Source organism: Nocardia sp. NPDC019395 (assembly GCF_040632335.1).
In the GTDB taxonomy this organism is placed as follows: domain Bacteria; phylum Actinomycetota; class Actinomycetes; order Mycobacteriales; family Mycobacteriaceae; genus Nocardia.
The window spans coordinates 56758-114068 of record NZ_JBEYBT010000014.1 but is presented as its reverse complement, the minus strand read 5'-3'; the positions used below and the strand labels follow the sequence as shown (position 1 = coordinate 114068).

The 57311-nt window shown below is 67.4% G+C and carries 51 protein-coding genes, 2 pseudogenes and 1 riboswitch (1 of these 54 running past the window's edge); of the genes and pseudogenes, 30 read left to right on the top strand and 23 right to left on the bottom strand.

The genetic code is table 11. From position 1 onward, the window contains the following. Nucleotides 1-264: 264 nt before the first annotated feature. Nucleotides 265-957: a hypothetical protein gene (locus ABZ827_RS24740; protein WP_357241015.1), complete on the top strand. Its 693-nt coding sequence runs from the start codon at nucleotides 265-267 to the stop codon at nucleotides 955-957. Between the two features lie 283 nt (nucleotides 958-1240). On the opposite strand, the gene ABZ827_RS24735 is transcribed toward ABZ827_RS24740, so the two are convergent. The 3 genes from ABZ827_RS24735 to ABZ827_RS24725 form a co-directional block, all read right to left on the bottom strand. Next, nucleotides 1241-2548, bottom strand: coding sequence for a S1 family peptidase (locus tag ABZ827_RS24735; RefSeq protein WP_357241132.1), 1308 nt, complete (start codon nucleotides 2546-2548; stop codon nucleotides 1241-1243). A gap of 24 nt (nucleotides 2549-2572) precedes the next feature. Beyond that, a complete protein-coding gene (locus tag ABZ827_RS24730; RefSeq protein ID WP_357241012.1) occupies nucleotides 2573-3928 on the bottom strand; it encodes a S1 family peptidase in 1356 nt (451 codons plus the stop codon). Between the two features lie 143 nt (nucleotides 3929-4071). Continuing rightward, entirely contained in the window at nucleotides 4072-5451 is a 1380-nt protein-coding gene (locus ABZ827_RS24725) for a hypothetical protein (RefSeq protein WP_357241009.1), read from the bottom strand. 495 nt (nucleotides 5452-5946) lie between these two features. Between ABZ827_RS24725 and dnaK the strand changes: the two genes are divergently transcribed. The 4 genes from dnaK to ABZ827_RS24705 all read left to right on the top strand — a co-directional run bounded on the left by dnaK (nucleotide 5947) and on the right by ABZ827_RS24705 (nucleotide 10264). Then, nucleotides 5947-7800, top strand: coding sequence for a molecular chaperone DnaK (gene dnaK / locus ABZ827_RS24720; RefSeq protein ID WP_357241006.1), 1854 nt, complete (start codon nucleotides 5947-5949; stop codon nucleotides 7798-7800). Next, nucleotides 7797-8531, top strand: a complete 735-nt coding sequence (gene grpE / locus ABZ827_RS24715) for a nucleotide exchange factor GrpE (protein WP_357241003.1) — start codon at nucleotides 7797-7799, stop codon at nucleotides 8529-8531. Before dnaK ends, grpE begins: the two co-directional genes overlap by 4 nt. Before the next feature lie 78 nt (nucleotides 8532-8609). Beyond that, entirely contained in the window at nucleotides 8610-9773 is a 1164-nt protein-coding gene (gene dnaJ, locus ABZ827_RS24710; protein WP_357241000.1) for a molecular chaperone DnaJ, read from the top strand. A gap of 59 nt (nucleotides 9774-9832) precedes the next feature. Continuing rightward, nucleotides 9833-10264 (top strand): helix-turn-helix transcriptional regulator, encoded by a 432-nt coding sequence (locus ABZ827_RS24705; protein ID WP_357241129.1) that lies wholly within the window; start codon nucleotides 9833-9835, stop codon nucleotides 10262-10264. Nucleotides 10265-10271: 7 nt separating this feature from the next. Here the strand turns inward: ABZ827_RS24705 and ABZ827_RS24700 are convergent, their stop codons facing one another. Together ABZ827_RS24700 and ABZ827_RS24695 are read right to left on the bottom strand one after the other, a co-directional pair. Then, on the bottom strand, nucleotides 10272-11054 hold the full coding sequence (locus ABZ827_RS24700) for an FAD-binding oxidoreductase (RefSeq protein ID WP_357240997.1): 783 nt from the start codon (nucleotides 11052-11054) through the stop codon (nucleotides 10272-10274). Between the two features lie 66 nt (nucleotides 11055-11120). Continuing rightward, nucleotides 11121-12278, bottom strand: coding sequence for an FAD-binding oxidoreductase (locus ABZ827_RS24695; RefSeq protein WP_357241126.1), 1158 nt, complete (start codon nucleotides 12276-12278; stop codon nucleotides 11121-11123). Between the two features lie 331 nt (nucleotides 12279-12609). On the opposite strand from ABZ827_RS24695, the gene clpB reads away from it, so the two are divergent. The 7 genes from clpB to ABZ827_RS24660 all read left to right on the top strand — a co-directional run bounded on the left by clpB (nucleotide 12610) and on the right by ABZ827_RS24660 (nucleotide 20126). Next, nucleotides 12610-15204: an ATP-dependent chaperone ClpB gene (clpB, locus tag ABZ827_RS24690; protein WP_357240994.1), complete on the top strand. Its 2595-nt coding sequence runs from the start codon at nucleotides 12610-12612 to the stop codon at nucleotides 15202-15204. A gap of 127 nt (nucleotides 15205-15331) precedes the next feature. Continuing rightward, nucleotides 15332-16138, top strand: a complete 807-nt coding sequence (locus tag ABZ827_RS24685; protein WP_357240991.1) for a DUF5666 domain-containing protein — start codon at nucleotides 15332-15334, stop codon at nucleotides 16136-16138. A 74-nt stretch (nucleotides 16139-16212) separates the two neighbouring features. Beyond that, on the top strand, nucleotides 16213-17250 hold the full coding sequence (locus ABZ827_RS24680) for a hypothetical protein (RefSeq protein ID WP_357241123.1): 1038 nt from the start codon (nucleotides 16213-16215) through the stop codon (nucleotides 17248-17250). Nucleotides 17251-17376: 126 nt separating this feature from the next. After that, a complete protein-coding gene (pyrE, locus tag ABZ827_RS24675) occupies nucleotides 17377-17925 on the top strand; it encodes an orotate phosphoribosyltransferase (protein WP_357240988.1) in 549 nt (182 codons plus the stop codon). Between the two features lie 83 nt (nucleotides 17926-18008). Further along, nucleotides 18009-19067, top strand: coding sequence for a beta-ketoacyl-ACP synthase 3 (locus ABZ827_RS24670; RefSeq protein WP_357241120.1), 1059 nt, complete (start codon nucleotides 18009-18011; stop codon nucleotides 19065-19067). Nucleotides 19068-19069: 2 nt separating this feature from the next. Then, the gene (locus ABZ827_RS24665) at nucleotides 19070-19759 is read left to right on the top strand and encodes a lysoplasmalogenase (RefSeq protein WP_357240985.1); all 690 of its coding nucleotides are present in this window, start codon (nucleotides 19070-19072) and stop codon (nucleotides 19757-19759) included. Between the two features lie 58 nt (nucleotides 19760-19817). Then, the gene (locus ABZ827_RS24660) at nucleotides 19818-20126 is read left to right on the top strand and encodes a DUF4190 domain-containing protein (protein WP_357240982.1); all 309 of its coding nucleotides are present in this window, start codon (nucleotides 19818-19820) and stop codon (nucleotides 20124-20126) included. A 42-nt stretch (nucleotides 20127-20168) separates the two neighbouring features. On the opposite strand, the gene ABZ827_RS24655 is transcribed toward ABZ827_RS24660, so the two are convergent. Continuing rightward, nucleotides 20169-20972 (bottom strand): RNA methyltransferase, encoded by an 804-nt coding sequence (locus ABZ827_RS24655; protein WP_357240979.1) that lies wholly within the window; start codon nucleotides 20970-20972, stop codon nucleotides 20169-20171. A gap of 392 nt (nucleotides 20973-21364) precedes the next feature. Between ABZ827_RS24655 and ABZ827_RS24650 the strand changes: the two genes are divergently transcribed. Continuing rightward, on the top strand, nucleotides 21365-22453 hold the full coding sequence (locus tag ABZ827_RS24650) for a glycoside hydrolase family 76 protein (RefSeq protein ID WP_357241117.1): 1089 nt from the start codon (nucleotides 21365-21367) through the stop codon (nucleotides 22451-22453). Between the two features lie 78 nt (nucleotides 22454-22531). On the opposite strand, the pseudogene ABZ827_RS24645 reads toward ABZ827_RS24650, so the two are convergent. Both ABZ827_RS24645 and ABZ827_RS24640 read right to left on the bottom strand, forming a co-directional pair. Then, nucleotides 22532-23179 (bottom strand): annotated as a pseudogene (locus ABZ827_RS24645) (DedA family protein); the annotation flags it as partial. A 204-nt stretch (nucleotides 23180-23383) separates the two neighbouring features. After that, a pseudogene (locus tag ABZ827_RS24640) lies at nucleotides 23384-23938 on the bottom strand (VTT domain-containing protein); the annotation flags it as partial. A 209-nt stretch (nucleotides 23939-24147) separates the two neighbouring features. Here ABZ827_RS24640 and fbaA point away from each other — a divergent pair. Continuing rightward, on the top strand, nucleotides 24148-25182 hold the full coding sequence (fbaA, locus tag ABZ827_RS24635) for a class II fructose-bisphosphate aldolase (protein ID WP_357240976.1): 1035 nt from the start codon (nucleotides 24148-24150) through the stop codon (nucleotides 25180-25182). Nucleotides 25183-25206: 24 nt separating this feature from the next. After that, complete coding sequence (locus tag ABZ827_RS24630; RefSeq protein ID WP_357240973.1) at nucleotides 25207-26322, top strand: BTAD domain-containing putative transcriptional regulator; 1116 nt, start codon at nucleotides 25207-25209, stop codon at nucleotides 26320-26322. A 282-nt stretch (nucleotides 26323-26604) separates the two neighbouring features. Here the strand turns inward: ABZ827_RS24630 and ABZ827_RS24625 are convergent, their stop codons facing one another. Continuing rightward, nucleotides 26605-27894 carry an adenylosuccinate synthase gene (locus ABZ827_RS24625; RefSeq protein ID WP_357240971.1) on the bottom strand — a complete coding sequence of 430 codons (1290 nt, stop codon included), beginning with the start codon at nucleotides 27892-27894 and terminating at the stop codon, nucleotides 26605-26607. 201 nt (nucleotides 27895-28095) lie between these two features. Between ABZ827_RS24625 and ABZ827_RS24620 the strand changes: the two genes are divergently transcribed. Further along, entirely contained in the window at nucleotides 28096-28755 is a 660-nt protein-coding gene (locus ABZ827_RS24620) for a hypothetical protein (RefSeq protein ID WP_357240967.1), read from the top strand. Next, a complete protein-coding gene (locus tag ABZ827_RS24615) occupies nucleotides 28752-29531 on the top strand; it encodes a site-2 protease family protein (RefSeq protein ID WP_357240964.1) in 780 nt (259 codons plus the stop codon). The genes ABZ827_RS24620 and ABZ827_RS24615 overlap by 4 nt, the downstream gene beginning before the upstream one ends. A 48-nt stretch (nucleotides 29532-29579) precedes the next feature. Here ABZ827_RS24615 and ABZ827_RS24610 read toward each other — a convergent pair whose 3' ends face one another. After that, nucleotides 29580-30707, bottom strand: coding sequence for an FUSC family protein (locus tag ABZ827_RS24610; protein ID WP_357241114.1), 1128 nt, complete (start codon nucleotides 30705-30707; stop codon nucleotides 29580-29582). Between the two features lie 35 nt (nucleotides 30708-30742). Beyond that, nucleotides 30743-31186 carry a DUF3151 domain-containing protein gene (locus ABZ827_RS24605; RefSeq protein WP_357240962.1) on the bottom strand — a complete coding sequence of 148 codons (444 nt, stop codon included), beginning with the start codon at nucleotides 31184-31186 and terminating at the stop codon, nucleotides 30743-30745. Between the two features lie 86 nt (nucleotides 31187-31272). Between ABZ827_RS24605 and ABZ827_RS24600 the strand changes: the two genes are divergently transcribed. From ABZ827_RS24600 to ABZ827_RS24585, 4 genes are all read left to right on the top strand, one after another. Further along, the gene (locus ABZ827_RS24600; RefSeq protein ID WP_357240959.1) at nucleotides 31273-33510 is read left to right on the top strand and encodes a hypothetical protein; all 2238 of its coding nucleotides are present in this window, start codon (nucleotides 31273-31275) and stop codon (nucleotides 33508-33510) included. A gap of 108 nt (nucleotides 33511-33618) precedes the next feature. Next, entirely contained in the window at nucleotides 33619-33915 is a 297-nt protein-coding gene (locus ABZ827_RS24595; protein WP_357240956.1) for an excalibur calcium-binding domain-containing protein, read from the top strand. A gap of 86 nt (nucleotides 33916-34001) precedes the next feature. Next, a complete protein-coding gene (locus ABZ827_RS24590; protein ID WP_357240953.1) occupies nucleotides 34002-36602 on the top strand; it encodes a LuxR C-terminal-related transcriptional regulator in 2601 nt (866 codons plus the stop codon). A gap of 141 nt (nucleotides 36603-36743) precedes the next feature. Next, nucleotides 36744-37031, top strand: a complete 288-nt coding sequence (locus tag ABZ827_RS24585) for a hypothetical protein (protein ID WP_357240950.1) — start codon at nucleotides 36744-36746, stop codon at nucleotides 37029-37031. Between the two features lie 85 nt (nucleotides 37032-37116). Here the strand turns inward: ABZ827_RS24585 and ABZ827_RS24580 are convergent, their stop codons facing one another. Further along, nucleotides 37117-37335 (bottom strand): hypothetical protein, encoded by a 219-nt coding sequence (locus tag ABZ827_RS24580; protein ID WP_357240947.1) that lies wholly within the window; start codon nucleotides 37333-37335, stop codon nucleotides 37117-37119. Nucleotides 37336-37396: 61 nt separating this feature from the next. Here ABZ827_RS24580 and ABZ827_RS24575 point away from each other — a divergent pair, with 61 nt between their 5' ends. Next, nucleotides 37397-38902 carry a PLP-dependent aminotransferase family protein gene (locus tag ABZ827_RS24575; protein ID WP_357240945.1) on the top strand — a complete coding sequence of 502 codons (1506 nt, stop codon included), beginning with the start codon at nucleotides 37397-37399 and terminating at the stop codon, nucleotides 38900-38902. A gap of 13 nt (nucleotides 38903-38915) precedes the next feature. Here ABZ827_RS24575 and ABZ827_RS24570 read toward each other — a convergent pair whose 3' ends face one another. The 3 genes from ABZ827_RS24570 to fgd all read right to left on the bottom strand — a co-directional run bounded on the left by ABZ827_RS24570 (nucleotide 38916) and on the right by fgd (nucleotide 43331). Next, a complete protein-coding gene (locus ABZ827_RS24570; RefSeq protein ID WP_357240942.1) occupies nucleotides 38916-40115 on the bottom strand; it encodes an acetate kinase in 1200 nt (399 codons plus the stop codon). Between the two features lie 26 nt (nucleotides 40116-40141). Continuing rightward, nucleotides 40142-42214, bottom strand: a complete 2073-nt coding sequence (gene pta / locus ABZ827_RS24565; protein ID WP_357240939.1) for a phosphate acetyltransferase — start codon at nucleotides 42212-42214, stop codon at nucleotides 40142-40144. 106 nt (nucleotides 42215-42320) lie between these two features. After that, complete coding sequence (gene fgd, locus ABZ827_RS24560; protein ID WP_357240936.1) at nucleotides 42321-43331, bottom strand: glucose-6-phosphate dehydrogenase (coenzyme-F420); 1011 nt, start codon at nucleotides 43329-43331, stop codon at nucleotides 42321-42323. Nucleotides 43332-43535: 204 nt separating this feature from the next. Here fgd and ABZ827_RS24555 point away from each other — a divergent pair, with 204 nt between their 5' ends. Then, on the top strand, nucleotides 43536-44291 hold the full coding sequence (locus ABZ827_RS24555) for an HAD-IIA family hydrolase (RefSeq protein WP_357241111.1): 756 nt from the start codon (nucleotides 43536-43538) through the stop codon (nucleotides 44289-44291). A 172-nt stretch (nucleotides 44292-44463) separates the two neighbouring features. On the opposite strand, the gene ABZ827_RS24550 is transcribed toward ABZ827_RS24555, so the two are convergent. The 3 genes from ABZ827_RS24550 to ABZ827_RS24540 all read right to left on the bottom strand — a co-directional run bounded on the left by ABZ827_RS24550 (nucleotide 44464) and on the right by ABZ827_RS24540 (nucleotide 46754). After that, nucleotides 44464-45675 (bottom strand): O-succinylhomoserine sulfhydrylase, encoded by a 1212-nt coding sequence (locus ABZ827_RS24550; RefSeq protein ID WP_357240933.1) that lies wholly within the window; start codon nucleotides 45673-45675, stop codon nucleotides 44464-44466. Next, nucleotides 45672-46088: a rhodanese-like domain-containing protein gene (locus tag ABZ827_RS24545; RefSeq protein ID WP_357240930.1), complete on the bottom strand. Its 417-nt coding sequence runs from the start codon at nucleotides 46086-46088 to the stop codon at nucleotides 45672-45674. Before ABZ827_RS24545 ends, ABZ827_RS24550 begins: the two co-directional genes overlap by 4 nt. 17 nt (nucleotides 46089-46105) lie before the next feature. After that, nucleotides 46106-46218: riboswitch (SAM riboswitch) on the bottom strand. A gap of 65 nt (nucleotides 46219-46283) precedes the next feature. Beyond that, nucleotides 46284-46754, bottom strand: coding sequence for a hypothetical protein (locus ABZ827_RS24540; RefSeq protein ID WP_357240927.1), 471 nt, complete (start codon nucleotides 46752-46754; stop codon nucleotides 46284-46286). Between the two features lie 231 nt (nucleotides 46755-46985). Between ABZ827_RS24540 and ABZ827_RS24535 the strand changes: the two genes are divergently transcribed. Further along, nucleotides 46986-48374 carry an FAD-dependent oxidoreductase gene (locus ABZ827_RS24535; RefSeq protein ID WP_357240924.1) on the top strand — a complete coding sequence of 463 codons (1389 nt, stop codon included), beginning with the start codon at nucleotides 46986-46988 and terminating at the stop codon, nucleotides 48372-48374. Nucleotides 48375-48446: 72 nt separating this feature from the next. Next, the gene (locus tag ABZ827_RS24530) at nucleotides 48447-49331 is read left to right on the top strand and encodes an amidohydrolase family protein (protein ID WP_357240921.1); all 885 of its coding nucleotides are present in this window, start codon (nucleotides 48447-48449) and stop codon (nucleotides 49329-49331) included. Nucleotides 49332-49362: 31 nt separating this feature from the next. Here the strand turns inward: ABZ827_RS24530 and ABZ827_RS24525 are convergent, their stop codons facing one another. Next, entirely contained in the window at nucleotides 49363-49845 is a 483-nt protein-coding gene (locus ABZ827_RS24525; protein ID WP_357240918.1) for a DUF456 domain-containing protein, read from the bottom strand. 63 nt (nucleotides 49846-49908) lie between these two features. On the opposite strand from ABZ827_RS24525, the gene ABZ827_RS24520 reads away from it, so the two are divergent. Beyond that, entirely contained in the window at nucleotides 49909-50772 is an 864-nt protein-coding gene (locus ABZ827_RS24520; protein WP_357240915.1) for an MOSC N-terminal beta barrel domain-containing protein, read from the top strand. A gap of 82 nt (nucleotides 50773-50854) precedes the next feature. On the opposite strand, the gene ABZ827_RS24515 is transcribed toward ABZ827_RS24520, so the two are convergent. Beyond that, nucleotides 50855-51766, bottom strand: coding sequence for an aminoglycoside phosphotransferase family protein (locus tag ABZ827_RS24515; RefSeq protein ID WP_357240912.1), 912 nt, complete (start codon nucleotides 51764-51766; stop codon nucleotides 50855-50857). A 150-nt stretch (nucleotides 51767-51916) separates the two neighbouring features. Between ABZ827_RS24515 and ABZ827_RS24510 the strand changes: the two genes are divergently transcribed. From ABZ827_RS24510 to ABZ827_RS24500, 3 genes are read left to right on the top strand one after another with little or no spacing between them, the layout of a single operon-like run. Further along, entirely contained in the window at nucleotides 51917-52846 is a 930-nt protein-coding gene (locus tag ABZ827_RS24510; RefSeq protein WP_357240909.1) for an ABC transporter ATP-binding protein, read from the top strand. Beyond that, a complete protein-coding gene (locus ABZ827_RS24505; protein ID WP_357240906.1) occupies nucleotides 52843-53694 on the top strand; it encodes an ABC transporter permease in 852 nt (283 codons plus the stop codon). Before ABZ827_RS24510 ends, ABZ827_RS24505 begins: the two co-directional genes overlap by 4 nt. Then, nucleotides 53684-53926 carry a helix-turn-helix transcriptional regulator gene (locus ABZ827_RS24500; protein ID WP_357240903.1) on the top strand — a complete coding sequence of 81 codons (243 nt, stop codon included), beginning with the start codon at nucleotides 53684-53686 and terminating at the stop codon, nucleotides 53924-53926. The genes ABZ827_RS24505 and ABZ827_RS24500 overlap by 11 nt, the downstream gene beginning before the upstream one ends. Before the next feature lie 76 nt (nucleotides 53927-54002). Here ABZ827_RS24500 and ABZ827_RS24495 read toward each other — a convergent pair whose 3' ends face one another. Next, nucleotides 54003-54809, bottom strand: coding sequence for an alpha/beta hydrolase (locus tag ABZ827_RS24495; RefSeq protein WP_357240900.1), 807 nt, complete (start codon nucleotides 54807-54809; stop codon nucleotides 54003-54005). Nucleotides 54810-54861: 52 nt separating this feature from the next. Beyond that, nucleotides 54862-55416, bottom strand: coding sequence for a methylated-DNA--[protein]-cysteine S-methyltransferase (locus ABZ827_RS24490; protein ID WP_357241108.1), 555 nt, complete (start codon nucleotides 55414-55416; stop codon nucleotides 54862-54864). Nucleotides 55417-55564: 148 nt separating this feature from the next. On the opposite strand from ABZ827_RS24490, the gene ABZ827_RS24485 reads away from it, so the two are divergent. Next, nucleotides 55565-56665: a CaiB/BaiF CoA-transferase family protein gene (locus tag ABZ827_RS24485; RefSeq protein WP_357240897.1), complete on the top strand. Its 1101-nt coding sequence runs from the start codon at nucleotides 55565-55567 to the stop codon at nucleotides 56663-56665. 542 nt (nucleotides 56666-57207) lie between these two features. Here the strand turns inward: ABZ827_RS24485 and ABZ827_RS24480 are convergent. Next, nucleotides 57208-57311, bottom strand: the 3' end of a protein-coding gene (locus ABZ827_RS24480) for an ABC transporter permease (RefSeq protein ID WP_357240894.1). 508 nt of this gene lie beyond the right edge of the window; only the last 104 of its 612 coding nucleotides appear in the window; the start codon falls outside the window, past its right edge — the gene reads right to left on this strand; the stop codon is at nucleotides 57208-57210.

The following is a 57311-nucleotide window of genomic DNA, read 5'->3' as shown; positions in this document are numbered from 1 at the left end:
TGCTGTCGGCCACCACGCTAAGGCCAGGCTTACTCGGTCCGATTCTTACGTTTGGGACACGAATCTCGCCTTTTGCCAACACATTCGATTACGCTCAGCGCGATCTATCAGGAAGCGTGACATCTCACAACGCTCGGGGAGGAAAACGGGTCCGGTCTACATCGGCCCCCTCGCGGAGAGTCGTCACGCCCCACACCCGATTGGAATTGGATGAATCTCCCTAGATCTACTGTGGTCGCAGCACTGGTCACAGGTTCACTCGCCATGGGTTTCGGTACGGCACACGCCGACCCGGCAGCCGAAGCACCGACCCCGATCAACTACTCCGTTCAGCTCTTGGAGAAGACGGTCGTCACCACACTGCAGGGGGGCACCTTCGCCATTGCGGAGGAAGAGGTGGCACCAATCTCGGCCGAGCCGGGCGCGGTACCTGAAAAAGAGCAGTTCGTCCAGGTCAAGGACAAGAGCGGCGCAGTCGTTATGTCCTGGCCGGTCGCTCTCGGTGTGGAGGGCACCGAGATTCCGGTCAAGCCGGTGCTGAAGCACGACGACACGGTGCTGGAGCTGACCCCGGAGAAGACCGACGTTCGGACAGCGCAGCCGGTTCAGGCGGTGAACCTGACCGCCAAGCCCATCGCCTCGCCGATCGAGAACCAGATGGCGATGAACGAGTTCTCCACACAGTTCTCCATCGCGACCGCTGTCGGCGGCTTCGTCGGCACGGCCGCCGGTGTCGTGGTCGGCGGTGTCGTCGGATGCATCCTCGGACTCCCGCTGCTGGCTGTCGGCTGCATTCCGGCCGCTATCGCCGGTGCGGGAATCGGCGGGATCCTCGGGACGATCGCCGTGGGTGGCCCGGCGGTCGGCATCGCGGCCATGGACCTGGTCCAGACCCTGCAAGCCGCTCCCGGCCAGAGCAAATGGGCCAACGGCGGTAAACCGCCGGGGGAGAAGTAACAACAACCCGTAGACGAAGGGCCGGCAGCATTACGCTGCCGGCCCTTCGCATGCTCTATGTCCGTTCGGATGCTCCCCGCGACTTTGCTGCGCCGAGTGGGGGCGCTGCCCGGTGCCGCCCATGCATGCGGGGCGTGCGGCACGGTAGCGGCGGTTCGCAGGTGGGACTTCGTGGTCAGTAGTTCCGGCGGGAGTAATCCGGTCGCCGATATACGACGAGGCCGACAGCATTTCTGCTGTCGGCCTCGTCGCGCTCCTGCCCTGTGCCGGATCCGGCACGGTCCTAGCTCGTGCGGATACGCAAGCCCGGGTTGTCGGAGAGCACCACGCTCACCGGCTGGGCGAACAACTGCGGGGCGTTACCGGTGAGCACGCCCAGGATGTTCGGGATTTCGCAGATCGGGTAGTCGGCCACCGAGGAAGCGCTGGAGATACCCAGGGCCAGGCGTCCGGTGACGATCGGGCCGCCGCTGTCACCCGGCAGGGCGCAGATATTGGCGGAGAAGCTCTGGGTGAGCTGGCGATCGCCGACCTGGACCGTCTGATCGACGGCATTCACCACACCGCAGCTGAATCCGGTTCGCGAACCCGACTTGCAGACGGGCGCGCCGACCACCGGGGTGGCCACACCTTCGATCGGAACCGGAGCGGCCGAGGGAACCTTGACCTGGTTGTTCTCGAAGCGGCCCGCGGCGCCGTCCTCGATATCGAGGATCGAGTAGTCCTGGTTGCCGAGCACCGATTTCTGGAAGGTGGCGATCTTCGGGCCCACCCGGTTACCGCCGAGGGATTCGTGCACGGTGGCGGCGCCGATATTGTCCAGGTCCGGATTGCAGTGTCCGGCAGTGACGTTCACGGTGTTACCGCCCGGGCCGATACCGTTGAAACCGAAGGAGCAGCGCAGCGAGCCGTCACCGGCCACGGAGGCGAAACCGTCGCCGCCACCCACGGGAGCTGCGGCGTCACCTTCGGCGATATCCGCGGCGGGCTGGGTCTCCGCGGCGACCGGCGGCGCCATGACGATGACCCGGGCCGGGTCGATGAAGTTCGGCATCGGTAGGCCGGCCTGGTCGACGCGCACCGCGATGCTGTTGTTGACGGTATCGATGACGACACCGCGGACGAGCGCGGAGACGGCAGCCGGCTGGCCGTCGAGCCAGCGCTCGAAGGCACTCTTCTCGCCCCGCAGGGTCTGCTCGCTCTTCGCGACATTGTGGACGACGAAACCTGTCGACTCCGCGGCCCCACGGGCTTCCTCGGTGCCGGGCCCGGGAGCCAGAGCGACCACACCCTTGCCCTGTTCGTCGAGCCAGGCGCCCGCGAACACCTGCGGGAACTGCCGCTGCGCGGTGGTGGCGAAGGCGGCCACCTGCTGCGCCGTATCGGCGCGCTGCAGATACTGCTCGGGGGAGATGTGCAGATCGCGGTTCAGGGCCGCGACGAGGTCGGCGGGCAGGCCGATACCGGGGTCGGGGGCGGCCGAGGAGACCGCGGTGGGACCGAACAAGAGCACCGCGGCCGAGGCGGCCACCGCGGCCCGGTAGGTGCGGGTTCTGGACGGCGCCGTTCGCCGTTTACCTATGCGTGGCATGAGCATGCAGAGACTATATCGGGCTCATCCGGCAATCGGCCTGGTTCGTACGTTGATACCGCTGCCGAGGCCGCCGCCGGAGGTCGCGTTTATATCGTCGAGGATCGGCCGGATCGGGATACCCAGGGTGGCGGTGCCGCCGTATTGGGCCAGGGCGATATTGGCCTCGCCGCAGTCGGGGGCCTCGGCGGCATTCGAGCCGCTGGTGATCCCGAGCGCCAGGGTGCCGGTGACGATGGCGCCGCCGCTGTCACCGCCCAGGGTGCAGGCGGTACTGGCGAATCCGCGGATGGTCTTGGCTGTGCCCTCGGTGGTGAACAGCTGGGTCTCCACCCGGTCGGCGACGACGAATCCACAGGTGAAGGTGGATGACTGGCCGGATTTGCATACGGGCGCGCCGACCACCGGATCGGCGGTGCCGGTGACGGTCAGGGTGGTGCCGTTGGCGCCGCGCACCGACGGCTGATCCATACCGGAGCTGACGGCGCGCTCGTTCAATTGGATCACCGAATAATCGAGCGTTCCGGCGCCGCCCAATTCCGATTTCACGAAGGTGCCGAGCTGCGGGCTCGCCGGGATATTCCGGACATTCGGGCCGTATACGCCGGCCCGCTCATCGCCTTTGTCGAGATTCGGATTGCAATGACCGGCACTGATATTGAGGGCGTTTCCGGCGGAATCGACACTGTTGAAGCCGAACGAGCAGACATCGACGCTGCGCAGTTCGGCGTCGTCGAGCGGGCCGGGGGCGCTGATATAGGTATCGCCGCCCATGGGCCGGTGTTCGACGGGGCCGCCACCGTCCGGTGCGAGCACGACTTTGATGTTGGCGAGCAGGGTCGGCAGATTGAGCACATGCGCCAGCGGCGTATTCGCGACATTCACGACGAGCTGGCTGTTGAGGAAGTCGATGGCGATCGAATTGATCACCTGGGAGATATCCCGGGGCTGCCCGGCGACCCATTGATTCAGTTGTGTCAGAGAAGTTTCCAGGGCGGCGGCCGAAACCGGCGCCAGCCGGGTCTGGTATCCGTCGGCGCCGGCCGCCTGGGCCGCGTCGGGTGAGGTCACCGCGACCATCGGCTTCCCCTCGGGGGTCATCCACGCACCGGCGAAAACATCGGGACGTTGCGCGCGGAATTCGGCGGCGTAGCCCTGTAACTCCTGGGCGCGGGCCGACCGGTCCAGATATTCGGCCGGGGTCATATGCAGATCGCGGGACAGCGCTTGAACGAGTTCGGGCGGCAGATCCTCGGCTCTGAGCTGTTCCGGGGCGGGCGCCGCGGTCGCCGGAACCGCGCCGAACAGGGGAGTCAGGAGAACGGCAGAGCTGATGATGGCAGCTTTTACCGCGGCGCGACGCGCCACCGACTTGCGCATGGAGTCCCTTCGTCGGCACTGGGTGCCGGATAATCCGTGGCCACGGGATTGAATCCGTTGGCGCACAAGTTTGGTCGAGCTGACCGGGCTGCCGGGGTGGCCGGGAAAACACCGGTCAGGCGAACACTCTAAGGCACAAAACGCTATCTGGCTTCTTCTTGAGCGCCTTCTTTGGAGCCGGTGTCCGGAAGCTCCGGATCTTCCGTGCGGAACGGCACCGGGAACGGAAAGAACTCGAATCCGGGCCGTGCCCGAGTTGTCGTGGTTTGCTCGGTCGTGGTGGGTTCGGTGAGCGTCGGTCCGCTCGGTTCGGTGCTGGTGGGAGCCGAGTCCGTGGGCGGCACCGATTGGGTCGTGGTGGTAACCGGGGGCGGGGCTACGACGGAAGGCTCCGGGGTAGGAGTGGGCTCCGGCTCGTAGGTCGGTTCGGGGGCGTAGGTCGGCTCGGCGGGAGGCGGAGCGATCGGCTGCGGCGGTACGGGCGGCGGTGGGGCCACGGGGGTCTCGGTCACCGCGGTGGTGGACGGCACCGGGCCCGGTTCGGCGGCGCCGGTGCGCAGGAACGCGGTAACCCCCAGTGCGCCGATCACGAGACCCACCAGCGCGGCTGTGGCGACCAGCGTGGCCGTTCGCCGGGAGCCTTTCGGCTCCGACGCCGGGGCCGGGGTGCGGGGGGCTCCGCCTGTTGCTGCCGCGGTGGTGCCGGTGACGGGCGGACTCGTATCCGGGGTGCGCGGCTCGGCTGCCGGTAGGAGGCCCGCTGCCGCGCTACCCCCTAATCCGGCGGCCAGTACACCCAGGCTCGGGCCACCGTAGGTGGCCTCGGGGTCGGCGGCGGGATCTGCCTCGGAGTACGCCTCGGCGGTGGCCGGTGCGGGGTGTGTAGCGGCGGGGGTGACCGCGGAATACGCCTTGGCCGGGGTATCACCCGTGACCGGTTTCGGCATGACGATGGTGTCGAGGAAGGAGTTCTCGGCGGTGGTGGGGTCGGGTGGGGTGGCACCGGCGGGGGTCTCCAGTACGACGTCCAGGGCGGCGCGACCGGCGCATTCGGCGAAATATCGGCCGATCTCTTCCGCGCTGTGGCCGCCGCGCGGTGGCAGTTCGTTCTCACCGATCAGGGCGACCGAGCCGAGACCCAGGTAGTCGAGTGCGCCACGGAGTGCGAAGACCTGCGCGGCCGGCCAGTGACCGGGGTGGGTGGCGTAGAACTCGGCGGGTCCGTTGAGATGTTCGGCGGTCAGGTTGATCAGGCAGAACATCGCGGTGGCGAGTAGGTCTTCACCGCGGTAGGCCTCGCCGTCGTCCACCGGCACACCGGCCGGATCGCCTACGGCCGAGACGAAACCGGTGATCGTATGGCGGTAGCCGGGTGGGGCCGAGAGTCCGCCGAGCGCCGCGTCGCCGTCCTCGGACATATGCAGAATCGGCTCGCGGATGACGAAATGCGGATCCCCGTCATCGCTGACGATCGCCGCGGTGCACGCGTCCTCGGCGATGTGCAGGCCCACCCCAGTGGCCATCCTCGGATCCTCGCTTCGACTACCTCATCCACGCTACGGGTTCGCTCACGGCCGCACCCGGCGCGGCGCGCACGGTGACTGTGGGCGGAGCATTGACAATAGCTCCGATCGAGGGCCGATGTGGATCCGGGCGCGGCCGGGTAGCGGGTGCCGGGTGCGGTACGGCCGGGTCACGATGTCGTACCGCTCGCGTTTCCCGGGATGGCTCCGGGGAAGGATGGCAGCGGGGATCGGCGTACGAGCGGGAATAGTTCGCCGGGGCCGGTGGTTGAGCTGTTCGACAATGTTGAGCGGTATCGACTCAAGTTTGACTTGACGCCCCGTCCGGGGGCAGGCAGGATTGAGCCGACCACGCTCAGTATTGCTGGGACCGTGCTCCATGTCGTGTCCGGGGCTGGTCCGTGGCGCCTCCGGCGCAGCCGTATCGGTTGCGCCTGCGGCGCAGTGGGCAACAGCCCGTGGACACAAGCAGTCGAAAATGAGGAGGAAACACAAATGGCTCGTGCGGTCGGAATCGACCTCGGGACCACGAACTCGGTCGTCGCCGTTCTCGAAGGTGGTGAACCGGTCGTCGTCGCCAACTCCGAGGGTTCGCGCACCACGCCCTCCGTCGTCGCGTTCGCGAAGAACGGCGAGGTTCTGGTCGGCCAGCCGGCCAAGAACCAGGCGGTCACCAACGTCGACCGTACGATCCGCTCGGTCAAACGCCATATCGGCACCGACTGGACCGTGGAGCTCGACGACAAGAAGTACACCTCGCAGGAGATCAGCGCGCGCACGCTGATGAAGCTGAAGCGTGACGCCGAGTCCTACCTGGGCGAGGACATCACCGACGCGGTGATCACCGTTCCCGCCTACTTCGAGGACGCCCAGCGGCAGGCCACCAAGGAAGCCGGGCAGATCGCCGGCCTCAATGTGCTGCGCATCGTCAACGAGCCCACCGCCGCGGCCCTGGCCTACGGCCTGGACAAGGGCGACAAGGAACAGACCATCCTGGTCTTCGACCTCGGTGGCGGCACCTTCGACGTCTCGCTGCTGGAAATCGGCGAGGGCGTCGTCGAGGTCCGCGCCACCTCCGGTGACAACCACCTCGGTGGTGACGACTGGGACGAGCGCGTGGTGACCTGGCTGGTCGACAAGTTCAAGGCCAGTTCGGGTATCGACCTGACCAAGGACAAGATGGCCATGCAGCGGCTGCGTGAGGCCGCCGAGAAGGCCAAGATCGAGCTGAGCTCCTCGCAGAGCACCTCGATCAACCTGCCCTACATCACCGTCGACTCGGAGAAGAACCCGCTGTTCCTCGATGAGCAGCTGACCCGTTCGGAATTCCAGAAGATCACCTCGGACCTGCTCGACCGCACTCGCGCGCCGTTCCAGTCCGTGGTCAAGGACGCCGGGATCAAGGTCGCCGATATCGACCATGTCGTACTCGTCGGTGGCTCCACCCGTATGCCCGCGGTCTCCGAGCTGGTCAAGGAACTGACCGGTGGTAAGGAGCCCAACAAGGGCGTCAACCCGGACGAGGTCGTCGCCGTCGGCGCCGCCCTGCAGGCCGGTGTGCTCAAGGGCGAGGTCAAGGACGTCCTGCTGCTCGATGTGACCCCGCTGTCGCTGGGTATCGAGACCAAGGGCGGCGTGATGACCAACCTCATCGAGCGCAACACCACCATCCCGACCAAGCGTTCGGAAACCTTCACCACGGCCAACGACAACCAGCCGTCGGTGCAGATCCAGGTGTTCCAGGGTGAGCGCGAGATCGCCGCGCACAACAAACTGCTCGGCTCCTTCGAGCTGACCGGTATCCCGCCGGCGCCGCGCGGTGTGCCACAGATCGAGGTCACCTTCGATATCGACGCCAACGGCATCGTCCACGTGACCGCGAAGGACAAGGGCACCGGTAAAGAGAACACGATCAAGATCCAGGACGGCTCCGGCCTGTCCAAGGAAGAGATCGACCGGATGGTCAAGGACGCCGAGGCGCATGCCGCCGAGGACAAGGCGCGTCGCGAGGAGGCGGAGACCCGCAACCAGGCCGAATCGCTGGTTCACCAGACCGAGAAGTTCATCGCCGACAACGAGGACAAGGTCCCGGCGGATGTGAAGTCCAAGGTCGAGGCCGCCATCGCGGAGGCCAACGAGGCGCTCAAGGGCACCGATACCGCCGCGGTGAAGGCCGCGGTGGAGAAGCTGGCCACCGAATCGCAGGCGCTGGGTCAGGCGATCTACGAGTCGTCTCAGGCGTCCGAGGGTGCGGCCGCGGGTGACGGTGCCGCGGGCGGTGCCGGCGACGACGACCAGGTCGTCGACGCCGAGGTCGTGGACGAGCCGGTCGACACGGAGAAGAAGTGACGAACGCCGACAACAATTCCGAGGAACCGATCAGCTTCGTCGACAAGCGCAAGATCGATCCGGAGACCGGCGAAGTTCGCGAGCCGGCCGGAGCGGCAGATGATGCCGCTCCGGCCGGGGCCGAGACTCTCACGGAATCCGGTGAGCCGGTGGCCCCGGGTGCACCACAGTCCGGCCAGGACGGTGCGGGTGCGGACACAGCGGCCGCCGAAGCCGCGGTGGTACCCGACGCCGCGGCCGAACTCGCCGAGCGCACCGCCGATCTGCAACGGCTGACGGCGGAGTACACCAACTACCGGCGCCGGGTCGAACGCGATCGCAAGACCGCCATCGACACCGCGAAGGCCGGGGTCGTCACCGAACTCCTGGGCGTGCTGGACGATCTGGACCGCGCCCGGGCACATGGTGATCTGGAATCCGGGCCGTTGCGTTCGGTGGCCGACAAGCTGATCGAGGCATTACGCAAACAGGGGCTCGAGGAATTCGGGTCCGAGGGCGAACCTTTCGACCCGAATCTGCACGAGGCGGTTCAGCACGAAGGCGCCGGGCACGATCCGGTGATCGGCGTGGTGATGCGCAAGGGTTACCGGTTCGGTGAGCGGGTGCTGCGGCATGCGCTGGTCGGGGTAACCGACGGCGTGGGCGATACCGCCTCCGGTCCGGATGCCGCTGCCGCGGCGGATACCGCTGCAGCGGAGGCATCGGATGTGGATGCCGGATCGAAGAATTAGCGATTCCATCGCGCGGCGACGCGTAATAGATTCCACAGCGCGGCGTCGCGAAAAAATGGAGAGAGGAGGAGATGCCCGGTGAGCCAGCGGGAGTGGATCGAAAAGGACTTCTACAAGGAGCTGGGTGTCTCCTCCGGCGCCTCCACCGACGAGATCAAGAAGGCGTATCGCAAACTCGCCCGTGATCTGCACCCGGACGCCAATCCGGGCGACGCCAAGGCCGAGGAACGGTTCAAGGCCGTCAGTGAGGCCCATACCGTGCTGTCGGATCCGGCCAAACGCGCCGAATACGACGAGACCCGCCGCCTCTTCGCGGGCGGCGGGTACGGCCGGGGCGGCGGTTTCACCCCGGGCGCCGGCGGTGGATTCACCCAGGGTTTCGATATGGGCGATATCTTCGGCCAGGCGGGCGCCGCCGACGGTGGCCTGGGCGATCTGTTCGGTGGCCTGTTCAACCGCGGCGGTGGCGGCACCCGCACCAGCCGGCCCCGTCGCGGTTCGGATGTGGAGGCGGAGACGACTCTCGGGTTCCGTGAGGCCGCCCGCGGTGTCACGGTGCCGCTGCATCTGACCAGCCCGTCGCCGTGCACCACCTGCCACGGCAGCGGCGCGAAACCGGGCACCAGCCCTCGGGTGTGCCCGATCTGTAACGGCAGCGGTGTGGTGAGCCGGAATCAGGGCGCGTTCGGATTCAGCGAGCCGTGCGACGACTGCCGCGGGACCGGTTCGATCATCGACGATCCGTGCGTGGACTGTCACGGCAGCGGTGTCCAGAATCGCACCCGCTCCATCAACGTCCGGATCCCGCCGGGTATCGCGGACGGTCAGCGGATCAGGCTGGCCGGTCAGGGCGAGGCCGGGCTGCGGGGTGCGCCCTCGGGCGACCTGTTCGTCACGGTGCGGGTGAGTCAGGACAAGGTCTTCGGCCGGGCCGGCGATGACCTCACCCTGGCCCTACCGGTCAGTTACAGTGAACTGGTGCTCGGCACGACCGTATCGGTGCCCACTTTGGAGGGCCGGGTCGGCGTGAAGGTGCCACCGGGCACCGCGGACGGCCGCACCCTGCGGGTGCGCGGTCGCGGGGTTCCCAAACGTGGTGGCGGAGCCGGTGATCTGCTGGTCACCGTGAAGGTCGCCGTGCCGCCGAAGCTGGACGACGATGCCGTGGCCGCGCTGCGCGCGCTGCAGGAGGCGGAGAAGGCCAGCGGCTTCGATCCGAGAGCTGGATGGGCAGGTGCGTGATGTCCGCTGATCCGAAACGGACACCCGAGGGTGGTTCGGCGCGTCCGGCGTCCCGACCGATGGGCCCGGACGCGGCAGCGGAGCGTAACCACGCAGGGCCCCGTGAAGGTCGCCAATCGAGCACCGAATATTTCGTGATCTCGGTAGCCGCCCAGCTGGCCGGTATGCACGCGCAGACCCTGCGCACCTACGACCGGCTGGGCCTGGTGACTCCCCAGCGCACCTCGGGCGGCGGCCGGCGCTATTCGGAACGGGACGTCGAGCTGCTGCGCGAAGTGCAGCGGCTGTCCCAGGACGAGGGCGTCAACCTGGCCGGTATCAAACGGATCATCGAACTCACCAACCAGGTCACCGAACTCCACCAGCGCGTTATGGAACTGACCGCGGAGCTGGAACGACAGCGGTCCCGGCCGGACTACCGACCGGAACTGCTCCCCGCACAACGCAATACCGCCCTGGTCGTCTGGCAACCCCGCCACCGCCGCCGCTGAGTGCGCCTCACGCCCCTTCGAACTGGATCCGTTCCGCCGGCGTCCCCGCATCCAGCAACCGTTCCACCGTGGACCGCGTCATCGCCGGTGACCCGCATACCAGCACCTGGTGCCGGTCGAACGATCCGTAGGACCCCACCACTTCGGCGAGAGTGCCCTCGATCAGGTCTTCCTCGTCGAAACCTATATCCACCCGGTGGCTTTCGTGCCACTTGTCCGGCCAGGACGGATCGTCGAGACGCTCCACCACCGGCACCACCGTGAGCCACGGCAGGTCCGCCGCCAGTAGAACCAGCATGTCCGCCGCATACAGGTCCCGTGGCGAGAACCCCCCGAAGAAAAGGTAGGTCGTCGGCGGGTATTCGTGCCGCGCGAGTTCCAGGATCTGTGACCGCAGCGGAGCGAGTCCCGTACCACCGGCGATCATCACCACTTCGTCGCCGTCGGGATCCACGCTGAACATGCCTTGCGGGGCAGCCAGTTTCCATTGATCACCGGCGACGGTGTCGGCCACGATCCCGGCACTGCACCAGCCGCCGGCCACCGTGCGGATATGGAACTCCAGTTTCCCGTCCAGGGAGGGCGGCAGTGCCGGGGAGAAGCGGCGCCGCATTCCCGGGAACTGCGGGACCTCGACCTCCACCGATTGTCCCGCCGTGAACGGCACATATTCGCCGATCAGCCGGACCACCGCCAGATCGTGGCGTAGACGGTGGTGTTCGACAACGTTCGCTCGCCACTGTTCGGGGCGGGCGGAATGGTCCCGGGAGATGCGGGGGTCGCTGGTCATACCTCTCGAATCTGACAGGCCGGGCCGGGTTTTCGCCGCCCGGTGCGCAATGGGGTGTCTACCGGATCAGACCGGATCGGTGCTGATGATCTCCTCCGGGGTGCCGACCGCGAGTAGTGCGCGCCGGGTGTCGGCGATCATCTTCGCCGAGCCGGCGATCTGGATCTGCCGATCTTCCCACGCGCCGAAACTCGCCACCACGGCGCCGAGGTTTCCGACCAGGCGGCGATGCATGCCGTAGGGCGCGTCCTCGGTGGGATGCGGGTACCACCAGGGGTTGGTCTTGTGTTCGCAGACCGGGACGATGGTGAGCCACGGGTTGCTCTGCGAGAGCTGCCACATATTGTCGACGTCGTAGAGATCGCACGGGTAGACCCCGCCGATGAAGAAGTGCACCCGCGGGTTGATCCCGCGGCGGCCCATTTCGATCAGCTGGGCACGCAGCGGCGCGACACCCGTGCCCGAGCCGATCATCAGTACATCGCGGCCGCTTTCCGGGTCCACCTGCAGGCCGCCGAGCGGTCCGCCGATGAGCCAGCGGTCCCCGACCTTCGTCTCGTTGACGATCGCGGGGCTCACCCAGCCGCTGTGGACCTTGCGGACGTGGAATTCGATCTCGCCGTAGGGGTTGGACGGGATGGCCGGGGAGAGATAGCGCCACATCCGTGGCCGCTGCGGCACCGATACGGGTACGTATTGGCCGGCTACGTAGGGGATCGGGTCATCGGACTGCAAACGGACGATAGCGAGGTCGTCGAGGACGTGGCGGTGCCCGACAACGGTGGCTTCCCAGTAGGGCGGGGAATCGTCGGAGTTGGCGCCTATCGCCATGGCGGCGGATATGAGCAGGCAGACATCGCGCCATCCTTCGGCGAGTTCCCTGGTCCAGTTCGGGCCGTTGTAGGTTCCGAAGGCGGCGTACAACGCGGGACCGGCTTGGTCGTAGTGCTCGGCCTCGACCCCGTATTTGCGATGGTCGCGCGCGAGTTGTTCGAGGAACTTCTGCGCGCGGTCCCAGTCCTCGAGGTGATCCAGCATGTACTGGATCGCGGTGGCGATCCGTTTCGGCTGCATATCCATGGCAGGCGGGAACAACTCCCGCAGCCGCGGATTCTCGGCGAACAGGTGACCATAAAAGGCGCTGACCAACCGCTCGATTCCGTGCGGTGCGTCCAGCACCGACTGGAAATTGGCGCGGACCAGTGCTGCCGAACGCGCATCCACGGTGTGGAGCTTCCTTTCGCTGATGTCTGCCCCGGACATAGCCGTTACCGGCGGTCCTTCGTCCGACCAGTATCCCCGAAAATCGTGATGATGGTGTATGTGAAATACGAATACGGGGTTTGACCGATCTTGTTCGCGGGTAACGACGCGGCGGTGTGAGCTCGGTGCCAGCACTTTTCCGGCAACCCTCCGGTAGGAGGCCTGCCGGGAAAATATCCAAACTTGAGCGGAACAGACTCAACCTTTCGGACGTTGAACTCAGCAGGACGGCACGAGTCCCCGGATCGGGTGCGGCTGCCGGAGCAGATAACGACTAGCAGGAAGGTGCTTCGTGGACTCGTTCAACCCCACCACCAAGACCCAGGCCGCCTTGACCGCCGCATTGCAGGCAGCGTCCACGGCCGGTAACCCGGAGATCCGTCCGGCGCATCTGCTGGTGGCCTTGCTGGACCAGACCGACGGGATCGCCGGGCCGCTGCTGAAGGCGGTCGGCACCGATCCCGCGACCGTGCGCCGCGAAGCCCAGGACATAGTCGATCGGCTGCCACGGGCCACCGGTGCCACCACCGCTCCGCAGCTCGGCCGGGAAGCGCTCGCCGCGATCACCTCGGCCCAGCAGCTGGCCACCGAACTCGGCGACGAATACGTCTCCACCGAACACGTGATGGTCGGACTGGCGGGCGGCGATACCGATGTGACCATGCTGCTCGAGAAGTACGGCGCGACAGCGGCAGCGCTGCGTGAAGCCTTCACCACCGTGCGGGGAAACACCCGGGTCAGCAGCCCCGACCCGGAGGGTAGCTATCAGGCGCTGGAGAAGTACTCCACCGATCTCACCGATGCCGCGCGCTCCGGCAAGCTCGATCCGGTGATCGGCCGCGATACCGAGATCCGCCGGGTGGTGCAGGTGCTGTCCCGGCGCACCAAGAACAATCCGGTTCTCATCGGTGAACCGGGCGTCGGCAAAACCGCCATCGTCGAAGGACTGGCCCAGCGCATCATCGCCGGTGACGTACCGGAATCGCTGCGCGGGAAATCCGTGGTCTCACTCGATCTGGGCGCGATGGTCGCGGGCGCGAAATATCGCGGCGAATTCGAGGAGCGGCTCAAGGCGGTCCTCGAGGAGATCAAGTCCAGCGCCGGGCAGATCATCACTTTCATCGACGAACTGCACACCATCGTGGGCGCCGGAGCGACCGGCGAATCGGCGATGGACGCCGGCAATATGATCAAGCCGATGCTGGCTCGTGGCGAACTGCGGCTCGTCGGCGCCACCACGCTCGAGGAATACCGGCAGCACATCGAGAAGGACGCGGCGCTGGAACGTCGTTTCCAGCAGGTGCTGGTCGGTGAACCCACGGTGGGTGACACGGTGGGCATCCTGCGCGGGATCAAGGAACGCTACGAGGTGCACCACGGTGTGCGCATCACCGATTCCGCGCTGGTTGCCGCGGCCACGCTGTCCGACCGCTACATCACCTCCAGGTTCCTGCCCGACAAGGCGATCGACCTCGTCGACGAATCGGCCTCGCGGTTGCGCATGGAGATCGATTCGCGGCCGGTGGAGATAGACGAAGTGGAACGCGCGGTGCGCCGGCTCGAGATCGAAGAGGTCGCGCTGGCCAAGGAGACCGACGAAGCGTCCAAACAGCGGCTGGAGAAACTGCGCGCCGAACTGGCCGACGGCAGGGAGAAGCTCAATCAGCTCACCACCCGCTGGCAGAACGAGAAAACAGCGATCGACCAGGTCCGGGTGCTGAAGGAACAGCTCGAAGGACTGCGCGGTGAATCCGAACGCGCGGAACGCGACGGTGATCTGGGCAAGGCCGCCGAGCTGCGGTACGGCCGGATTCCGGAGCTGGAGAAGCAGCTCGCGGACGCCGAAGTGGCGTCCGGGGCGGCATCCGACGGTGAGGTCATGCTCAAGGAAGAGGTCGGGCCGGACGATATCGCCGAGGTGATCTCGGCGTGGACCGGTATTCCGGTCGGCCGCCTACTCGAAGGCGAGACCGAGAAGCTGCTGCGGATGGAGTCCGAGCTCGGGCGGCGGGTGGTCGGGCAGACCGACGCGGTCGAGGCCGTATCCGACGCGGTGCGGCGGGCACGCGCCGGGGTCGCGGATCCCAACCGGCCCACCGGCTCGTTCATGTTCGTGGGACCCACCGGCGTGGGTAAGACCGAGCTGGCCAAGGCGCTCGCCGACTTCCTGTTCGACGACGAACGCGCCATGGTCCGCATCGATATGAGCGAATACAGCGAGAAACACGCGGTGGCCCGGCTGGTGGGTGCGCCGCCCGGATACGTCGGCTACGACCAGGGCGGCCAGCTCACCGAGGCGGTGCGGCGCAGGCCCTACACGGTGGTGCTGTTCGACGAGATCGAGAAAGCGCATCCGGATGTTTTCGATATCTTGCTCGCGGTGCTCGACGAGGGCCGCCTCACCGACGGCCAGGGACGCACGGTGGACTTCCGCAACACCATCTTGATCCTCACCTCGAACCTCGGGGCCGGCGGTGACCAGGAATTCGTGATGAACACGGTGCGCTCGGCGTTCAAACCGGAATTCCTCAACCGGCTCGACGATGTGGTGATGTTCCGGGCGCTGGACGAAGACCAGCTCGCCTATGTCGTGGATATCCAGCTCGACCAGCTGCAGCGGCGGCTCGCGCAGCGGCGGCTCGAGCTCGAGGTCAGCGATTCGGCGCGTTTCTGGCTGGCCGTACGCGGATACGACCCGGTGTACGGCGCGCGTCCGCTGCGCCGGCTCATCCAGCAGTCGATCGGCGATACGCTCGCCAAGGAACTACTGGCCGGCAAGATCACCGACGGCGATACCGTCGCGGTGGGCGTGAGCCCTGATGGTGACGGTCTCATCGTGGGACGGAGCCTGCGCGACGCCGCGACCGCGGACGGGCAGGTGTCGTAGGGATCCGGCTCGGCGGTTCCGGGGTGCGACCGGTGCCGCCGAGGCCCGGGCCCGCTGGTGTCGTGGGTGCCGGGTCTGCATGTCGACGCGCCGGGCCGCGGAGATGGCGGAGGTTAGTCTGGGTGTTATGACCAACCCGAACGATCCCTGGGCAAGGCGGCCGGACGATGATCCGACCCAGCGCCTGGGTCAGCCGGGAGAATCGGCGACCGAGAAAATACCCAGCGGCGATATGCCCGGGTATGTGGAGCCGACGACGGCCTACCCGGGAACAGATCCCTACGGCGGGTGGGGGCCGGGTCCGAACCCCACCCGGGAAATGCCGACCTACGACAGTTACGCCTACGGCGCCCAGGGCGGTATGCCCGGACCGGGCCCGCAGGACCCGTACGGTCGGGCCGGTGGCGCGCTCCCGCCGGGGCCACCCGGGGAACCGCCGCGGCGGCCGTCTAACAAGAACGGTATCTGGCTGGGGGTCGGGCTGGCCGCGATCGTGCTGATCGCCCTGGCGGCCGTGGGGGCCGGAATGATGTTCGGCGGCGGAGGTGACTCGCAGAACACCGCCGGCGACAGTGCGACCACCAGTCGCCCTCTCGGCCGCGAAATCCCCATGGAACCAGAGGAATCGGCTCCGGCGCTGCCGAGTCTCCCGGGGATGCCCGATTCGGGCAGCCCGGACGACCCGAACGCGGGCGGCACCACCATGGGCACCATCAGCTCCAATACGGCTGGGACACTGACCCTCAGCACCCTCACGGGTGAGCAGGTCACGGTGCACACCACCCCGTCCACCCAGGTGATCTCGCTGTCCGGGACCACGGTCGACGCGCTGCCGGCCGGGGATCTGGTGATCGTGCAGGGGCAGCAGGCTCCGGACAAATCCATCCAGGCCGACGTGATCATCAGTACCGCCCTCGACGGAGGCGGGCGATGAGAAAACCGCGGCGCGCAGTGTGGGTGCCCGGCATTCCGCCGGGCGGGTGGATAGGCTAGGCGACGATGACGGCAATGTGGTTCGGGCTGGCGGCAATCACCCTCGCGGGTGCGATAGTGCTGCTCTACTTCGACCGGCGCCAGCGACAGCGGACCGGTCACGCGCGCCAGGTGTGGGCGAAAGCCCAGGGATACACCTATGTGTCGGTGGAACCGGCGCTCGCTTCGACCTGGCGGCGCGGTGCGCTGGCCAAGCTCGGGTACCTCACCGCGGTCGATGTGGTCACCGGTATCCGCAAGGGCGAGAAGTTCGTCCTGCTCGATCTGGAGGATTCCGCGACCCTGGTCGCGGTGCGCCGCCAGATCGGGTCGGATATCGACGTCGATATGCGGGTCAAGACGATGAATCCGCCCAAAGACGCCGATCTGGAACTACTCGGCGCCATCGGGGACCGGGTCGTGTTCGCGACCAACCCGGAGATCGCGCGGCATGCCGTCGATCAGCGGATGGTCGCGTTCATCGAATCCCTGGCCGATACGGTGCAGATGCTGTGGAGCGAGGGTAATTGGACCCTCGGCATGCTGCCGGTCGGTACGACCGCCAAGGATTGGGAGACCGGTATCGACGCCGTGCTGCGGTTGTCCGGTCTGCTGCATGTCCTCCCGCCGGTGAGCGAAACCCGTAACGACGAACCCGATCCCGGTGGTACGCATCCGCGCGCGCGGATCCGTTCGGCGGAATACGACGAGGACGATCGGGACGACCCGGACGACGGCTACGGCGAATTCGACGACTACGACGACGACAGCGACGGTGCCTACGGTCACCCCGGGCCGAATGTCCGCTACCGCGATGTTCCGGACGAACGGGATCCCGGCGACGACGTCCCGCCGCGCCGCCCGAGCCTGGCCGTGGTGCCCGATGCCCGGCCGATGAATCGTTCTCCGCGACCCGAACCTGCGGGCACCCGATCGGGCGGGGAAATGGAGCGCGATACCGGCGCCCGCCCGGATCGCCGCGAATCCACCGCCGACGACGAGCAGGCGCCGCGTCTGCCCGGCGGGCCCTTCCACCCGGGTTTCCGCCCTTATCAGGGCCCCGTCCCGCAGTAGGTCCGCGCACCAGGTCCGACCTGCGGTAACCGCCGTGGAGGCGTCGCCGTATCCTGCTCGGAGGGCGCCGCAGCGTGCGCCGGAACCTACTTGCCGCGACTCGCCTCCACGGGCGGAAGGACACCGATGATCGACCAGGCAGCGACCGACCGGGATACCTTGGCCGGGCTGGTGCGCGATTTAGCAGTCGTGCACGGCCAGGTGACACTGTCCTCGGGCAAGGAGGCCGACTATTACGTCGACCTGCGGCGCGCGACCCTGCATCACCTGGCCGGACCGCTGATCGGCAAACTGCTGCGGGAACTGGTCGCGGATTGGGAATTCGACGCGGTCGGCGGGCTCACCATGGGTGCCGATCCGGTCGCGCTGGCCGTGATGCACGCGCCGGGCCGTCCGATCGATGCCTTCGTGGTGCGCAAGGCCGCGAAAACGCACGGCATGCAGCGGCAGATCGAGGGCCCCGATGTGGTGGGCAAACGGGTACTCGTCGTCGAGGACACCACCACTACCGGCAACTCCCCGCTGACCGCGGTCCGCGCGCTGCGCGATGTGGGCGCGACGGTGGTCGGGGTGGCCACCGTGGTCGACCGGGAAACCGGAGCGGATCGCGTGATCGCCGACGAAGGGCTGCCGTACCGCTCCATACTCGGTCTGAAGGATCTGGCGCTGAGCTGAACGACGACGGGCTGTTCAACGGTCTGCCGGGCTCCGTTAGCCTGTGAATCCGTCAGAACTGTGAATGAAGGGTCGTGAGCGTCGTGGTGAGCATCGCCGGTAAAAAAGGGCACGACAATGTCGCGATGCTCGGGATCGGTGCCTACCGGCCGCAGCGCGTGGTCAGCAACGACGAGGTGTGCCAGGTGCTGGACTCCTCGGACGAGTGGATCTTCGAACGCAGCGGTATCCGTAACCGGCGCTGGATCAGCGGCGACGAATCACTGCGGTCGATCTCGGTGGCCGCGGGTGGGCGGGCGTTGCGTAACAGCGGGGTGGATCCGTCGAAAATCGGCGCACTCATCCTCGCCACCTCCAGCTGGCCGATGCTGACCCCGCACGGTGCCCCCATCGTCGCCAGCGACCTCGGGATGAACGGTATCCCCGCCTTCGATCTGACCTCCGGCTGTGGTGGATTCGGGTACGGACTCGGTGTCGCCGCCGATATGATCCGGGCCGGTTCCGCGGAATATGTGCTGCTCATCGGTGCCGAGACGATGACCATCGGGATCGATCCCACCGATCGGGGTACGGCGTTCATCTTCGGTGACGGTGCCGGTGCGGTGGTGCTCGGACCGAGCGAGGAGAACGGTATCTCGCCGACGGTCTGGGGCAGCGACGGCGAGAATGCCGCCGCGATCAAACAGGACGTCAACTTCATCGACTATATGCAGCGAGCGCAGGATCTGCAGGGCACCGATCCCGAGGTGGAGCCGGTGGGCCGGATGGCGTTGCGGATGGAGGGCCCCCGGGTTTTCCGCTGGGCCGCCGTTACGCTGCCGCGGGCGTTGTCCACGGCGCTGGATGTGGCCGGGGTGTCGAAGGACGATATCGAGGTCTTCATCCCGCACCAGGCCAACGCCCGGATCAACGAGCTGATGAAGAAGAATCTCGGTCTGGCCGAAGATATCCCGATGGCGGGCGATATCGAGAACACCGGAAACACCTCCGCGGCATCGATTCCGCTGGCGATGGAGGAAATGCTGGCGACCGGTAAAGCCAAGGGCGGCCAGTTGGCGCTGCTGCTCGGATTCGGCGCCGGGCTCAGTTACGCCGGCCAGGTAGTGACTCTGCCGCCCGCGCCCGCCGAGGCGAGTCTGTAGCGATGCGCCCTTTCCGCGCGGGGTTCCTGGCCGCGACGGCGGTCACCGTGCTGGGCGCGCTGACCGGCCGGCAGCGGCTGCAATGGGCAGCGAAACCGCTGATGATGCCCTTGCTGGCGGCGGATATCGCAACCAGCCCAGCGGATATCGCACCGCTGGACCGGACGCTGCTGCTGGGTTCGCTCGGCGCCGCCACTATCGGTGATGTGCTCCTGATCGAGCCCGACGACGATCGCCGGCTCGTCGCGGGCGCCTCGTCGTTCGCGGTGATGCAGACCGGATACGCGGCGCTGTGGTGGCGTCAGGGTGCGCGGCCGCGCGCGGGTGCCGCCGTTCCGCGGGTGCTGGCCTGGGCGGGCGCCGTGGCGTTACTGCGCGCGAAGGCACCCGCGCTGGCCGTACCGTTGGGCGCCTACGGCGCGACGCTGGGTGGGGCGGCCGTGCTGGCCTCCGATCCGGCGCTGGCTCCCGACGCGGAAAGTCTTGCGGGACTGAATCTTCCGAACGCGGATCCGTACAGCAGGCTCGGTATCGGCGCGTTGTTGTTCACAGTTTCCGATGGGCTCATCGTGGCCCGGCGCCTGTTCGCCCGCGGGCAGCGGTCACGACAGGTGATCGAGGCGATCATTCTGGCGACCTACGGTGGCGCGCAGTTCCTGCTCGCCGATCCGGGGGCGCACGCCGGACGTTGAGTCGGTTCGCCCGGATTTCCGTTCGTGCGGATTCGCCCGCGGAGGTTACTATCCACGCATGAGCTACCCCACGCCGCCGCCCGGGTACGGCTATCCCGGCTACGGTCCGCCGCAGGACCATCCGCAAGCCACCACGATTCTGGTCCTCGGGATCGTCTCGCTGTTCTGTGCGCTGTGTGGGCCGTTCGCTTGGGTCATGGGTAAGAAGGCGCTCAACGAGATCGACGCCTCCGGCGGTGCGGTCGGCGGCCGCAGCAATGTGATGGTCGGTTATGTGCTCGGCATCATCACTTCGGTCCTGATGATCCTCTACGTGATCGCGCTGATCTTCTTCATCGTCATCGCGGTGGTCGGCGCATCGGCCTGATATCGGTCGGTCCCGGTCGGGAGTGGCCGGGGCCGCGGGTGCTCACCAGGCCGTGGTCAGATCCGCGTGCTGCCGGATCCAGGTGTGCATGGCGATACCCGCCGCCACCCCGGCGTTGATACTGCGAGTGGAACCGAACTGGGCGATGGATACGGTGAGTACCGCGGCGTCGCGGGCGCCGTCGCTCACCCCGGGCCCCTCCTGACCGAACAGCAGCAGGCAGTTCCGCGGTAATCGCACTGTTTCCAGCGGAACCGAGCCCGGTACGTTGTCCACCGCGACCACACTCAGGTCCTCGGCGGTGGTGAATTCCAGCAGCGCCTCGATATCGGGGTGATGAGTGATGTGCTGGTACCGGTCGGTGACCATGGCGCCGCGGCGATTCCAGCGGCGGCGGCCGACGATATGGACCCTGCCTGCGGCGAATGCGTTGGCCGTCCGAACCACGGTGCCGATATTCGCGTCGTGACCGAAGTTCTCGATCGCTATGTGGAATGGGTGCCGGCGCCGGTCGATATCGGCGACGATCGCTTCCCGGGTCCAGTAGCGGTAGGCGTCCACCACATTGCGGCGATCTCCGTCCGCGAGCAGGTCCGGGTCGAGCCGGTCGTCCTCCGGCGGCGGTTCGGCGTGTTCCGCGGCCCACGGACCGACTCCGTTCGGGTGTTCGCCCCATTCGGTGGGGCCCGGGCCGGTGCCGGTGGCGTTCCCGGCGTGTTCGCCGTCGGTGTCGCCGTGGTGCCCTGCGTTCGGCTCCGGTGCCGGCGCAACCGCCGCGGTCGCTCCGGATGCCCGCTCCGGGCGCCGGGAGGGGTCGGAGTCGGCGGATGGCCGTGCGTTCGTCACGGCACGATCGTAGTGCGGGGCCGGGTCACGGTCGCCGTTCGGTCCGGTCCGCTCGAAAGTGCCTGTGCCGATGCGAATCTCTGCCCGGCCATGAATTCGGGCCGAAGGCACGCGCGGAGCGGCTCCGATTTGTTAACCCGGCTTGACATAGCAATAGGACATTGCTCCCCGCTCTGTCCGGCAGTGATTCACTCCGAATCCGACACAGGAGACGGAAAGCCGAACGGTTCCGCCTCGACTCGATAACAATTGAGCGGCGGGAATTCCGGTTTTCCTGGCAATATGGGTGCATGACCTCGCCCAGCGACGATCTCGACGTTTCCCGGCGCGCGGGCGGGCAACAGCGCAGGCCGCAGGGCGTCCCCGCGACACTTTGGTCCCACCGTGCCGATATGGCCGAGGCCGCTGTCGTATCGCGGCATCTGAAACCGCTGTGGCTGCTACCCGGCACCGTGCTCGGCGCGGTGGGCTGGCCCCCGACTCGGCGCGAGCGTTTCTTCCTGACCTGGCACTACTGGTGGCAGGCCCATCTCATCGACTGTGCTGTCGACGCCGCCAACCGCGCGCCGACCATCGAACGGCGTAAACGGATCCGCGCCCTGGTCCGCACGCATCGGCTGCGGAACATCACCGGCTGGACCAACCGCTATTACGACGATATGGCCTGGCTGGCCATCGCCCTGGAACGTGCCGCCCGGGTCCAGGACAACGACGAAGCGCGCGGTGGTCTCGGGCCGCTGGAGCAGAAACTCTACGGTGCGTGGGATCCGGCGGTCGGCGGCGGGATCCCGTGGCGGGTCGGCGCGGATTTCTACAACACCCCCGCCAACGGCCCGGCCGGTATCGCGCTGTCGCGTCTCGGCCGCTACGAGCGCGCCGCCGATACGGCGAACTGGATCGAGGGCACCCTGCGCGATCCGGAAACCGGGCTGATCTTCGACGGGATCCACCTGCCTTCCGGCACGATCGAACGCACGATCTACAGCTACTGCCAGGGTGTGGTACTCGGGCTGGAAACCGAGCTCGCGGTGCACACCGGCGATCCGGTACATCTCGACCGGGTGCATCGCCTGCTGGACGCGGTCGAGGACAACCTCACCACCGACGCCGTCGTCCGCGGCGGCTCCGGCGGCGACGGGGGGCTGTTCAACGGCATCCTCATCCGCAACCTCGCGCTGGTGGCGCTCATGTTGCCCGGATCCGAACACGAACAACTCGCCGACCGGCGGATCGCGGCCCGGATCGTCAAGGAATCGGCGACGGCGGCCTGGGGGAACCGGCTCGATGTCGAGGGCGAACCGCTGTTCGGCCACGATTGGACGCGTTCGGCCCAGTTGCCGGGCGGTACCGCGGGTGCGGGGGGCCTCAACCCGAACGGCGCGGTGACTTCCTCGCGGGTGCCCGAACGCGATCTATCGGTACAGCTCGCGGGTTGGATGCTCATGGAAGCCGCCCATACGGTCACCGCGGCCGGGTTGTAGTTCGTACGGCGCGCGGTCGCCCTCCCGCGGCTCCGGGTCGCGGCCGTTGACCCCCGGGGTGGTCTCGGCGGTGGTGGAGTCCAGTTCGAAATCCTCGGCCGGCTGAGCCATCTCGTGGCGGTACTGCCGGATACCGATAACGGTGCCCACGATGAGACAGAGCACCAGCGAGCCGATCACGATCGGCGTCAACCAGGCGAACTGCTGGATGAAGCTCCCCGCGTAGTAGCCCAGCAGCAGCAGTACCGGGGCCCAGATGACGGCGCCGATGGTACTGGCGATGGTGTAGCGGCGATGGTCCATTTCGGCTGCGCCCGCCACCATCGGGCACAAGGTGCGCACCCACGGGATCCACCGCGCGATCAGCACCGCGACGAATCCGTGCCGGCGCAGCAGTTCGGCTACCCGTGACAGATTCTGGGTGTTGATATATCGCCCGTTCTTCCGGGCGACCATCTTGTGCCCGGTGCGGCGCCCGACAACGTAGCCGACTTGGTTCCCGGCGATCGCCGCGAGCATCGCACCTACCGACAGCAGCCACACCTGGGTTTCCCCGCTGGCGTGCGAGGCCATCACGACGCCCGCGGTGAGCAACATCGAATCGCCGGGCAGGAACAGGCCGAGGATGAACGCGCATTCCAGGAAGACGAAGGTCAGGACCACTGTCCAGACCAGCGCCGGACCGGCGGAGATCAGTGGGTCGAAGTTACCCATCGCATGGGGCATGGCCGAGACGGACACCATCGACTACCGTGCTGGGGTCTCGTTCGGGGCGGCCGCTGTGTTGCCCGGCACCACCGGCAGCGGCATGGTGCTGGTGACCTTTTCCGGCATATCCACGGCCGGCATTTCGGCGGTGGAGACCAGCGCGTGCCCGGGCTCGGGCTCGGCCTTGCGGTTCAGCAGTTTCTTGGCCACCGCGCTGATACCCGGCAGGATCGAGACGAACACGATGAGCAGGAATATCGCCTCGACATGGTCGCGGATGAAGGCCACGTTGCCCAGGAAGTATCCGAGAACGGTGACCCCGCCGCCCCAGGCGACCGCGCCGACGATATCGAAGGCCACATAGCGCCGATAGCTCATCTTCGACACACCGGCGAGCACGGGCATGAAGGTCCGGACGATCGGGACGAATCGGGCAAGGATGATCGTTTTGGGGCCGTGTTTCTCGAAGAACTCGTGCGTTTCGGTCACATAGCTCTTCTTGAAGAAGCGGGTGTCCTCTTTGTTGAAGAGTGCGGGTCCGATGGCCCGGCCGATCCAGTAACCGCATTGATCACCGGCGAAAGCGATGAATACGACCGCCGGCAGCAACACCCAGATGGATATCGGAGGGTTCTCCTGAGCCGACAGCAGACCGCCCGTGAACAGCAGCGAATCGCCGGGGAGCAGGGGGAACAGCAGGCCGGTCTCGATGAAGACGATCACCAGAATCGCCGGTAGCACCGCGTTCTTCAACCAGGTCTCGGTCAACAGGTGCATCGGGTCGAGCAGTTCGGTCAGAGCCAGATTGCTCGTCACCGCGTCGGTAGCTGCCAGCGCAATCACCCGGCCCACAGTACCGGTTACATCCGGCCCCGCAGGGTGCGGCGGCGCAAACAATCCCCTTATACCGGACGAATCCCGCCTGCCTTAGGGTATGTGCAGAAACAGACAATCCCCGTCTGCCGCACAACACGGAGGTCTTCACAGTGCCGATCGCGACTCCGGAGGTCTACGCCGAGATGCTCGGCCAGGCCAAGGCGAACTCCTTCGCCTTCCCGGCCATCAACTGCACATCGTCGGAGACGATCAACGCGGCGATCAAGGGTTTCGCCGAGGCCGGCAGTGACGGGATCATCCAGTTCTCCACCGGCGGCGCGGAATTCGGTTCCGGTCAGGGTGTGAAGGATATGGTCACCGGCGCTGTCGCGCTGGCCGAGTTCGCGCATATCGTGGCCGAAAAGTACGGCGTCACGATCGCGCTGCACACCGATCACTGCCCCAAGGACAAGCTGGACGGATTCGTCCGCCCGCTGCTGGCCATCTCGCAGGAGCGGGTGAACGCCGGGCGCAACCCGCTGTTCCAGTCGCATATGTGGGACGGTTCGGCGGTCCCGATCGACGAGAATCTGTCGATCGCCCAGGAGCTGCTCTCCGCCGCGGAAGCAGCCAAGATCATCCTCGAGGTCGAGATCGGTGTGGTCGGCGGTGAAGAGGACGGTGTCGAGGCCGAGATCAACGATAAGCTCTACACCTCGCCCGCGGATTTCGAGAAAACCATCGACGCGCTGGGTACCGGTGAGAAGGGCAAATACCTGCTCGCCGCCACCTTCGGCAATGTGCACGGTGTGTACAAGCCGGGCAATGTGGTGCTCAAGCCCGAGGTGCTGGCCGAGGGGCAGCGGGTCGCCGTGGCCAAACTGGGCCTGAGCGACGACGCGCAGCCGTTCGATTTCGTATTCCACGGCGGGTCGGGGTCGCTGAAATCGGAGATCGACGATTCGCTGCGCTACGGCGTGGTGAAGATGAACGTCGACACCGACACCCAGTACGCCTTCACCCGGCCGATCGCCGCGCATATGTTCGGTAACTACGACGGTGTGCTCAAGATCGACGGCGAGGTCGGCAACAAGAAGACCTACGATCCGCGCAGCTACCTGAAGAAGGCCGAGCTCTCGATGGCGCAGCGGGTAGTGGAGGCGTGCGAGGCACTGCGGTCCGCGGGACGCTCCGTCAGTGCCTGACCCAGCTACCGTGTCCACCGCGAGATGACCCTCGACCTCCGTGTGCTGGGGCCCGTACAACTGACGATCGGCGGTGAGCCGGTCCCCGTCGGCGGGCCCAAACCGCGAGCGCTGCTGGCCGCGCTCGCGGTGAACCGGCGCCGTGCCGTGGCCTCGTCGACGCTGGCCGATATGGTCTGGAACGAGGCCCCGCCGGACGCCTACGCCGCCAGCCTCCAGGTCTTCGTCTCCAATATCCGCAAGGCATTGCGGAATTCGGGGGTGGACCCGGTGGGGCTGCTGCGCACGGAATCCGCCGGATACCGGCTCGAGATCGCCGACGAAGCCTGCGATCTCGGCCGGTTCGAGGCCGCCCGCGATGCCGGGAACCGCGCCACGGGCGCCGGGGACCACGCATCGGCGTCGCGCCTGTTCACCACCGCTCTGCGCGAGTGGAACGGACGCGCGCTCTCGGACCTGGCCGGTCTGGGATTCGCGGACAGTTTCGCGACCGCGATGGAAGAAGAACGGCTGCTGGCGGTTTCGGCGCGGTTCGACGCGGAGATCGCCTGCGGGCGGGCCACCGCGGTGATCGGTGAACTGGTCGCGCTGACCAATGAGTATCCACTGCGGGAACCGCTGTGGGGCCAGCTCATCACCGCGCTGTACCTGTCCGAACGGCATGCCGACGCGCTGGAGGCGTGCCGCCGGGTGCGGACGGTCCTGGCCGAGGAACTCGGGATCGACCCGGGCCCCGCCCTGGTCGAGCTGGAGAGCCGGGTGTTGCGTCAGGAGCCGCTGAGCACGGTCGAATTCAAAACGGCCGAGCGGATGGCCGCCGCGATGACGGATACGGTCACCGAGGTGCCGCGTACGGTGCGCAGCGGGCAGTTGCGGTTACCGGACGGACGTCTGGTGATGGTGGGGCACGGTGGTTTCCGGATCGGCCGGATGACCGATAACGATCTGGTTCTCGACGATCCGAAGGCCAGCCGATACCACGCCCAGATCAAACTGGGCCGGGCCGGGCTGCTGTTGGAGGATCTGGGTTCGGCGAACGGGGTCTACGTCAACGACGAGCCGACCGATTCCGCACTGCTCGCGGACGGCGACGCGATCCGCATCGGAACAACCGTCCTGGTCTTCCAAGCCGTACGCTGACCCCCGAACACCCCGGCCGAGTACCCCACCCTCCACATGGGTGGGGCCCGCCCGGTTCTGGAGCGACCAGAGGAAGGGAGCGCAGCGACCGCCCGGCGGGAGTGAAGAACCGGGCTACCCGGGGCCCCACCCTCGAGCCGCGGAGCGGCTCCAATTACACAGCCCGCCCCTTCACGGATGGCTCACTGAGAGATCCTGACCCCAGTATTTACGAGCCCCGGACTCCCACGAACTCCGGTCAACCGGTTTCTTCTCGCGATCCCGGTGTCCCCCGCCGCGACCCTATCCCAGAATGTCGTGGCGGACGATCGTCTGCTCGCGGCCCGGGCCCACACCGATGCAGGAGATCCGCGCACCGGAGAGTTCCTCCAGCCGGCGGACGTAGGCCTGAGCGTTGACCGGGAGTTCCTCGAAGGTGCGGGCCCCGGAAATATCCTCCCACCAGCCCGGCATCTCCTCGAAGATCGGTTTGGCGTGGTGGAACCCGGTCTGGGTGGTCGGCATCTGCTCGACCCGCTCCCCGTCCACCTCGTAGGCCACGCAGATCGGGACCCGGTCCAGGCTGGACAGTACGTCAAGTTTGGTGAGGAAGTAGTCGGTGATTCCGTTGACCCGGGTGGCGTAGCGGGCGATCACCGCGTCGAACCAGCCGCAGCGCCGGGCGCGACCGGTGGTCACCCCGACCTCGCCGCCGGCCTTCGCCAGATAGGCGCCCGATTCGTCGAACAGTTCGGTCGGGAAAGGTCCGGAGCCGACCCGGGTGGTGTACGCCTTCAGGATGCCCAGCACCGTGCCGATCTGGTTGGGCCCGATACCGGCGCCCACCGCGGCACCGCCGGCGGTCGGGTTGGACGAGGTGACGTACGGATAGGTGCCGTGGTCGACGTCGAGCAGCGTGCCCTGCGACCCTTCCAGCAGGACGGTTTCGCCGCGTTCGATCGCGAGGTTCAGTTCCAGGCGGGTATCGCTGATCCGGTGCGCGAACTTCTCCGCCTGCGTCAGCACCTCGTCCACGACCTGCTGCGGCTCCAGGGCCCGGCGGTTGTAGATCTTCACCAGGACCTGGTTCTTGAACTCGAGCGCCGCCTCCACCTTCTGGGTGAGGATCTTCTCGTCCAGGACATCGGCGACGCGCACCCCGACCCGCGCCACTTTGTCCTGGTAGCAGGGGCCGATACCGCGGCCGGTGGTGCCGATCTTGTTGTTGCCGAGGAAGCGTTCGGTGACCTTATCGATGGCCACGTGGTACGGCATGATCAGGTGGGCGTCCGCGGAGAGCAGCAGGCCCGAGGTGTCGACACCGCGCTCCTCCAAGCCCGCCACTTCGTCGAGCAGCACGCCGGGGTCGACGACCACGCCGTTGCCGATGACGTTGCGGACTCCGGGCGTCAGGATTCCCGAGGGGATCAGGTGCAGCGCGAAGTTGTCCCCGTTGGGCAGCACCACGGTATGGCCGGCATTGTTGCCGCCCTGGTACCGCACTACCCACTGCACCCGGCCGCCGAGTAGATCGGTGGCTTTGCCCTTGCCCTCGTCGCCCCACTGGGCGCCGATGAGGACGATTGCCGGCATGGTCGTGTCTCCTACGGGTCGACGCGCAACACGCACCTCGTGCTGCAGCTACCTGCCGTAATGGGGAGGAAGCCGGGAGCACAGTCTACTCGAGCCGCCGAACGCCGCGGGGTACGCCCGCTGTACCAGGCCCGTTGTGCGAGTCGCCGCGGTGCACCCTCTACACTCGTGGACGACCGGTCCGAGGAGGGTGTTGGGCGTTTGAGTACCCATGTTCTCCGCTGCGCCGATGCTCCGGTACCTATCGCGCTCGCCGCCCAGCCCACGACACAGACCGAGGCTGTTCCGGATTCCGCGCTGATCGACGAACTGTTGCCGGTACTGGCAGCGGACAGTCTGCCGCGGCTGATCGTGCTCGGTACCGATGCCGCGCTGGCCGCCGTGCTCACCCATCTGATGCGCACCGAACGACTGCATGTGGAGGTGGCGTACGTGCCGCCCGACCACACGTACGCGGCGCGGGCCTATCAGCTCGACACCGGTAATTCCGCGGCGCGCCGCGCGCTCGAGGGGACCGTCGAGGAGGTCCCGCTGGTGCGGGACGATACCGGCACAGTTCTGGTGGGCCGGGCCAAGATCACCGGGCCGGGTGGAGGGAACCTGGCCGGCGAGGCCTATGTCGACGACACGCGGTTGTTCACCGGGGAGGTCCGGGCCATGTTCGTCACCCCGACCCTCGAGCTGCCGGGGGTCCGGGCCAGTGTGCCGCGCCGGTTCCGGCGCCGCCGCTGGACCGCCGGACGGGCCGCCCAGCTGGGCACGCCGGCGGCGGTGGTCGACCGGGACGGTGTGCAGAGCGACAGGACGGTGCCCCGGTCGAGTTTCTACCGGTACCACGAACCCTGGCTACTGGTGAGATGAGCGGCGAGGTCCGGGCGCTGCGGCGCGGTGCGGTGCGGCCCAGCCCGATATTCCTGCTGGTCCTGCTGCTGGCGGTGGCAGGCGGTGTGCTTGCCTGGACTGCCGAGCTGGATTCGGTGCGGGCGAAGGCCGGGGTTTTCGTGCTTGTGGTGTTCGGCTGGGTGGTGAGCCTGTGCCTGCACGAATTCGCGCACGCCTATCTGGCCTGGCGGGCCGGTGACCGTGAGGTGGAACTGCGCGGATATCTGACCTTGAATCCGCTCAAATACAGCCACCCGCTGCTGTCGATCGTGCTGCCTATGGTCTTCATCGCGCTGGGCGGGATCGGACTGCCCGGCGGCGCCGTGTACATCCACGCTCACCAGGTGGCGCCGCGAACCCAACGGCTGATCAGTGCCGCCGGTCCGGCGGTGAACGCCCTCTGCGCGGTGGTGCTGTTGCTGATCGTGCGGCTGTTCGGCAGTTCACAGGACAACCCGGCATTCTGGTTCGGACTGAGCTTCCTGGCCTTCCTGCAGGTGACGGCGACCCTGCTGAACCTGCTCCCGATACCCGGCCTGGACGGTTACGGCGTTATCGAACCGTCCCTGAGCTACCAGACCCGCCGCGGCCTGGATCAGTTCAAACCGTTCGGCATGCTCATCCTGTTCGCCCTGCTGTTCACCCCCGCGATCAACCAGGTCTTCTTCGACGCGGTCTACGCACTCTTCGACCTGTCCGGAGTCTCCGACGACTGGTCCCGCTACGGCAGCTACCTGACCCGCTTCTGGGCCTAGCCCGCCGACCCGGCCACGATCGAACGCGCCCAGCAGTGGTGCCGAGTCTCAATTCTGGGGAGTCACATACGGATGCGGCACGGTCGGCGGTAGCAGGGCCAGTGCCGAGATCCGCTGGACCCCACATACCTGCATGAGGTCCACCAGGGTGGACCGGATCTGGGCGAAAACCACATGTGCCGACAAGCCGGCACCCTCGACGATCTCCGGCCGAGCCTGTTTGGCCACCGTGCGCAGTGCGCGGGCCGCCTCCGCTCGGTCCGGTTGTTCGCCCGGATCGGCCAGCACCATCCGCCGGACCACGTCCACCGCCGTGGCCAGCCGTTCCATTTCCTCGATCAGCCCGGGTTTGAGGATTTCGTCATCGCGCACCAGCGTCAGCGAGCGGCGCAGCAGCACCCGCGTGTTGCGGACCGCGTTGTCCAGCGGGTCGGTTGCCGCGCGTAATCGCTTCAGCCGGCCGCGGGAATTCCAGTAGAGCGGGGATATCCGGCTCACCTCGCGCCCGCCCTCCAGCGTTTTGCGCAGCGAATCCAGCTGCTGCTGGGTGGCGCGGACCGCGGTGAGCGCGTCGTGGATCTTGCCCGGATCCTGTTCCAGCAGGCCGTGCGCGCAATCGGTGAGAGATTTCCCCACGACTCCGAGGATCGCCGCGGCCTGTTCCCGGGCGCGGCGCACCGGATGCAGGGGCAGCGCGGCGACAACCACCACGCCCACCAGGCCGCCGATCAGCGCGTCGACCATCCGGGACGCGCCGGCTCCGCTTTCCGGCGGCATCAGTGTCGCCACCAGTACGGCCGACCCGGAGGCCTGGATTCCGATGATGGGGCCACCGTCGAGGAAGATGGCCAGCGACATCGCCGCCGCCACCACCAGCGCGATCTGCCAGACCCCGGTCCCCACCTGCGAGATGAACAGATCGCCGACGCCGATACCGACCGCCACCCCGACCACCAGTTCGAGCGAACGGCGCAGCCGCGCACCGAACGCGGTGCCGATCGACACGATGGCGGCCGTCGGGGCGAAGAACGGCAGCGCATGCCCGACCACATCTTTGGCCAGGAACCAGGCCAGCGCGGCGGCCAGCGAGCATTGCAGAATCGGGAGAGCCGAGAGCCGCAGGCGGGTCCAGGAACGGCGCAGGCGTTCGGCGCCGCGGACCCGGGCCCGCGACATTCGTGAGTTCGGGTCGGTCACTGCCGCGATATCGTTCAGCCCAGACCGAGTTCCCCGGCCGCCCGGGGATCACAATCCTCGAGCAGGTCGAGGCAGCGGGCGTATTCATCGGTTTCGCCGATCGCCTTCGCCGCCTTCGCCAGGACCGCGACACTGCGCAGGAACCCGCGGTTGGGTTCGTGCTCCCACGGCACCGGGCCGAAACCCTTCCAGCCGTTGCGGCGCAGGAGGTCCAAGCCGCGGTGGTAGCCGGTGCGGGCGAACGCGTAGGCGGCGACCAGGTCGTGGTTCACCGGGTCCGCGGCGTCGCCGGCCCGTTCCAAGGCGGCTTCGGCCAGGGACGCCCAGGCGATCGAGGCAGCCGGGTTGTCGGCCGCGACACGCACCGGATCGGTGCCCGCGTCGAGTGCGTCTTCCGCCGCGTGCAGTTCAGGAAGGAGTACGGGTTGCGGTCCGAGCAGATCACCGAACGAGGTCATGCGGTTCATTGTGCACGGCCGACGGGAATGCTCGATAGGCTGGCCTTCTACGTCACATACTGTTCGCCCAGCAACGAGGGGTTTAGGTGCCGCACCCGACCGACGACGAGAAACCGACGCACTCCGAATCGGGCTCCGGTTCGCCTGCCGAGGCGACGGACACGCAGGACACCGGATCGACGCTGTCACAGGCAGCCGATGCGGTGACCTCGCGGTTCCGTCGGGCGATCGGGCGCGATACCGGACCGCACGACGACGCACCCGCTCCCGGCGAGAGCAACGCACCTACGGAAGCCATCCCACGTGCGTCCGCTGCCGGTAGTTCCGACGACACGGACTCTCCGGAAGCCGGCGCCGCTCCCGAAACGGGGAACGGCACCGACGGGTCCGGTGATACGACCGAGCGGATCAGTGCGTCCGCGGCGGGTACGGGTCCAGCGGACGAGACGAACTCCGCGCAGACGTCCGGAGACGAGCCGGAGCCCGGCGACGATGAGCCGGCCGTGGCCGCGAGTGATGCGCGCGAGCCGGAAACTGTATCCGATCAGCGGGGATCCGAAGGGGAGCAACCGGGCTCCGAGGAGAAGCCGGCCGCTGACGAGACAACCGGATCTCCGGAGGAGACAACCGAGGCTGGAGCGGGGGACAGCGAGCGGTCCGAGGACCCGGCCGGGGACGAGGAACCCACCCCGGCTTCCGAGGAAGCCGATTCCGGCGATACACAAGCCGAGGACGAGCCCGACGATACGGTCACGGTCGGAGCCGAGACGGCGGAACCCGCCACGTCGGCGACGGGAACCGGCGACACGGAGACGGCCGGGACCGAGTCCGTCACGGTGGAAACCGCTGGGAGCGATATTTCGGGGAACGCGACGGCTTCCGGCGGCAGTACAACCGCAGCGGCCGTAAGCGCTGCCGGGAAGCTCGCCGAAGGAGATGTCCCCGACTCCGCCGCGGACAAGTCCACCGTCACCGCGTCCGACGGAGAAGCCGAAGCAGCGAGCAGCGCGGATGCCGCCGGCGAGAAGACCGGCGAGAGCGTCGACGACCTCGAGGCCGACGCGGGATCCCGGGCGGCCGAGGCCGGCGGTGCGGCCGTCGCCGCGAAATCGGCCGATGTTGCTGATGACAGCGCGGGCGAGCCGGCCGCTGGCGGTTCCGGCAATGCTGAGGAAGCCGCCGCCGGATCCGAACCGGCCGAAGCCGCCGAGAAGCCCGGAGAGGCCGAGAAACCCGAAGCCGCCGAGAAGTCAGAGGCTGAGAAGCGGGAAGCCGCCGGCAGGTCCGAAGAGGCCGACGGCGCCGCGGACGAAGGCGGAACCGCGCCGGGTGATGCGAAGGCGCAGGACGCGGAAGCCGAAGACGGGCGGGATATCTCCGAACCGGAGTCGGAAGGTGGTGAGGCGCGGACGGTCGTGATTCCGCGGCAGCCCCGGCCCGACGAGGCGCGGACCGTTTCCATGCCGGCGCAGAAACCGGACCCCGACGCCACCGCGCGTATCGATATGAACCAGGCGCGGAAGGCGGGCCGCGAGGGGCAGGCCTCCGGTGGCCAGCAGGGGCCCGCCAGAACCGATCGAGTGGGTCCGGGCGCACCGGCCCTGTCGAAACCGCCGTCCACCCCCCGCCCGCAGACCGGGCCGAAACGGCCGGGTCCGCAGGCGCCGGGGCGGCCCGATCAACCCGCGCCGCAGCGTCCCGGCGCTCCGCCGGCCGGGCAGCGGCAGACCGGCCGCCCGCAACCCGTGCCGCAGCGAGCGGGCGCGGCGCCCTCACCGGCCGATCTCAAACCGACGGTGGCCGAGCAGCGGGTCGCGCAGGCGCCGCAGTATTCCGCGCCGCAGCAGATTGCCCAACCGCAACGGGTGGAACCGGCCCCTGCTGCGGCGATGCCGGCTACGAATAAGAAGTGGCTGATCGCGGGTGGCGCTGCCGTGGCACTCGTGATCGCGTTGATCGCGATCCTGGTGGGCGTCGGTGCCGGTGACGATTCCCCGCAGGCCCGAATCCGCACGGCCATCGGCGATTACACGGGTGCGCTGGAAAGCGGTGATCTGCCCGCGCTGCGGGAGGTCACCTGCGGCTCGCTGCACGACTACTACCAGGGCCTGTCCGAGGATCAGTTCGCCGGCGTGCATCAGCAGGCGGTGGACGGGGGCACTATCCCGGAGGTCACCAGCGTCGACGCCGTCCAGATCACCGACCGGACGGCTCTCGCGCAGGTCACTGTGCAGACCGACGCGGACCCGGAGGAGACCGCCCGCACCTTCGATCTGCAGGAGACCGATAGCGGCTGGAAGGTGTGCGACCCGCCGAGCGAGTAACCGGAGCTGCCGTGCGAGGGCGCCGGTGTACCGGGGGAACGAAGGTCTTTCACTTACCCCGGGCACCGGCGAGGATGGGAGTACCACTCAGCACCAAGGATTACCGTGATGAATGCTCGCCGAACCCTGGCTCACCTCGTGGTCGCCGGATGTGCGCTGACCGTCCTCACCGCCGCCCCGGCGGCCGCCGGCACCCAGCGCTCGTCGAACACGATCGATGATTCGCATCCGCTGCCCGCCGATCGTGCGCAACCCGGGGCCGAAGATAACGAACACCCTTACTACATCAACTGCGATCACGCGCGGCGCGAGGCCGATACGCCACTGTTCGGCGGGCAGCCGGGCTACTCGTGGCAGCTCGATGCGGACGGTGACGGACTGGCCTGCGAAGTGGGTGAAGGCTGAACCGATTCCCGTTCGACCGCGCAGTACCGGTGCCGCCGTGGGGAGTTCGCGGTACCGGCCGGTAATGCGGGCTTTACAGTAGACATATGGCTCGGAACTGGCCGATGATCGAACGGGCGAACGAGTTCGAAGCGATTCGCGCGACGCTCACCGGCCCCGATCATGTCGGTGCTGTACTCATCGGGGAGCCCGGTGTCGGGAAGACCACCCTGGCCCGGCGGGCCGCCGCGGCGGGGGGCGGGACCATCCGCTGGGTCGCGGGAACCGAATCGGCACGCAGTATTCCGCTGGGCGTGTTCGCGCATATGGTCGGCGTATACACCGCGCACGACCCGGTGACCTTCATGGCCGCGGCGCGCGAGGCCTTGCTCGCCGAGGGGCCGGCGATCATCGGTGTCGACGATGCGCATCTGCTCGACCAGCTGTCCGCGACGCTGCTGTTGCAGTTGGCGATCGACAAGGCGGCGCGGATCGTCGCCACCGTGCGCGACGGTGTCCAGGTGCCGGACGCGGTGACCACGCTGTGGAAGGACGGTCATCTGCTGCGGGTTCATCTCCCGGCGTTCACCCAGCAGCAGAGCGTGGCGCTGGTGGAATCCTTGCTGGGCGGCCAGCTGGAAGGGTTCACCGCGAATCTCATGTGGGAGTCCTCGGGTGGGAACGCGCTGTTCCTGCGGCATCTGGTCGAGGGGGCACTGGAGGCGGGGTCGCTGCGACAGGTGAACGGGGTGTGGCAGCTGCGCGGCCGGGCGGTGGTCACCTCGGAACTGGCCGCACTGCTGGAGGACCGGGTCGAGCAGCTACCCGAATCCGTTCTGCGGGTTCTGGAATTACTTACCTTCTGCGAGCCCGTAGCGCTCGAAGTGATGGCCGGGCTCGCGGGTGAGGAGGCGGTGGAGGCCGCGGAGAACGGGGGCGTTATCAGGGTCGTGGAGGACGGGCCGGATCTCGTCGTCCGGTACAACCATCCGCTGTTCGGCGAGGTCATCCGGCGCCGGCTCGGTATCGCGACCTCGCGCCGATTACGTGGCCGGCTCTATTCCGCGCTCAAACAGCGCCGCATCAATTCCGCCGCCGACCGCATCCGTCTCGCCGAACTCGCCTTGGACAGCGATAAATCCGCCGATCTGGAACTTTTCGAATCGGCCGCCGAAGACGCGATCGGGCTGGCGAATCTCCCGCTGGGAGAACGGTTCGCGCGGGCGGCGGTGGAACGTCGCGGCGGTGTGGAGTCGGCGGATCTGCTGGCGCGTGCCCTGCTCTGGCAGGGGCACCGGATCGAGGCCGAACGTACGCTGGCCAGTTTCACCGCCGACGAACTCGATGAGGTCCAGCTGGCTCGCTGGGGCAGTACCCGGGTGTCGAATCTGCTGTGGGCCATGGGCGACGCCGACCGTGCCGACGAGGTGTTGACGCTGGTCCGGTCGCGGATCACGCAGCCGAAGATCGCGCTGATCACCACCGGACTGGCCGCGGCGTGCGCGGTGAGCGAGAACCGCCTCGATGACGCGTTGCGCGAATCGGAAGAGGTTATGCGGGCCGCGGACGCGCCGCCCTGGGCGGTGTGGTGGGCAGCTTTCGGAGGCGGGCTCGCGGCGGCGCTGATGGGTCGTGCGCGCGACGCCCGGCAGTACGCGGATCGCGGCCGGGCCGTGGAACCGCATATCGACGGTCTGAACCGGTTCATGTCGACACATGCCGAGGTGCTGGCGCTTGTGCTCACCGGTGATCTGGATGCGGCCGCGCATCGTGCCACCGAGTACTTCGGATATTCCGCGCCCGGTCAATACCTCGCCTGGGGTATGTCCAGGATCCTGCAGGGCACCGTCGACGTCGCGCGTGGGCGGTTCGGTGCCGGTATCGACAATCTGGAGCAGGCGTTGGCCGCGCTCACCGCGGAGGGTGCCGCCGCCTGGATGTTTCCCGCCCGGATCCGGCTCGCCGAGGCCTATGCCGCACTCGGCAGGACGGTCGAAGCCGCTGAATCGATTGCCGAGGCCGATGCCCGTGGCGGCCGGCACAGCGCGGTCTATGAACCGCAGCTCGAGATCGCGCGGGCCTGTCTGGCCGCGGCGGAGGGCGCGGTGAGTACCGCGGTCGAACGGGCGATGCGCGCGGCGGACGCCGCGGCGCGGGCGGACCAGCACGCCATCGAGGCGCTCGCCCTGCACACCGCGGCCCGATTCGGCGCGGGTTCGGTGGCGCGACGGCTGTCCGATCTGGCCGACGATGTAGACGGTCCGCTGGTCCGGGCACAGGCCCGGCACGCGACTGCCCTGTCCCGGCGCGACGGTGCCGGTCTGGACGCGGTCGCGGCCGATTTCGAAAGGCTCGGCGCCGGCCTTTCCGCGGCCGACGCGGCGGCCCAGGCCGCCGCTGCCCACGACCGGGCGGGGGACCGGCGCCGGTTGCTGGAATCGGCGGCGCACGCCAATCGTCTGGCGGCTGCCTGCGGTGGTGCGGCGACCCCCGCGCTGCGGGACGCCGCGCAGCCGTTGCCGCTCACCGCCCGGGAACGGGAGATCGCGAACCTGGTGGCGGCCGGTTTGAGCAATCGGCAGATCGCCGATCGGCTCACTGTCTCGGTCCGGACGGTGGAGGGACATCTGTATCGGGCCTGCACCAAACTGGACGTCACCGATCGGGAATCCCTGGCCGCGCTGTTACGCGGGGGGCCGGCCGGCTGAGGTCCGGATTGCTGCTCTGCCTGCGATCATCCGCTGCGGCGGGGGTCGCGGGGGCCGGTTGCCGAACCGGCCGGGACCGTTCCTCCGCGGTATCGGTTACGCTGACCGCTCGTCGAACACCCTGGGTATATGGAGGTGCGCATGATTCCGAGGCCCGCTGTCCGAATCGCGGTGACGGCGTCGTTGTGTGCCGGTATCGCGCTGATCTCGGGTTGTGCGCAGGATGCCGGGGGCCACGCTGTTCCGGCCACTTCGGCCGCGGCGCCGGTCGCGGCCGAGACTCCGCAGGAGCGCAGTCGCCGGATCAACGACGAGCTCGTCAAGCTGGGGTGCGATACCAATTCCTGTATCCAGACCTATTTCGCGTGCGAGGACGGCCTGTTGTCGGGTGACCCGTGCGAGTTCTACCGGCAGCATCCACTGAAATAGTCGGATCGGTCCAGTTGGAAAACTGGACCGATCATCCGAGGTTTCCTGTGGCCGGGTAGCCGCCGGCCGGTCTGCCTCGCCGGGTTCAGGTCGGGCGCGCCCGGAGTGAATTCCGGTGCGTTCGCGCGGCGTCCAGGTCCCGGTAGCCACGTTCGGTGTCGTACCGCGTCACGGAGTCGTCCATGATCGAGCCGAGCGGCCGGTGCCTGTCCAGTAGTTCGGGTAGCCGTGATTCGCTGACCAGGTACCGGTAGGCGAAAAACCAGGACGTTCCCACTCCCACGAGTGCCACAAAGAGTGTCATGTTTTCAGAATGGCGCTACTGGACTTGCCGATAAAGAGCCAATCGACTGATACTGGACCTTATGTCGACGAGAGTTATCGGTGCCGCGGGCCTGGCTCGCGATCTGGGGCAGTGGCGCGGGCCGGATCCGGCCACCGCGGAAAGTGCCGCCCGGCGTCCCGGCCGTCCCGCGTACCTGGCCCTGGCGGAGGGGATCCGGTTGCTCATCCACGACGGCCGGGCTCCACTCGGGATCGCACTGCCCAGCGAACGCGATCTGGCCGCGACTCTCGGAGTCAGCCGGACCACGGTGACTTCGACCTACGCGCTGTTACGCGAACACGGCTACCTGATCACCAGGCAGGGCTCCCGCTCCACCGTCGCGCTCCCGCCGGCCATCGCGCACGACGGTGGCCGGGCCGCCCGCGGAATCCTGGCCACCATGTCCACCGGCACCCAGCCCGCGGTGGATCTGACGTATGCCGCGATGACCGCGCCCCCGGAGATGGAAGAGGCCTATTCCGTCGCACTACGGGGCATTCCGTCATATCTGAGCACCCACGGCATGGATCCGGTCGGGATCCTGCCCCTGCGTGAAGCGCTCGCCCGCCGTTATACCGAACGCGGCCTGCCGACTCGCGCCGATCAGATTCTGGTGACCCTCGGCGCCCAGCACGGCCTGCGCCTGCTGCTGAACGTTCTGGCGCCCGCTGCCGCCCGGGTGCTCATCGACCATCCGACCTACCCCAATGCGATCGAGGCGATCCGCGATGTCGGCGCGCGCCCGGTGCCGGTCCCGTTGCGTCTGGAGGACCCGGCCGCCGCCTGGGATCTCGACGGTCTGCGCAGCGCCGCCCGGCAGACCGCGGCGACACTCGCCTACCTGGTACCCGACCACAACAACCCGACCGGTTTCTCGATGGACGAGGCGGCCCGCGCCGAACTGGCCGCGATCGCCCGGGACACCCGGATGATGCTGATCATCGACGAATCCATGGCGGATCTGTCGCTCACCGACAGCGCCCCGGCCGCGCCGGTCGCCGCATTCGCGAAGGGTTCCGAGGTGATCACGATCGGCTCGGCGTCCAAATCGTTCTGGGGCGGGTTGCGGGTCGGCTGGATCCGCACCTCCGAATCGTTGATCACCCGGCTGCTGACCACCCGCGCCACGGTCGACCTGGGCACACCGGTCATGGACCAGCTGGCGGCGGTCCATCTGCTGGAGCGCGCCGAACCGATCCTCGCGCACCGCCGCAAACTGCTGCGGGAACAGCGCGAGGCGCTGCTGACGGCAATGGCCGAGGAGCTGCCCGACTGGTACGTATTGCCCGGTGTAGGTGGTATGTCGGTGTGGGCTCAGCTTCCCGCCCCGGTCTCGACCGCATTGGCCGCCACCGCCCCCAATCACGGAGTCCTGCTCGCCGCGGGTCCGCGGTTCGGGGTGCAGGGAGCTTTCGAACGTTTCCTGCGCCTGCCCTATACGAACCCCGAACCCGAACTCCGCAGGGCCGTGACGGCCATCGCGACCGCATACTCCGGCCTGGGGCCACAGGCCGGCGAGCCGCTACAACCCCTCACCTGCTACTGAACGACCATGCGGTTCAGTTCTTTCCGGTAACCGCCACGGCGGCGCGGGCGATCGCGAGCTCCTCGTTGGTCGGGACCACGAGCACCTGAACCTCGGCACCGACCGGGGAAATCCGGCGGGCGTTACGGTCTTTCGCGGTATTCAGTTCCGGGTCCACCGCGATCCCGAACCGGTGCAGCCCGGCCAGCGCGTCCGCGCGGACATCGGGATTGTTCTCGCCGACGCCCGCCGTGAAGGTGATCGCGTCCACCCCGCCCAATTCGATCAGGTAGGCGCCGAGATAGTGACGCAGGCGGTGCACGTAGACGTCGTAGGCCGAGCGCGCGGCGGTATCACCGGAGTCGATCCGTCGGCGCAGTTCCCGGAAGTCGTTGACACCGGCCATACCGCGTAGCCCGGAACCCCGGTTGAGCAGCCGGTCGACCCCGTTGATATCCAGATGCGCGGTCCGCATGAGATGCAGAATGATCCCGGGGTCCAGATCGCCGGAGCGGGTGCCCATGACAAGCCCCTCCAGCGGCGTCAGGCCCATACTGGTGTCGACCGGGCGCCCGCCGTCCAGGGCCGATACCGAGGCGCCGTTGCCCAGGTGGAAGACGATCTGTTTCAGCGATCCGGGCGGACGTCCGAGGAATTCGGCGACGCGGCCGGATACGTATTCGTGCGATGTGCCGTGGAAGCCGTAGCGGCGGATACCGTGCGTTTCGGCTACCTGCCGGTCGATCGCGTAGGTTTTCGCGGCATCCGGCAGCCCGTGGAAGAACGCGGTATCGAATACCGCGACCTGCGCCACCTCCGGTAGCAGGGTGCGCACGGCTTCGATCCCGCGGATATTGGCCGGATTGTGCAGTGGTGCGAGCGCGGACAGTTCGGTGATGGTGCGCAGCACTCGGTCGTCGACGAGGGTGGGCCGGTAGAAGACCTCGCCGCCGTGGACGACCCGGTGCCCCACCGCGGTGATCCCCGCCGCGGCCAGGTCCAGGCCGGTTTCCGCGAATTTCGCGAAGGCCAGGCGCAATCCCGCTGTGTGATCGGGGATGTGTACCTGCTCGGACACGGTTCGCTCGCCCGCCGTGTGCTCGATCGCGCCGTCGTCCTCGCCGATCCGCTCCACCAGGCCCGATGCGGCGACCTTGCCGGAATCCGGGTCCAGCAGCTGATATTTGATCGAGGACGAGCCCGAATTGACCACCAGTACCCGTGCCGGTTCCACCGCAGTCTCCTGTTCGCCGATCCGCGTCACTGCTGCTGTGCCTGAATGGCGGTGATGGCCACCGTGTTCACGATATCGGTGACCAATGCGCCCCGGGACAGATCGTTCACCGGTTTGCGCAGGCCCTGCAGAACCGGCCCGATCGCGACCGCCCCCGCGCTGCGCTGCACCGCCTTGTAGGTGTTGTTGCCGGTGTTCAGGTCGGGGAAGATGAAAACTGTTGCCCGCCCCGCGACTTCGGAACCCGGGAGTTTGGCGTCGGCGACCGTCGGCTCGACGGCCGCGTCGTACTGGATGGGTCCCTCCACCAGAAGTTCCGGCGCCCGCTCCCGGACCAGTGCGGTCGCTACCCGCACCTTGTCCACATCCGCGCCGCTACCGGATTCGCCCGTCGAGTAGGACAGCATCGCCACCCGGGCATCGATCCCGAAACGGGCCGCGGTGGCCGCCGAGGAAACGGCGATATCGGCGAGCTGCTCGGAGGTCGGATCGGGCACCACGGCGCAGTCGCCGTACGCGAGGACCCGATCGGCCAGGCACATGAGGAATACGCTCGATACCGTCGAAACCCCCGGTACCGTTTTGATGATCTCGAACGAGGGCCGGATGGTGTGCGCGGTGGTGTGCGCGGCGCCGGATACCATCCCGTCGGCGAGCCCGAGATGCACCATCATGGTGCCGAAATACGAGATATCGGTGACCGTTTCGTGGGCCCGGTCCAGGGTGATTCCCTTGTGTTTGCGCAGTTCGGCGTATTCACGGGCGAAATCGTCGAGATGGTCGGAGGTGCGCGGGTCGAGCACCTGCGCATCGGTGATATCCACCCCGAGTTCGGCGGCCCGCGCGCGGACGCCGGTCTCGTCGCCGAGGATGATCAGATCGGCGACCTTGCGTTGCAGTACCCGCCCGGCCGCGCGCAGCACCCGGTCGTCGTCGCCCTCGGGCAGCACGATGGTCTTCCGGTCGGCCCGCGCGCGCTCGATGAGCTGGTATTCGAACATCTGCGGTGTCACCACGCTGGTGAGCGGCACCTCGAGCCGGCGCAGGAACTCCGCCGCGTCCACATGGGTTTCCATCAGCGCCAGCGCGGTATCGACCTTGCGTGGATTGTCCGCGGACATCCGGCCGCGGGTGCGGTGCGCGACGCCGGCGGTGTCGTATGTGCCCAGGCCGGTGGTCAGGATGGGTAATCGCGGTTTCAGCCCGGTGATCAGGCGAGCGATCGAGGGATGCGGGAGCAGGCCCCCGTTCATCACGATCCCGGCCAGCGAGGGGAAACTCTCCGCCTCGTGCGCGTTCACCACGCTCAACAGGACATCGGAGCGGTCACCCGGAGCGATGACGACGGCACCGTCGAACAGGCGCTCCAGAATATGTTCGGCGGTCATCCCGCCCACCATCACACCCAGGGCCTCACGGTCCAGCAGTTCGGGGTCGCCGCTGTAGATCTCGCCGTCCAGCGCGTCCCGCAGTTCGGCCATGGTGGGTGCCATCAGCAGCGGCACCTCGGGCAGGCTCCAGCACGGCACACCGAAGACGGCGAGTTGTTCCCGTACGGACTCCAGTTCTCCGGGTGCACAACGATTGGCGACGATCGCCGCGAGCTGCGCGTGCTCACTCGACAACTCGGCCGCGCACAGGTCCACCAGATGTTCGATCTCGCCCGGCGACCGCTGCGACCCGCGCACCACCAGCAGTACCGGCGCACCCAGGTTCACCGCGATCCGCGCGTTGAACCGGAGTTCGCTGGGGCTGGCCACATCCGTGTAGTCGCTGCCCACGATCACCACGGCATCGCAGACCGCGGCCACATCGTGGTATCGCATGACGATCTCGGAGATGGCGCCATCCGGATCGGCATGCACCTGCTCGTAACTGACCCCGACCGCCTGCTGGTATTCGATATCGACGGTGCTGTGCTCGAGCAGCAGTTCGAGAATGTAATCGGATTCGGTCGCCGACCGGGTGATGGGCCGGAACACCCCCACCCGCGCGGTGGTCGCGCACAGCATCTGCAGCACCCCGAGCGCCACGGTCGATTTACCGGTATCGCCCTCCGGCGACGCTATGTACACGCTGGACGCAGCAACCTCGGCCATGGCAGAGAGCCTAACGGTGTTCTCCCCGCCGCTCACGACGCCGCGGGCCGAACGCCCCGGCGGTGTTCGGAGGTTCGGCCCGCGGTCTATCGAATATGCCGGCGCCCTACCCGAGCTTGCGCAGACGCGGCGCCAGATCACGCTGGAACAGGTCCAGGAACCGTTTCTGGTCGTGGCCCGGAGCATGGAACACCAGGTGATTCAGCCCCGCGTCCACGTACGGTTTGACCAGCTCGACCGCTTGATCCGGGTCGCTCGCGACGATCCAGCGTTTGGCGATCTGTTCGATCGGCAGCGCGTCGGCCGCTTCCTCCATCTCGATCGGGTCGGTGATGCTGTGCTTCTGTTCGGCAGTCAGCGACAGCGGGGCCCAGAAGCGCGTGTTCTCCAGCGCCAGCTCCGGATCGGTGTCATAGGAGATCTTGATTTCGATCATCCGGTCGATCGTGGAGACCTCCCGGTCCACCTTCGCCGCGCCCTCGGCGACCGCCGGCATCAGTTTCTCGGTGTAGAGGTCCATACCTTTGCCGGAGGTGCAGATGAAACCGTCGCCCGCGCGTCCCGCGTACCGCGCCACCACCGGTCCGCCGGCCGCGACGTACACCGGGATACCGCCTTCGGGGACGTCGTAGATCGAGGCGCCCACAGTCTTGTAGTAGGTGCCGTCGTAATCCGTGCGCGCGCCGGTCCACAGGGCACGCATCAGGTCAACCGACTCCCGCAGGCGGGCGAACCGTTCCTTGAACTCCGGCCATTCCCCGGCGTACCCGGTGGCGATCTCGTTCAGCGCCTCACCGGTGCCCACACCCAGCATCACCCGCCCTGGATACAGGCAGCCCATGGTCGCGAACGCCTGTGCGATCACCGCCGGGTTGTACCGGAAGGTCGGGGTGAGCACCGAGGTGCCGAGCATGATCCGCTCGGTGCGTTCACCCGCGGCCGCCATCCAGGCCAGTGAGAACGGGGCGTGACCGCCCTTGTGCCGCCACGGCTGGAAATGATCGCTGACCGTGGCGCTGTCGAGGCCGTGTTCCTCGGCCAGCACCGCCAGCTCCACCAATTCACGGGGTCCGAATTGTTCCGCCGACGCCTTGTACCCGAGCTTCAGCTCACCCATGTTGCGCCACTCCTGTCGCCTTGTGGTCGGACCGTTTCCGGTCCGGCTTCGACCATAACCAGCGCGGTGCGCGGGCGTATCCGGTGGTCCGGTTCACCCGGTGTGCGCCTGCTTTCCGGGCGCGGCATACCCCGCCCGCGCGTGAGTAAGCGCAGAATTGGCGGGGTGATTGCTGACGAACCGATTCTGTCCTACCTCACGGATATGGACGGAGTGCTGGTGCACGAGGACCATATGGTGCCCGGCGCCGACGAATTCCTCGCCGAACTACGGGCGGAAGAGATCCCGTTCCTGGTACTGACGAACAATTCCATCCGCACACCGCGCGATCTGGCGGCGCGGTTGCGGCAGACCGGGCTGGAGATCCCCGAACACTCGATCTGGACATCGGCCCTGGCCACGGCGAGTTTCTTGAAAGAGCAGCGGCCCGGCGGCACTGCCTATGTGGTCGGCGAGTCCGGGCTCACCACCGCACTCCACGAGATCGGCTACGTGCTGACCGAGGTCGACCCCGACTACGTGGTACTGGGCGAGACCCGCACCTACTCGTTCGAGGCGATCACCACCGCGATCCGGCTGGTCGAACGGGGCGCCCGCTTCATCGCCACCAACCCCGACCCCACCGGCCCGTCCCGCGACGGTGTACTCCCCGCGACCGGTTCGGTAGCGGCCCTGATCACCCGCGCCACCGGCCGCGACCCGTACTACGTGGGCAAACCGAACCCGTTGATGATGCGCTCGGCCCTACGACGGATCGACGCCCACTCACAGAGCAGCGTGATGATCGGCGACCGCATGGACACCGACGTCATCTCCGGGATGGAAGCCGGAATGCGCACCATCCTGGTAACCACCGGAATCTCGACAAAGATGTCGATCGAGCACTACCCCTACCGCCCCACCACCGTCCTCGGCTCTGTCGCCGACCTGGTAGGTCGCGTCCGCACCCCCTTCACCTGACCACCCCCAGCATCCACGGGCGGGGCCCACCCGGTTCTGGAGCGACCAGAGCGAAGGAGCGCAGCGACTGAGCGCCGGGAGTGAAGAACCGGGTTAACAGGGCCCCGCCCTCGAGCCGCGGAGCGGCTCCAAAATTACAGCCCGCCCTTCACGGTCGGTCTGCCCCGAGGTACTACAACGCCTGGTCGATATCCCCGAGCAGATCCTCGATATCCTCGAGCCCGACCGACAGACGCACCACCCCGTCCGACAGCCCGATCCCCGCGCGCCCTTCCGCCCCCATCGCCCGGTGCGTGGTCGTCGCCGGATGCGTGATCAGCGATTTCGCGTCACCCAGGTTGTTGGAGATATCGATGATCCGCAACCCGTTGAGCACCTCGAACGCCCGTTTCTTGGCCGTATCCGCCGAGGCCTTCAGCTCGAACGTCACCACCGTCCCACCGCCGCTCATCTGGTCGGTGGCCAGCTTGTACTGCGGGTGAGTTTCCAGGAACGGGTAGCGCACCCAGCTCACCGCCGGATGCTCGTCGAGGTATCGCGCGATCCGGAGCGCCGAATCAGCCGACTGCCGGACCCGCAGCGGCATCGTTTCGAGCCCCTTGAGCAGCGTCCATGCGTTGAACGGGCTCAACGCCGGCCCCGTATGCCGCATAAGCGTTTTGACCGGGCCCTCGATGTATTCCTCCGACCCCAGGATCGCGCCGCCCAGTACCCGGCCCTGACCGTCGATATGTTTGGTGCCCGAATACACGATCACGTCCGCGCCCAGTTCGAACCCGCGTTGCAACAGCGGCGTCGCGAAGACATTGTCCAGCACAACCTTCGCGCCCGCGGCATGCGCGAGTTCGCAGACCCGCCGCACGTCGACCAGCGTCTGCATCGGGTTGGCGGGAGTTTCGAAGAACACCGCCGCCGCCGGTTCCGCGAGCGCCGCTTCCCACTGGTCCAGATCTTCGCCGTCGACGAAAACCGTTTCGATACCCCAGCGCGGCAGGATCTCGTTACACACCACGAAACACGACCCGAACAGGCTGCGCGCGGCGACCAGCCGGTCACCCGCCTTCAGGAGTGCGCCGAGCGCGACGAATACCGCCGCCATACCGCTGGCGGTCGCGAAACAGGCTTCTGCGCCGTCGAGCAGCCGCATCCGTTCCTGGAAGGTGGCCACGGTCGGGTTCCCGTAGCGGGAGTACACGTAATGCTGGGCTTCGCCCGTGAACGCCGCTTCGGCGGCTTCGGCGCTGGCGTAGACGAATCCCGAGTTCAGGTAGAGCGCTTCGGAGGTCTCTTCGAAACCCGACCGGTTCAGGCCGCCGCGCACGCCCAGCGTGGCCGGTCCGACACCTTCGGGCAGTACCCGCTCGAACGCACCGCCGCCGATCACGACTGCCGCCAGGGAAGCCCGTCGGCTCGCCAGCCGGAACCGCCACGGTGCCCGAACTCGTCGAGTGGGCCTTCGAATCCTTCGGAGATGTTGTACGAGGGCGCGATACCGGCACCGGTCGCGGCGTCGGCGGCGTGCGCCGAACGCTGGCCGGACCGGCACAGGAAGAGCACCGGTGCGTCGGCCGGGCGGTCGCCCAGCGCCGAGCGCAGCTGGTCGAGGAATCCGGTGTTGCGTGTCCCGGTGCCATCGACCCACTCCACCAGCAGTGTCGGCTTGGCGATGGGGCTGGTGTCGGGTACGCCGACGAACTTCCATTCGGCTTCGGTCCGCACGTCCACCAGGACGGCGTCGGGATTCTCGGCCAGCAGTTCCCAGGCCTGCTGTGGACCGATATCACCTGCGTAACTCATACGTGTTACCTCCTGCGAATCCGCACTTGCCGCATCTGTTCGATGCGTGCCAGGTCGTCACCCGGAGCACCCCACCGCGGAGGAGGGTTGCCGACCAGCGAGCCGGGGCTTGGCGCTGGCACTCATGACCTAATGCATGAGATTGCCCGGCCCGACCGGCCGCTGTCAAACCCTGGTTGACGGTGCTCGCCGGAATCATTCGACCGGCTGGTTGCACACCCGCCATTCGCCGTCCGTGTGGAACAGCCACCAGGTGGAGGTTGCTTCCGCGCCCTCGACCCGGCTGGTCACATCGACGGTCGCGGTCTCGCCGTTGATCTGGATCGGGCCCAATTTCGTGATCTCGATATCTTTTCCGGTCTCGCCGGGCTGTAGCCGTCCGGCGAACGGGGACCGGGCGGGAACGAAGCCGGGACAGACCGCCTCGCGCGGTGGTTCCGGTCCGTAGCGGCTGCTCACATCGCCGAAGTCGCGGACCGCTCCCGCGATCCGGTCGGATTCTGTGACATTTTTCTCAACGGGCGCCAGCAGGCCGGTGAGCAGGATGCCCCCGAGGACCACGGCCGCGATCACCGCGGCCACGGCGAACGGCGTGATCGTGCGCCGTGGTGGGGTGGCATCCGGGTCGGCGGCCGACGGTTCGTCAGCGGGTCCGGAATCGCTCATACCGATGATCATCCCTGGTCCCGCCATCGATGGTGCGCCCGCACCCCGATAGAATTGCGGTAGACCGCGGGTGGACGGCACAGCAGTCGCCGCGGAGACGTGGGAAGACGTGCAGCGAACCGGCTGCCCCGGGGCGGCGCGACAACGGCGCATACGGGCCACGCGTCAACTTAGCCTAAGCTAAGTGCAACGCCAGTGATTTCTTTCGACCGATAAGGGTGCGCGAAACAGATGACCGAGCAGAAGGAAGCGAATCGCCCGCTTCGGATCGCGATCGTGGGGGCTGGTCCGGCGGGGATCTACGCCGCTGACGCGCTGATGAAGTCGGATGCCGAGGTTTCGATCGACCTGTTCGAGCGGATGCCGGCCCCGTTCGGTCTGATCCGCTACGGCGTCGCACCGGACCACCCCCGGATCAAGGGGATCGTGACCGCGCTGCACAAGGTCCTGGACAAGGAGCAGGTGCGGCTGCTGGGCAATATCGATTACGGCACCGATATCACCCTGTCGGATCTGCGGCGTTTCTACGATGCGGTGATCTTCTCCACGGGCGCCAACGCCGACCGGGCGTTGCCGGTCCCGGGTATCGATCTGGACGGTTCCTACGGTGCCGCCGATTTCGTCTCCTGGTACGACGGGCATCCGGATGTGCCGCGCACCTGGCCGCTGGACGCGGAGAAGGTGGCGGTGCTCGGGGTGGGCAATGTCGCGCTCGACGTGGCGCGGGTGCTCGCCAAAACCGGTGACGAACTGCTGCCGACCGAGATCCCGCCGAACGTCTACGAGGGCCTGAAGGCCAACAAGGCCGTCGAGGTGCACGTATTCGGCCGCCGCGGGCCGGCGCAGGCCAAGTTCACCCCGCTGGAGCTGCGGGAACTCGATCATTCGCCGACGATCGAGGTGATCGTCGATCCGGAGGACATCGACTACGACGAGGGATCCGAGGCCGCGCGCCGCCATTCCAAGCAGGTCGATATGGTCGCCAACACCCTCGAGCAGTGGGCGATCCGGGATCAGGGCGATCGGCCGCACAAGCTCTACCTGCACTTCTTCGAATCCCCCGCCGAGATCATGGGCGAGGACGGCAAGGTCGTGGGGCTGCGCACCGAACGCACCCAGCTCGACGGCACCGGCAACGTGAAGGGCACCGGGAACTTCCGGGACTGGGATGTGCAGGCGATCTACCGCGCCGTGGGCTACCTGTCGCAGAACATCTCCGAGCTGCCGTTCGACGATCAGGCCGGTGTGATCCCGAACGAGGCCGGTCGCGTACTGGTCGACGAGAACGCCGACGGTGCCGCCCGCTACCTGCCCGGCACCTATGTGACCGGCTGGATCAAGCGCGGTCCGGTCGGGCTGATCGGCCACACCAAGGGCGATGCGAACGAAACGGTGGCGTGCCTGCTGGACGACAGCAAGGATTTCGCCGTCGCCGAGAGCCCGGAGCCGGACGCGGTGACCGATTTCCTCGAGAGTCGCGGTATCCCGTTCACCACCTGGGCGGGCTGGTACCGGCTCGACGCCCATGAGCGTTCGCTGGGCGAGCCGGAGGGCCGGGAGCGGGTCAAGGTCGTCGAGCGCGAGGATATGCTGCGCGCCAGCGAACCCCACAAGGTGTAATCCGAGCCCGCTCCGACCACCCAGAGCTGGGAGGAGCGGGCATCACCCCCACACATCAGGCATTCTGTATCCGTGTTCGATGCGCATGTGCACATCATCGATCCGCGTTTTCCGCTGATCGAGAATGAGGGCTACCTACCGGAGCCCTACACGGTCGACGATTACCGACGCCGGATGGCCCGGTTCGCGCCTTCCGGTGGCGCGGTGGTCAGCGCGTCTTTCCAGGGAAACGATCAGAGCTACCTGCGGGCCGCGTTGGCCGAACTCGGCCCGGGCTGGGTCGGGGTGACCCGGCTCGATCTGGACGCCTCCGATTCCGAGATTCTCGATCTGCACGAGGCCGGCGTGCGGGCGGTGCGGTTCAACCTGAAACGCGCCGCCGCCGATATCACGGGGATGACCCGCCAGGCGCTGCGCGCCCACGAACTGTGCGGCTGGCATGTGGAGATCTATGTGGACGGCCAGATGCTGGCCTCGCTGCAGCCGGTGATCCTGAAACTGCCGAAGGTCTCCATCGACCATCTGGGGATGTCCCAGGTGGGCCTGTCCTACCTGCTGGACCTGGTCGATCGCGGGGCCCGGGTGAAGGCGACCGGTTTCGGGCGGGTCGATATGAACGTCGCGACCGCCCTGCGCCGGATCCACGCGGTGAACCCCGAGGCGCTCATGTTCGGCAGCGATCTACCCGGCACCCGGGCGGGCCGCCCGTTCCGGGAAGTCGATGTGGAGCTGATCGCCGATGTGGTCGGCACCGATATGAACGCGGTCCTCGAGGACAACGCCCGCGCGTTCTACGGCCTGCCCGCCGTCGACCGCGCCACCGAGGACCCCACCCCCACGCTGCCGCTGTTCGTCCCGCCCCTGCGGGATATCGACCGACGTCCCGCCACCGACGGCACCACCCGTCCTCTCCCGGCCCTCGACCCACGACCGGGGCAGGCCCCGGGCACGGACTGACGAGGACAAGGTCTGGGTGCTGCCCCGGCAATCAGGCGGTGACGGCCCCGATCACCCAGACACCGCTCGCCAGTAGCGCGCCGAACAGTTCCACCAGGATCGACAGACCCACGCCTTTGATCGCGTGCTTGCTCGACACCCAGGCCTGCCGGTTGTCGGGGAACCGGGCCATCTCCGAGAGATACACCCCCACAACGAAACCCACGAACAGCCCGACCACCGGGATCACGAAGAACCCGGCGATCCCCGCGAGCCCACCCAGCAGCAGGGTCCGGTTGGGGATCCCCGCCTCCTTCAAATTTCGCCCGGGCCAGGTGTATTTCACGACTCCCGAGATCACCAGCAGCAGTGTGCTGATCCCCAGCACGGCCCACGCCGTAACCCCGCCGGTGAGGAATGCCCACACCGCGACCGCCGCGAAGATCAGGATCACCCCCGGCAGAATCGGCACCACGATGCCGACCAAGCCGACCAGAATCACCAGGCCGACCAGAATTTCACCCCATACGCTCACGGAACCAAAGTAGCCCGGATCCGAGTCCCACGCCGAAGCGAGGCCGGGTGCTCGATATCATCGATGGTCCGAAACGAGCGGGTTCCGGTGAACGGAGGCCGCGCAACGGAAGGATGGCTAGTGCAGATCACGGCACTGCGCCGGTATCCGGTGAAGTCCATGCTCGGCGAGGATGTCCAGGAACTGACGGTCGAGGAGAGCGGTGCCACCGGGGACCGGGCGCTGGCGGTGATCGACGTAGCCACCGGGCGTGTGGCCACCGCCAAACAGCCGCGACTGTGGCGGCGGTTGCTGCAATGTTCGGCTACAGGAGATCCGGGCAGGGTCCGTATCTCGTTGCCGGACGGGCGCACTACCACAGCGGACGGGGGCGCCGCGGACGATCTGTTGACCGAAATGCTCGGACGAGAGGTGCGCCTGGCCGGCCGTCGCCCCGAGGGCGCGGAAATGGAACGCCCGGACCCCGAAGATGTTCTGGCACACGGGGTCGACGCGACTCTGGACTACGCGACCCTGCCCGTCGCCGGCGGTACGCCGGGAGTGTCGTTCGTCGATTTCGCGGCGCTGCACATGATCACCACCGCCACCCTCGACCATCTCGGTATCGAGGCGCTGCGCTACCGGCCGAACCTGATTGTCGCCACTCCTGCGGGTTTTCCGCCGTTCGGCGAAAACGACTGGACCGGAAGAGAACTGAGCTTCGGCGGCGTGCGCTCGACGGCGATAACCCCCACTCCCCGCTGTGCGGTGCCGACGCTGGAGCACGGGGACCTGCCGCGCTCGCCACAGGCGGTCCGCCGCCCGATGGCCGAGAACCGGGTCGACGTCGATATCCCGGGGCTCGGCGCCTTGCCGTGTGTCGGGCTCTATCTATCGGTGACGCAGGGCGGCACCCTGCGCACCGGAGACCACCTGGAGATCGGCTGAGTACGGATTACGCCTGGCCGCGCGCGGATCGAGCCGCGGCGATCCCACCGCGCCGGGCCGGGCTGCCGGCTCCCCGGAGGGTCTACGCGAACGCCGCGCCCAGCGTGTCGAACGCTCGGATCAGCCATTCGGGTTCACCGTCGCGGCGACCCTGTAGCGACTCGCGGACTGCTCCGAGCTGGGTCCAGCGGCGCGCTCGGTCCCTGTTCAGTCCGGCTGCCGTGCAATAGATATCCAGGTATCGGTCGAGCATCGGCGCGGGGTCGGCCGAGGCCAGGACTGGGCCGAATCGTGGGCTCAGAATGACGTTGAGTGCCTCGTATGCCGGATCGCCGACATAGACTTTCGGATCGATCGCGAGCCAGGGTTCGCGATCGGCGGCCAGAATATTGGCATCGTGCAGGTCCCCGTGCACGAGCGTGCCGGGTTGGTCGGGGCCGAGGTCGTGCAGCGTCGCGATTGCCGTATCGAGCACCGGGTTCGGCAACGGATTGCCGAGAGATGCCGAAGCGGTGCGTATTTCCTGTTCCCAGTCTCCGATGGAATCGGAAAGCCTGGGCAGCCCCGCGGGCGCCGGTATCGACATGAGACGCGAGAGCCGGCCCTGGACGGCGAGAGCTTCCGCGGGGTCGTCGATATCTGCGAGCGTGCGGGTGCTCGCACGTTCCAGCAGCATGGCGTGGTTTTCGTCATCGCGTGCGTACAGCCGGACCGTGCCGGCGCCGTCCCAGGCGGCGTATGCGTCCGCTTCGTAGCGATCGGCGTAACCGGGAAACGACACTTTGACGACCGCGGGCGGCAGACCGGCGCGCCGCACGGGTAGCACGACGCCCACCCGGCCGTGGAGCACCGGCCCGTCTGGGTGGCACCGCCAGCGTTTCAGCAGTTCTCCGAGCCTGCCGGGCAGCGATGCGAGCCAGGTTCGGCCGGGTTCGCCGGTGTCCGCGATCAGCCGGTGAGCGAACTTCTCCGGTACCTCGAACAAATCGAACATCCTCCCGGGTAGTAGCTGCGCGACGGTACGTCAGCGACGTGCGGTGAGTTTGCCTATACCGTTCAGTATGCCTTTGTGCTCGGAGTATTGCCCCATCGATATGTAGTACGTATGCTACAAATCATCGAAGGTGGGCGATTGGGAGGTCTCATGGCTTCGGGTGACGGCGTAGTACTCGATATCGCGGCGCTGCGAATGCGCTACGACACCACCGAGGTATTGCGCGATGTGACATTCCAGGCCCGGCGGGGGGAGGTGTTGGTGATGCTCGGCCCGAACGGTGCCGGCAAGACCACCACCATCGAGATTCTGGAGGGGTTTCGCACGCGGTCGGCGGGAGATGTCACCGTGCTGGGTGTGGACCCGGCGGCCGGTGACGAAAGCTGGCGCGCCCGCATCGGTGTGGTGCTGCAATCCTGGCGCGACCACGCCAAATGGCGGGTGCGCGAACTGCTCGACCACCTCGGCACCTACTACCGGCCGTACTCCGATGATCGTGCCCGAAAGCCTTGGGACACCGGCGAACTCCTCGAACTCGTCGGGCTCACCGAGCACGCGGGCGCCAAGATCTCCACATTGTCCGGCGGTCAGCGTCGCCGGCTGGATGTGGCGATCGGCATCGTCGGCCGGCCGGAAGTGCTGTTCATGGACGAACCCACCGCCGGTTTCGACCCCGCGGCCCGCCGCGATTTCCATGACCTCGTGCACCGCCTGGCCGACCTCGAGGACACCACAGTGCTGCTCACGACCCATGACCTCGACGAAGCGGAGAAGCTCGCCGACCGGATCCTGATCCTGGCCGGTGGGCGGATCATCGCCGACGGTTCGGCCGACGAACTGTCCCGCAGTATCACCGGCGAAGCCGAGGTGCGCTGGACCGTCGGGGATCAGCGTTTCGTGCACACCACCACGGAGTCCACGAAATACGTGCACGAACTGTTCAAACAACACGGCGACCGGATCGGCGAACTCGAGGTCCGCCGGGCATCGCTCGAGGACACATATATGACGCTGGTCCGACGCCACGAATCCGGTGAGCCCGGGGAAGCGGTCCACACTCTCGCGGAGGTCACCCGATGAATCCCACCGCCACCGCCGTCCGGGCCGGGTTCGCCCGCGGCTGGATCGAGCTCCGGCAGATGTACCTCAGCGCCCCCGATCTGATCGGCCAATTCCTGACCCCCGCTATTTCGCTCGCGGCGCTGTACCTGTTGCGCAACCGGGAGTACGCGGGCAGTGAACTGTCGATCGCCGAGCTCGCGCTACCCGGTTTGATCGGCAGCATCATCGCCTTCAACGGCCTGTTCGCGATCACCAACGTGCTGGTGCTCGACCGCGAGGACGGCACCCTGCTGCGGGCCAAGGCGATACCCAACGGTATGGCCGGCTATTTCGTCGGCAAGATCGCCGCCGCCGCCGGATCGGTTCTCGTACAGGTTCTCGTCGTGCTGGCCGCCGGCATGCTGATCATCGGCGGCTCGTCGCTCGACGGGGTGGGCGCGTGGCTGACTTTCGCCTGGGTCGTACTGCTCGGTCTGCTCGCCACACTGCCGTCCGGCGCGATCCTGGGCGGCGTCCTCGAGGGGCCCCGCGCGACCTTCCTGCTGACGATGCCGCTCATGGGTCTTATCGCGATCTCCGGCATCTTCTACCCGGTCACGGCGCTGCCGGGCTGGTTGCAGGCCGTGGCCCAGGTGTTCCCGATGTACTGGGCGGGTCTCGGTATGCGCTCGGCCCTGCTGCCGCCGGACGCGGTGGCCATCGAGATCGGCCGATCCTGGCGGCATCTCGAAACAGCGGCCGTACTGGGGGTATGGGCCGTCGTGGGCCTGCTGATCGCGCCGGTAGTGTTGCGACGCATGGCGCGTCACGAATCAGGGTCGAGTATGGCCGCCCGGCGGGAGAAGGCGATGCAGCGTGCCTTCTGAGGTCATCTACAACCGCATCGCGATGCTGCGCGCCGAGCGCGGTATCTCGCGGCGGCAGCTGGCCGAGGCGCTGGGCGTCCACTACCAGACGGTGGGTTACCTCGAACGCGGCGAATACAGCCCCAGCCTGCATCTGGCGTTGCGGATCTCCGCGTACTTCGAGGTGGCGGTGGAGGTCGTGTTCTCCACCGAACCTTTCCCCCGGCTGGGTTCGGGCACCGAAACGGCCTGATCGGGTGGGCGGGCACGCGGTCCGATCACGGTACGCCCGCCGGAAGGGTGCGGGTGCCCGAGAGGGTTCGGGGTGGTCAGTACAGGAAATCCGCGAGCACGCCCGCCACGGCCTCGGGAACAGTCGTCGGCGCGAAATGCATTTGATCCGGAAATGTTTCGATGGTGGCCCGGGGCATCACGGCCGCGAGCCGTTCGACGGTTTCCGGCATCGGTTCCCAGGTATCCGAACCCCGCATCAGCAGCGTCGGCACTGTCACCGAGGACCAGCGATCCAGGTAGAGGGTGTCCGCGACCAGCGACTCGAGGTCCCGGCTCCAGCCGTAGGAGTCGTCGTGGGTGTCCTCGTCCGCGCCGGCGGCCTCTTCCAGCCCGTCGAGCATCGCCGACGGAATGCGGGCCACCTTCTCGGCCAGTAGCCGATCGGACTGTTTGCGGTCGCCGCTCGCCGCCAATCGCTCGAACCGGGACAGTACGGGGGCGAGTTCCGCACCGGCCGCGTACAGCGGCGGCTCCCAGAGGGCCAGTGAGCGGACCGGGAGCCCGGACGCGGCCGCGTGCAGGGCCACGATCGCGCCGTACGACATGCCGACCAGATGGGCGGGCCGGCCGATCATGCCGATGATCGCTTCCAGATCACGCACCTCGTCGGCGAAGGATTTCGGGGCGTGTCCCGGCCCGCTCGGTGCGTACCCGCGGCGGGCCGGTAACCAGAGATCGAACCGGTCCGGGAGGTATTCGGCCACCGGCTGCCAGGAATGCAGCCCGCCGCCGGAACCGTGAATCATGATCACCGGCGAGCCGGTACCGGCCCGGTGGTAGCAGATCATGGTCCCGTCGAACGACGCGAAGGTCGTGGGCGGCACGTTCGTGAACAACGGCATGGGCCTACTCTCGCAAAGTCCGCCCCACCCCTCCAGCGCATTCTCGTCTCGATCAGAAGAGCGTCGGTTCGCCGAAGCCCGTGGTCCGTTCGATGGCGAGCAGACGCTGTTTGGTTTCGATACCGCCGGGTGCGGAGAAACCGTGCAGTGCGTGGTCGGCCGCCAGGACGCGGTGGCAGGGGATGATCAGCGGGATCGGGTTGCGGCCGAGCGCCTGGCCGACGGCTTGGGCGGCGCCCGGGGCGCCGATCCGGTCGGCGACCTCGCCGTAGCTGAGTGTGCGGCCCGGGTCGATGGCGCGGGTGACGGTGTAGACGGCGCGGTGGAAATCCGGCAGACCGGTGAGGTCGAGCTGGATCCAGCGGAGGTCGTCGAGGTCGCCGTCGAGGTGGGCGCGGATCCGGGTGAGCACGTCCGCGCGGGAGCCTGTGGTGGGGGCGGGGAGCCAGCGGGCGTCGTCGCCCATGAGCCGTGCCGGGGTGGTCAGCGGGTTGTGGCCGGGGAGGTGGAACCGGGCCACCGCGTCGTCGCGCCAGGCGATGGCGCAGCGGCCGATCGCGGTATCGAAATCCGTCGCGTCGAGCGGGGCGAGCGTGGGGCCGGGCATATCGACAGTCTGCCCGCACCCACCGACAGCTGCGGAAACAGGATTGTCCGAACCGAGACCGTGACGTTGCGCCCCTGTTGTCATACTGTCAATATGTCCGCGGGCGGCCGCGGGCGGACACTGGATCGACGACGAACCGAGGTAAGGCGTGAGTACACCATCCACCGCCACCAAGCAGGGCCCGCTGGCGGGCATTCGCGTGATCGAACTGGCCGGGATCGGTCCGGGGCCGCATGCCGCATTGCTGCTCGCCGACCTCGGCGCCGATGTGGTGCGGATCCAGCGGGCCGGTCAGCTCCCTGGCGGTGCCGACCGTCCCACGCTGCGCGGCCGCACCGTCGTGGAGGCGAACCTGAAGGATCCGGCGGATATCGAGAAGGTGCTGGGCCTGGTGGAGCGGGCGGATGTGCTGCTCGAAGGGTTCCGTCCGGGCGTCACCGAGCGGATGGGACTGGGGCCCGACGCCGCCCTGGAACGTAATCCGCGCCTGGTCTATGGGCGGATGACGGGCTGGGGTCAGTTCGGTCCGCTGGCCGACCGCGCCGGACACGACATCAACTACATCAGTCTTACCGGTGTCCTGCACGCCATCGGCCGCAAGGGCGAACGCCCGGTACCGCCGCTGAACATGGTCGGCGATTTCGGTGGCGGTTCGATGTTCCTGGTCTTCGGTGTGCTCGCTGCCCTGGTGGAACGCCAGAATTCCGGTAAGGGTCAGGTTATCGACGCCGCCATGATCGACGGCACCCTGGCCCTGTCGCAGATGATCTGGGCCTTCCGCGGAATGGGCGCGTGGAGTTCCGAGCGCGGCACCAACCTCCTCGATACCGGTATGTCGTTCTACGACACCTACGAAACCTCCGACGGCAAATACATGGCGGTCGGCGCGATCGAACCGCAGTTCTACGCCGAGCTGCTGTCCGGTCTCGGTATCGACCCCGAGGGACTGCCGTTCCAGATGGATCCCGCCGGTCAAGACGAGCTGAAGAAACTCTTCACCGAGAAGTTCCGCAGCAAGACCCGCGACGAATGGGCCGAAATCTTCACCGGAACCGACGCCTGCGTCACCCCGGTGCTCACCTTCGAGGAAGCGACCGAGAACGACCATATCGCCGCCCGCGGTTCGCTGATCGAACTGGAGAAGGTCACTCAGCACGCCCCGGCCCCGCGCTTCTCCCGCACCCCCAGCGGCACCCCGACCCCACCCCCGACCGAGCCGACATCGATCGATTCGGTCTGGACGGACTGAAAAGACACGTAAACGCCGCGCTTCCCGAGGCAGCCGACCGGCACCGCCGGGTCGTTGCCATCGCACGTACGCGCGAGATGGTCGCCGAAGGCGAGATCGATCTCGATCTCTGCTCACCACGCTCGTCATCCCCGGCGGATCCACCTGCTCCTGCCGGCTGACAACCCGTGGACCGACCGCGAGTTACTACCGCAGATGTTACTAACAATTATGTTAGTAACATCTGTTGGTGCATGGACGGTCGGTGTTCCGGTAGCCGACCGAAAGATGCGGTCGCACGACGCTCGCGCACCACCCTTCGTCCTCCACCACCACCTTCGAGGTTCGGTGCAGATCAGCCGATTCTGTCCGCGGGTGTCAGGATTGTGCGCATCCAGTCGAGGGTGTGGTGCAGGCCCGCGTGTAGTCCGATGGTGGGCGTAGTGCCGAGCTGTTCACGGGTGCGTGTGAGGTCGGGGGCGACGGTGGCGGGTTCCGTTGGGCCGTCGGCAATTCGGGACGCGTACGGTCGTGCCGTGTGCGTCCCGAATGCTCAATTCCGGTCAATCACTGTGTGGGAGAGAGGTACCGGTGAGGCGGCGGAATTCGAGGACGGTGGCGACCGCGTAGCCGATACCTCCGGCGATAGTGAGGACCCAGAAGGGGC

Bases quoted from the DNA above. Each gene is read 5' to 3' on its own strand.
- ABZ827_RS24740 (WP_357241015.1), top strand. From the start codon at position 265: ATGGGTTTCGGTACGGCACACGCCGACCCGGCAGCCGAAGCACCGACC.
- ABZ827_RS24735 (WP_357241132.1), bottom strand. From the start codon at position 2,548: ATGCCACGCATAGGTAAACGGCGAACGGCGCCGTCCAGAACCCGCACC.
- ABZ827_RS24730 (WP_357241012.1), bottom strand. From the start codon at position 3,928: ATGCGCAAGTCGGTGGCGCGTCGCGCCGCGGTAAAAGCTGCCATCATC.
- ABZ827_RS24725 (WP_357241009.1), bottom strand. From the start codon at position 5,451: ATGGCCACTGGGGTGGGCCTGCACATCGCCGAGGACGCGTGCACCGCG.
- dnaK (WP_357241006.1), top strand. From the start codon at position 5,947: ATGGCTCGTGCGGTCGGAATCGACCTCGGGACCACGAACTCGGTCGTC.
- ABZ827_RS24705 (WP_357241129.1), top strand. From the start codon at position 9,833: ATGGGCCCGGACGCGGCAGCGGAGCGTAACCACGCAGGGCCCCGTGAA.
- ABZ827_RS24700 (WP_357240997.1), bottom strand. From the start codon at position 11,054: ATGACCAGCGACCCCCGCATCTCCCGGGACCATTCCGCCCGCCCCGAA.
- ABZ827_RS24685 (WP_357240991.1), top strand. From the start codon at position 15,332: ATGACCAACCCGAACGATCCCTGGGCAAGGCGGCCGGACGATGATCCG.
- ABZ827_RS24680 (WP_357241123.1), top strand. From the start codon at position 16,213: ATGTGGTTCGGGCTGGCGGCAATCACCCTCGCGGGTGCGATAGTGCTG.
- pyrE (WP_357240988.1), top strand. From the start codon at position 17,377: ATGATCGACCAGGCAGCGACCGACCGGGATACCTTGGCCGGGCTGGTG.
- ABZ827_RS24665 (WP_357240985.1), top strand. From the start codon at position 19,070: ATGCGCCCTTTCCGCGCGGGGTTCCTGGCCGCGACGGCGGTCACCGTG.
- ABZ827_RS24660 (WP_357240982.1), top strand. From the start codon at position 19,818: ATGAGCTACCCCACGCCGCCGCCCGGGTACGGCTATCCCGGCTACGGT.
- ABZ827_RS24650 (WP_357241117.1), top strand. From the start codon at position 21,365: ATGGCCGAGGCCGCTGTCGTATCGCGGCATCTGAAACCGCTGTGGCTG.
- ABZ827_RS24630 (WP_357240973.1), top strand. From the start codon at position 25,207: ATGACCCTCGACCTCCGTGTGCTGGGGCCCGTACAACTGACGATCGGC.
- ABZ827_RS24625 (WP_357240971.1), bottom strand. From the start codon at position 27,894: ATGCCGGCAATCGTCCTCATCGGCGCCCAGTGGGGCGACGAGGGCAAG.
- ABZ827_RS24615 (WP_357240964.1), top strand. From the start codon at position 28,752: ATGAGCGGCGAGGTCCGGGCGCTGCGGCGCGGTGCGGTGCGGCCCAGC.
- ABZ827_RS24610 (WP_357241114.1), bottom strand. From the start codon at position 30,707: ATGTCGCGGGCCCGGGTCCGCGGCGCCGAACGCCTGCGCCGTTCCTGG.
- ABZ827_RS24605 (WP_357240962.1), bottom strand. From the start codon at position 31,186: ATGACCTCGTTCGGTGATCTGCTCGGACCGCAACCCGTACTCCTTCCT.
- ABZ827_RS24595 (WP_357240956.1), top strand. From the start codon at position 33,619: ATGAATGCTCGCCGAACCCTGGCTCACCTCGTGGTCGCCGGATGTGCG.
- ABZ827_RS24590 (WP_357240953.1), top strand. From the start codon at position 34,002: ATGGCTCGGAACTGGCCGATGATCGAACGGGCGAACGAGTTCGAAGCG.
- ABZ827_RS24585 (WP_357240950.1), top strand. From the start codon at position 36,744: ATGATTCCGAGGCCCGCTGTCCGAATCGCGGTGACGGCGTCGTTGTGT.
- ABZ827_RS24580 (WP_357240947.1), bottom strand. From the start codon at position 37,335: ATGACACTCTTTGTGGCACTCGTGGGAGTGGGAACGTCCTGGTTTTTC.
- ABZ827_RS24575 (WP_357240945.1), top strand. From the start codon at position 37,397: ATGTCGACGAGAGTTATCGGTGCCGCGGGCCTGGCTCGCGATCTGGGG.
- pta (WP_357240939.1), bottom strand. From the start codon at position 42,214: ATGGCCGAGGTTGCTGCGTCCAGCGTGTACATAGCGTCGCCGGAGGGC.
- fgd (WP_357240936.1), bottom strand. From the start codon at position 43,331: ATGGGTGAGCTGAAGCTCGGGTACAAGGCGTCGGCGGAACAATTCGGA.
- ABZ827_RS24555 (WP_357241111.1), top strand. From the start codon at position 43,536: ATGGACGGAGTGCTGGTGCACGAGGACCATATGGTGCCCGGCGCCGAC.
- ABZ827_RS24545 (WP_357240930.1), bottom strand. From the start codon at position 46,088: ATGAGTTACGCAGGTGATATCGGTCCACAGCAGGCCTGGGAACTGCTG.
- ABZ827_RS24540 (WP_357240927.1), bottom strand. From the start codon at position 46,754: ATGAGCGATTCCGGACCCGCTGACGAACCGTCGGCCGCCGACCCGGAT.
- ABZ827_RS24535 (WP_357240924.1), top strand. From the start codon at position 46,986: ATGACCGAGCAGAAGGAAGCGAATCGCCCGCTTCGGATCGCGATCGTG.
- ABZ827_RS24520 (WP_357240915.1), top strand. From the start codon at position 49,909: ATGGTCCGAAACGAGCGGGTTCCGGTGAACGGAGGCCGCGCAACGGAA.
- ABZ827_RS24515 (WP_357240912.1), bottom strand. From the start codon at position 51,766: ATGTTCGATTTGTTCGAGGTACCGGAGAAGTTCGCTCACCGGCTGATC.
- ABZ827_RS24510 (WP_357240909.1), top strand. From the start codon at position 51,917: ATGGCTTCGGGTGACGGCGTAGTACTCGATATCGCGGCGCTGCGAATG.
- ABZ827_RS24505 (WP_357240906.1), top strand. From the start codon at position 52,843: ATGAATCCCACCGCCACCGCCGTCCGGGCCGGGTTCGCCCGCGGCTGG.
- ABZ827_RS24495 (WP_357240900.1), bottom strand. From the start codon at position 54,809: ATGCCGTTGTTCACGAACGTGCCGCCCACGACCTTCGCGTCGTTCGAC.
- ABZ827_RS24490 (WP_357241108.1), bottom strand. From the start codon at position 55,416: ATGCCCGGCCCCACGCTCGCCCCGCTCGACGCGACGGATTTCGATACC.